Source organism: Aeromonas sp. 1HA1, from assembly GCF_029237385.1.
Taxonomy (GTDB): Bacteria; Pseudomonadota; Gammaproteobacteria; order Enterobacterales; family Aeromonadaceae; genus Aeromonas; species Aeromonas popoffii.
This window is the reverse complement of record NZ_JAACGC010000038.1, coordinates 1-41,053: the sequence shown is the minus strand read 5'-3', so window position 1 is coordinate 41,053 and position 41,053 is coordinate 1. Positions and strand designations below refer to the sequence as shown.

General features: G+C 55.6%; 34 protein-coding genes and 2 pseudogenes. 7 read left to right on the top strand and 29 right to left on the bottom strand.

Translation table 11 applies throughout. The annotated features are described in order from the left end of the window. Positions 1 to 113: 113 nt before the first annotated feature. The 11 genes and pseudogenes from GWQ22_RS12950 to GWQ22_RS12900 all read right to left on the bottom strand — a co-directional run bounded on the left by GWQ22_RS12950 (position 114) and on the right by GWQ22_RS12900 (position 11,976). Positions 114 to 1,100: an AMP-binding protein gene (locus GWQ22_RS12950; RefSeq protein ID WP_275930553.1), complete on the bottom strand. Its 987-nt coding sequence runs from the start codon at positions 1,098 to 1,100 to the stop codon at positions 114 to 116. A gap of 26 nt (positions 1,101 to 1,126) precedes the next feature. Further along, complete coding sequence (locus GWQ22_RS12945; RefSeq protein WP_275930552.1) at positions 1,127 to 2,254, bottom strand: DUF3419 family protein; 1,128 nt, start codon at positions 2,252 to 2,254, stop codon at positions 1,127 to 1,129. Next, a complete protein-coding gene (locus GWQ22_RS12940) occupies positions 2,251 to 3,615 on the bottom strand; it encodes an aromatic acid/H+ symport family MFS transporter (RefSeq protein WP_275930551.1) in 1,365 nt (454 codons plus the stop codon). The genes GWQ22_RS12945 and GWQ22_RS12940 overlap by 4 nt, the downstream gene beginning before the upstream one ends. A gap of 340 nt (positions 3,616 to 3,955) precedes the next feature. Next, the gene (locus GWQ22_RS12935; protein WP_275930550.1) at positions 3,956 to 4,906 is read right to left on the bottom strand and encodes a TauD/TfdA family dioxygenase; all 951 of its coding nucleotides are present in this window, start codon (positions 4,904 to 4,906) and stop codon (positions 3,956 to 3,958) included. 16 nt (positions 4,907 to 4,922) lie between these two features. Then, complete coding sequence (locus GWQ22_RS12930; RefSeq protein WP_275930549.1) at positions 4,923 to 6,146, bottom strand: MFS transporter; 1,224 nt, start codon at positions 6,144 to 6,146, stop codon at positions 4,923 to 4,925. After that, positions 6,127 to 7,344: a CoA transferase gene (locus tag GWQ22_RS12925; protein ID WP_275930548.1), complete on the bottom strand. Its 1,218-nt coding sequence runs from the start codon at positions 7,342 to 7,344 to the stop codon at positions 6,127 to 6,129. The genes GWQ22_RS12930 and GWQ22_RS12925 overlap by 20 nt, the downstream gene beginning before the upstream one ends. A 44-nt stretch (positions 7,345 to 7,388) precedes the next feature. Further along, entirely contained in the window at positions 7,389 to 7,886 is a 498-nt protein-coding gene (locus GWQ22_RS12920; protein ID WP_275930547.1) for an aromatic-ring-hydroxylating dioxygenase subunit beta, read from the bottom strand. After that, on the bottom strand, positions 7,879 to 9,075 hold the full coding sequence (locus tag GWQ22_RS12915; RefSeq protein WP_275930546.1) for a Rieske 2Fe-2S domain-containing protein: 1,197 nt from the start codon (positions 9,073 to 9,075) through the stop codon (positions 7,879 to 7,881). The genes GWQ22_RS12920 and GWQ22_RS12915 overlap by 8 nt, the downstream gene beginning before the upstream one ends. Continuing rightward, entirely contained in the window at positions 9,059 to 10,186 is a 1,128-nt protein-coding gene (locus tag GWQ22_RS12910; protein WP_275930545.1) for a cupin domain-containing protein, read from the bottom strand. The genes GWQ22_RS12915 and GWQ22_RS12910 overlap by 17 nt, the downstream gene beginning before the upstream one ends. 266 nt (positions 10,187 to 10,452) lie before the next feature. Continuing rightward, a pseudogene (locus GWQ22_RS12905) lies at positions 10,453 to 10,844 on the bottom strand (IS1595 family transposase); the annotation flags it as partial. A gap of 175 nt (positions 10,845 to 11,019) precedes the next feature. Then, a complete protein-coding gene (locus GWQ22_RS12900) occupies positions 11,020 to 11,976 on the bottom strand; it encodes a site-specific integrase (protein WP_275930544.1) in 957 nt (318 codons plus the stop codon). Positions 11,977 to 12,208: 232 nt separating this feature from the next. Here GWQ22_RS12900 and dusA point away from each other — a divergent pair, with 232 nt between their 5' ends. Next, positions 12,209 to 13,252, top strand: coding sequence for a tRNA dihydrouridine(20/20a) synthase DusA (gene dusA, locus GWQ22_RS12895; RefSeq protein WP_275930543.1), 1,044 nt, complete (start codon positions 12,209 to 12,211; stop codon positions 13,250 to 13,252). A gap of 147 nt (positions 13,253 to 13,399) precedes the next feature. Here dusA and GWQ22_RS12890 read toward each other — a convergent pair whose 3' ends face one another. Next, positions 13,400 to 13,825 carry a hypothetical protein gene (locus GWQ22_RS12890; RefSeq protein WP_108536199.1) on the bottom strand — a complete coding sequence of 142 codons (426 nt, stop codon included), beginning with the start codon at positions 13,823 to 13,825 and terminating at the stop codon, positions 13,400 to 13,402. A 101-nt stretch (positions 13,826 to 13,926) separates the two neighbouring features. Beyond that, positions 13,927 to 14,199 (bottom strand): nucleoid-associated protein HU-alpha, encoded by a 273-nt coding sequence (gene hupA / locus GWQ22_RS12885; RefSeq protein ID WP_005305063.1) that lies wholly within the window; start codon positions 14,197 to 14,199, stop codon positions 13,927 to 13,929. Between the two features lie 341 nt (positions 14,200 to 14,540). Here hupA and rsd point away from each other — a divergent pair, with 341 nt between their 5' ends. Both rsd and GWQ22_RS12875 read left to right on the top strand, forming a co-directional pair. Next, positions 14,541 to 15,023, top strand: coding sequence for a sigma D regulator (gene rsd, locus GWQ22_RS12880; protein ID WP_108536200.1), 483 nt, complete (start codon positions 14,541 to 14,543; stop codon positions 15,021 to 15,023). Between the two features lie 99 nt (positions 15,024 to 15,122). Beyond that, entirely contained in the window at positions 15,123 to 15,503 is a 381-nt protein-coding gene (locus GWQ22_RS12875; RefSeq protein WP_275930542.1) for a PilZ domain-containing protein, read from the top strand. 112 nt (positions 15,504 to 15,615) lie between these two features. Here GWQ22_RS12875 and radA read toward each other — a convergent pair whose 3' ends face one another. Then, positions 15,616 to 16,980, bottom strand: coding sequence for a DNA repair protein RadA (radA, locus tag GWQ22_RS12870; RefSeq protein WP_275930541.1), 1,365 nt, complete (start codon positions 16,978 to 16,980; stop codon positions 15,616 to 15,618). Between the two features lie 100 nt (positions 16,981 to 17,080). Here radA and GWQ22_RS12865 point away from each other — a divergent pair, with 100 nt between their 5' ends. Beyond that, positions 17,081 to 19,459, top strand: a complete 2,379-nt coding sequence (locus GWQ22_RS12865) for a PilZ domain-containing protein (protein ID WP_275930540.1) — start codon at positions 17,081 to 17,083, stop codon at positions 19,457 to 19,459. A gap of 69 nt (positions 19,460 to 19,528) precedes the next feature. Here GWQ22_RS12865 and GWQ22_RS12860 read toward each other — a convergent pair whose 3' ends face one another. Both GWQ22_RS12860 and serB read right to left on the bottom strand, forming a co-directional pair. Beyond that, positions 19,529 to 20,434, bottom strand: coding sequence for an alpha/beta fold hydrolase (locus GWQ22_RS12860; protein WP_212512809.1), 906 nt, complete (start codon positions 20,432 to 20,434; stop codon positions 19,529 to 19,531). 37 nt (positions 20,435 to 20,471) lie between these two features. Beyond that, positions 20,472 to 21,488: a phosphoserine phosphatase SerB gene (serB, locus tag GWQ22_RS12855; RefSeq protein WP_275930539.1), complete on the bottom strand. Its 1,017-nt coding sequence runs from the start codon at positions 21,486 to 21,488 to the stop codon at positions 20,472 to 20,474. A 120-nt stretch (positions 21,489 to 21,608) separates the two neighbouring features. Between serB and GWQ22_RS12850 the strand changes: the two genes are divergently transcribed. Further along, positions 21,609 to 22,223, top strand: a complete 615-nt coding sequence (locus tag GWQ22_RS12850) for an AhpA/YtjB family protein (protein WP_275930538.1) — start codon at positions 21,609 to 21,611, stop codon at positions 22,221 to 22,223. Positions 22,224 to 22,305: 82 nt separating this feature from the next. On the opposite strand, the gene deoD is transcribed toward GWQ22_RS12850, so the two are convergent. The 7 genes and pseudogenes from deoD to GWQ22_RS12815 form a co-directional block, all read right to left on the bottom strand. Then, positions 22,306 to 23,019: a purine-nucleoside phosphorylase gene (gene deoD, locus GWQ22_RS12845; protein ID WP_275930537.1), complete on the bottom strand. Its 714-nt coding sequence runs from the start codon at positions 23,017 to 23,019 to the stop codon at positions 22,306 to 22,308. A gap of 77 nt (positions 23,020 to 23,096) precedes the next feature. Further along, positions 23,097 to 24,305 carry a phosphopentomutase gene (locus GWQ22_RS12840; RefSeq protein ID WP_212512756.1) on the bottom strand — a complete coding sequence of 403 codons (1,209 nt, stop codon included), beginning with the start codon at positions 24,303 to 24,305 and terminating at the stop codon, positions 23,097 to 23,099. A 14-nt stretch (positions 24,306 to 24,319) separates the two neighbouring features. Next, positions 24,320 to 25,651, bottom strand: coding sequence for a thymidine phosphorylase (gene deoA, locus GWQ22_RS12835; RefSeq protein WP_275930536.1), 1,332 nt, complete (start codon positions 25,649 to 25,651; stop codon positions 24,320 to 24,322). A gap of 109 nt (positions 25,652 to 25,760) precedes the next feature. Continuing rightward, positions 25,761 to 26,534 carry a deoxyribose-phosphate aldolase gene (gene deoC / locus GWQ22_RS12830; protein WP_042036196.1) on the bottom strand — a complete coding sequence of 258 codons (774 nt, stop codon included), beginning with the start codon at positions 26,532 to 26,534 and terminating at the stop codon, positions 25,761 to 25,763. A gap of 391 nt (positions 26,535 to 26,925) precedes the next feature. Further along, positions 26,926 to 27,095 (bottom strand): annotated as a pseudogene (locus GWQ22_RS12825) (DUF1427 family protein). 125 nt (positions 27,096 to 27,220) lie between these two features. Beyond that, the gene (locus GWQ22_RS12820; RefSeq protein WP_275930535.1) at positions 27,221 to 28,495 is read right to left on the bottom strand and encodes a NupC/NupG family nucleoside CNT transporter; all 1,275 of its coding nucleotides are present in this window, start codon (positions 28,493 to 28,495) and stop codon (positions 27,221 to 27,223) included. 225 nt (positions 28,496 to 28,720) lie between these two features. Further along, a complete protein-coding gene (locus tag GWQ22_RS12815; protein WP_275930534.1) occupies positions 28,721 to 29,497 on the bottom strand; it encodes a TatD family hydrolase in 777 nt (258 codons plus the stop codon). A gap of 40 nt (positions 29,498 to 29,537) precedes the next feature. Here GWQ22_RS12815 and tppF point away from each other — a divergent pair, with 40 nt between their 5' ends. After that, positions 29,538 to 30,155, top strand: a complete 618-nt coding sequence (gene tppF, locus GWQ22_RS12810) for a type IVa pilus pseudopilin TppF (protein WP_275930554.1) — start codon at positions 29,538 to 29,540, stop codon at positions 30,153 to 30,155. A 227-nt stretch (positions 30,156 to 30,382) separates the two neighbouring features. Here the strand turns inward: tppF and GWQ22_RS12805 are convergent, their stop codons facing one another. The 5 genes from GWQ22_RS12805 to betB form a co-directional block, all read right to left on the bottom strand. Next, the gene (locus tag GWQ22_RS12805; protein ID WP_108536932.1) at positions 30,383 to 30,937 is read right to left on the bottom strand and encodes a GNAT family N-acetyltransferase; all 555 of its coding nucleotides are present in this window, start codon (positions 30,935 to 30,937) and stop codon (positions 30,383 to 30,385) included. Positions 30,938 to 31,076: 139 nt separating this feature from the next. Continuing rightward, positions 31,077 to 32,429, bottom strand: coding sequence for a 23S rRNA (uracil(1939)-C(5))-methyltransferase RlmD (rlmD, locus tag GWQ22_RS12800; RefSeq protein WP_275930533.1), 1,353 nt, complete (start codon positions 32,427 to 32,429; stop codon positions 31,077 to 31,079). A 189-nt stretch (positions 32,430 to 32,618) separates the two neighbouring features. Next, positions 32,619 to 34,061: an ammonium transporter gene (gene amt / locus GWQ22_RS12795; RefSeq protein ID WP_275930532.1), complete on the bottom strand. Its 1,443-nt coding sequence runs from the start codon at positions 34,059 to 34,061 to the stop codon at positions 32,619 to 32,621. Positions 34,062 to 34,974: 913 nt separating this feature from the next. Then, positions 34,975 to 36,663 carry a choline dehydrogenase gene (gene betA / locus GWQ22_RS12790; protein ID WP_275930531.1) on the bottom strand — a complete coding sequence of 563 codons (1,689 nt, stop codon included), beginning with the start codon at positions 36,661 to 36,663 and terminating at the stop codon, positions 34,975 to 34,977. A gap of 125 nt (positions 36,664 to 36,788) precedes the next feature. Further along, positions 36,789 to 38,261: a betaine-aldehyde dehydrogenase gene (gene betB / locus GWQ22_RS12785; RefSeq protein ID WP_275930530.1), complete on the bottom strand. Its 1,473-nt coding sequence runs from the start codon at positions 38,259 to 38,261 to the stop codon at positions 36,789 to 36,791. A gap of 218 nt (positions 38,262 to 38,479) precedes the next feature. Between betB and GWQ22_RS12780 the strand changes: the two genes are divergently transcribed. Then, positions 38,480 to 40,141 carry a BCCT family transporter gene (locus tag GWQ22_RS12780; protein ID WP_275930529.1) on the top strand — a complete coding sequence of 554 codons (1,662 nt, stop codon included), beginning with the start codon at positions 38,480 to 38,482 and terminating at the stop codon, positions 40,139 to 40,141. A gap of 44 nt (positions 40,142 to 40,185) precedes the next feature. Here the strand turns inward: GWQ22_RS12780 and betI are convergent, their stop codons facing one another. Continuing rightward, on the bottom strand, positions 40,186 to 40,776 hold the full coding sequence (gene betI, locus GWQ22_RS12775; RefSeq protein ID WP_042036215.1) for a transcriptional regulator BetI: 591 nt from the start codon (positions 40,774 to 40,776) through the stop codon (positions 40,186 to 40,188). Positions 40,777 to 41,053: the final 277 nt, after the last annotated feature.

Here is a 41,053-nt window from a genome sequence, read left to right as displayed (position 1 = left end):
GATCTGGCGCTGCCAAAAATCAACGCGTTCTTGAGTGGTCATAGCGGAAATCCCAACGTAGATACGATGGGTTTCAGTGTGCCGAGGTGATCTCAGTAAAAACAGGTGCTGATTCAGGGGCGCTTACGATACAGATTTTGACCTTTGACTTTCAGTTGATGATCGATACGTCCGATTATCGCCCCTAGTCTTGGACCATAGCGACCACAAGTGCAACGCTGCGTTGACAATTCACTGGCAATATCTCCTGTTGCATAACGCACCGCCGCAAATCCCCGCGGCTGGGTCAAAGTGGTGACGACTACTTCTCCCGGTTCGCCCTCTTTCACTGGTTTGCCCGTCTCTGGATCAAGAAGTTCCACATGCAAGTAGTCATCATTAATGTGAAAACCGTTGTGCTGGCCGCATTCGAATCCGATGGAGCCGATCTCGCTGCATCCATATTCGTTGAGCATTAACTCGAAGCCCCAAACCTCCTTCACTTTTTGCGCAGCTGCCGTTAAACGGTTATTGGCATCAAAAGAAGCACAAGCGGCCAAGTACGCCACCTTAGGTAATAAATCTTTGCTTGGAAAAGCATCCCCCAGTCGTTCAGCAATTTCCAGCAGGAATAGTGGATTTCCCACAATAAATTTAGGGCGATGGTATTTCATGATATCGACCAAGCGGTTCACTCGCTGGGGCGAACAGCGAAAAACGCCAACCCCTTGCTGTTTTGCTGCTTGGCACACCAGCATACCCAACGTATACATATCGTTATTGCTCAACATTTGGATCACAAAGTCGCCGGGTTGAACCCCCATTTCACTTAAGACCCGACCGACTGAACTCACCCAAATCTGCTCTTGCAAACGATGTACTGGTATATCAACAGGGCGGCCGGTCGTGCCCGATGAGCTCACAAAATCAGTCACATCACCGTATTCCATGACGTCCTCCCAGTGATCCCGAAGATGATGTTTTCGCACTACAGGAATCTGCTGAAACAGCGCTACGGTAAATTTTGGTGTTGCCAAATCCACGTAATCTTTCCAATGTTTCTGATAAAACTGACGATTAGCCGCATAGAAAATTGCAGTCCTCAACTTTGTTATATTCATATGGTCACTCTACTTTTAAATAAACGTTATCGTTTCTTGATTACCGACACGTTGGAGTACATGTACGTTTGTTCTTGATCCGTGAGTCGCTCACTCAGGTTATGATCAATTTCGAGCTCTGGAGGCAGGTTGTACTTCTGGTGGCCGATCATCGAACGCGTCACTACCACACCTCCACTGGGCAAAAATGCAGAAAGCTGTATAAAGAACTGCCGCAAAGCATCTTGAGGAATACATTCAATGACATTTGATAGTGCTAATTTGGAATAAGTTTGCTGCATGTCTGCCCGGCTGATGAAGTCTAAAATGTTAGCGCTGACAACATGCAATTTTTCAAGGTTTTGCTTTACCCGTTGATACAAGTTATCAGTAAGATAAGGCGTACAAGAGCCTCCAGCGGGAGGGCGGCCAAAGAGCAACTTGGTCATCAAACCATTCTTGTTGATCATGGTTGAGTAAAAGGCTTTTTCTATCTTACGTTCCAGATGTTGAGACAGCGTAGTATCGTCAGCAAAATATTTTGAAAATCCTTCACCATAAATTCGTCTTAATGTATAAGAATTAAGGCACAGGCGTAAAAATGCCCGCCAGCGCCGATTATTGAATCGCTCTCTGAAATAAGTTCGCTGCTCCTCGAGCGTTTGAAGAGCCATAATCTCGTCAAAGACTCTAGGGGAGTGGATAAGATACCGCAAGACCAGCCCTGTGATACGACTCAGTCGATCCGTCCGACCAGCATAATTAACTCCGCGGTTCACCTGCCTACGATGTGTTTTCCAGTAGGCTGCTGCGTCATCCGGCAAGTCATCCCAGAGCATATCCAACAAGCCTTGGCGCTCCAGCGGGGAAGCATCTTCTTCTCCGAAAAATTTGATGCAAGTGGGGCGTTCGAACACTCTGATTGCAGCTCGTTTGAGCTCAAGTAGATAGTTTTGTGAACGATTTAAGTCAATTGACGTCATCAATGCTGGTCCTTCAGCCAATAGCCGCAGTGCAGAACAACCGCCGGAACTAATGACTAGGACCTTATCAGAGGGCTGAATTGATAAAGCGTTGAGGTCAACCCTAATGTCTTCTCGTCCCTGACCGTACATGAGAGGCAGATCCACCCCATCGCAGGAAGACTGTGACTGATGAGAATACAGGCTGTTCATAAACAGGCTTCACTGCCTATCAATGCGCTCTCGGATAAACGGCGTTTTTTCCATTTCAGCGTTAACATCAACCCTAGCAATGCGAGGGCGGCAAACAGACTGGGAATAAGCAATATTTTAAATATCCCTTTATAATCCAGACCAAACTGGAAGAGCCACGCCCCCATCATGGCACCGACAATACCACCCGCGCGGCCCATTCCGAGCATCCATGAAACACCTGTCGCTCTTGAAGACGTCGGATAATGAAGCGTTGCGATGGATCCCATAGACGCCTGCGCCCCATTCATGACCGTTCCCGCTAACAAAATAAATAATCCCAACAGATAGATGTCTGATAAAAAACCAATTGAGAACAGAAGCAGTCCTGTCATTAAGTAGTTAAACGCCACAATTTTGTGTGGTGTTATTTTGTCCATTAACAGCCCAGAAACAATGGTGCCAACAGCGCCACCAAGCGGAAATAATGCAGTCAAAAATGCTGCATGCTGCAAATCATAACCGGCTTCCCCCATGAGAATCGGCATCCAGCTGGTAACCACATAAAAAATGAGCAGCCCCATAAAATAAGCAAGCCAAAGCAACACCGTCGCAGGTAACATTGACCGCGAGAGGATATCCCTGATTGGGGTTATCGTAGACTCTGACACTGGCGTTGGACTGACAGAAAGATTGACGCGTCTTTCTCCTAACAGTCGATGGACAGTCTTTCGAATTTTAGATTCTGCTCCAGGCTGGTTCAGTTGAAACATAATACTTTCTGGCAGCGTCAGGATGATCGGGATCAGCAGCAGCAACGGCAGTATTCCCCCAAAGATGAACACACTGTGCCAGCCCAAATTCGGGATAAGCCAGGATGCCAGCCCGCCGCTTAATGCAGCGCCAAAAGGAAAACCACAGAACACCGTATTCACCATCAGAGATTTGTATCGTTCTGGGGCAAACTCCGAAATAATGGTTAACGCATTCGACATTGCTGCCCCGATCCCGATCCCGGTGCACAACCTCCAGAATGCCAGTTGATTCACGTTGATAGCCTGTGTCGTGGCGATGCAGCACACACCAAATACGATCACAGAAAAAACAATAATTGGCTTTCTGCCCAGCCGATCTGAGACCGGTCCCGACACAATAGCCCCGAGCGCCAGGCCGATAAGGGCAGCACTCATTGCAAGTCCTAGGTCAGCTTTGGTAATTCCCCACTGCTCGATAATAGCGGGCGCAACATACCCCATCAACGCAGTATCAAAACCATCAAAAATAAGAATGCTCAAACACAGCAAAAGAATGTAAATATGAAAAGAGGATACCTTGGCAGTTTTAACCGCCTGGCGAACACTGATGGACTCTGTATCATTCATAACTCGCGCCCTTTACGAAAAGGTGAATTAAAGCCTGAGACTGCTTATCTCCCAGCTTATTTTTACAATCGTTAATTGTTCATTTCTGTCTGGCAGAACCTGTGCGTCGTCGTCATGCCGCATGAACAGCGACAATTCAGAAGAACGGACAATAGACCCTGTCAATCCTGCCCGGTTCAAAGCGTTTCTCAGTGTTGCAGGCTATTTTATATACTGACTGTTTTCGTCATGTATTCAATCGAATGTCCTGCAGTTTGGAAAAATGCTTTCCTCCCGGACAACAAAAAACCATGAGGAGTTAACAGCCTCTAAGAGAGGCTATCCCGAAGCAGGAAAGGTATTAATATGTTTCGATTTCAAACTGACGACGCGCCCGTCGCGAATCGTTGTGATCGTAGCGCGGAACCTTGAAAGTCTGTAGTTCCTCCATTCGAGTCGCAGGCACAGCACTGATTGGCTTGTCACCTGCAATAGTCACCCTCTCCATATGACGATGATTCGGGTAATAATCATGAACAGCTGCATGCTGCACCGAGCGATTATCCCACAGCACCAGCATATTAGGTTTCCAGTGATGGCGATATTGATACTCAAGCACCGATGTAGCGTTGAACAGCTGCGTCAGTAACGCTTCACTGTCACGCTGTGTCATTCCCTGAATTGCCCGGGTGTAACTCTGATTGACAAAGAGTGCTTTTTTCCCAGTGGTTGGGTGCACTCGAATAACTGGGTGAGCCATTGGCGGATATTCCAGCTCTTTCTGACGCAAGAGCGCCTGTCCCGCTTCAGTTTCAGGAAATAGAAACTTGTAAGGTGAGAAATCGTGAATGCCTTCTAGCCCTTGCAAGTATTCACGCATTTTTTTGGACAAAAATTCGTATGCAGTTGTCATACTGCTGAAGCAAGTATCACCACCGATTTCAGGCACAACGCGTGAATAAAGCATGGTCGCTTTGGGAGGACAACGCTTGTAGGACTCATCCGTGTGCCACCGGTCAGTCAATACTGGTGGGTTACCATCTTTGTAATCAAAGACAATGAGTTCAGGATGTTCTTCACTGTTCTCAGCAAAAGGATGTACAGTGAGCTCGCCAAAATATCGCCCTATCCTTAGGATGTCTTCCGACGACAAGAATTGATCGGGGAAAACCAGTACTTCATGCTCACACAATGCCTGCTCAAGCTGCGCAATTGTCGTATCGCTCAGGGGCTCCCGCATGTCCAGGGCGGAAATATCTGCGCCAAAAAAAGGACTCAGTTTTTTCAAGGTAAACTCAGGGCTACTGCTCATCTTAGTCTCCAGTCGTCTAATTCAACTTCACAGCCATGCTGTAGGTTGCCGGGCTATTAATAATAGGTTTCGTTGCACACAGAAAGAGCATCACTGAACACAACATCATGGGATAAAAAGCACTTTCAGGGTGGCCGGTCTGGTCCCATAAAAAGCCACTTACCACAGGGGTGATCACGGCGCAGGCGTAGCCAACGGTCAGCATCAGTGACGATACACGATGGACCTCATTGGCCTGACTCACAGCACTTGGAAGCCCAAGCATCAAAATCAGGACGATGGCAGAGAAGAAGCCCAAGATCGCTGCCGCGGGAACGATAACCTCCGCCTTGTAGAGTACGACCATCGTTAGGGCTCCCAACAATCCAGCAGAGGACAACAGATAAGGCATACGGGACTTCGCCAGGGAACCACTGGCCATCAACAAAAGTATGGAAGCGGGTATCTGGCCAAGATTCAATGCAATCAATGCTGACGACGTCTGAGATGCTGCACCTATTTCATCCAAGAACCGGGGAATAAAAAAGTTGGTCGCAAAATACGTGGCATTCACACATCCCATCATCAACCCCAGTTTCCAGACGTTTTTTTGTCGGAAATCAGGCCACCATTTGGTTCTGCTCCCCAATTGCTGAGCAACGGCATTCTTTTGGGACACGCCAAAATAAATCAGACCAGCGATCAACCACGAGACAACGGCCCAAAACTGATAAGCCTCCCGCCAAGTGCCCAGCCAAGGAACCAGCAAGGTATCGGTGATCGCCACGGGGATGACCTCACCTCCCAGCAACATACCATTCACATAAATGGCTGTTGCAAACACGATATGCTTGGGATACCAGTTGGCAACGATGGATGGCAACGCCGGCTGCATCAACGCCACCCCTAACCCTGTAACAGAAGTAGCCAGGTACATGGTCATAGCCGTATCCACGGATCCACGCAGCCCAGAACCGATACCTGTTATCAACAAACCCGCCACGAGGGTTTTGAGAGCCCCGGTTTTTGAGATCAGGAGTGCCCCCAGAATCGCGGCTACCGCAAACAAGATAGGCGGAATACTAGAAATCACCCCAACTTGAGTTTCCGTGAGAGCCATTTCAGCATGAATCTGTGAAATTACTGGTGGAGTGGCCAGAATCGTTAGCCGGGTCCCGGCTCCAGCCAGCCACAGTAATACCAACCCAAACCAAGGCATTCCTTCAATACTCGAAAAATACTTAGATAAGGGCTTCATCATGACTCCTTACCGACTGTTTTTCAGAGAGAGAAATACTCCTATTCTTTTCAAAGCTGTCGACCTGTTCAGGTGTAAATGCAAGGAAATCGGTCAACAACTGTCGTGTATGCTCACCATGCTCTGGTGCAGGCTGTCTGACAACGTCAAATGCAGGATAGGCTCCTAGCTGTATCGGCTGGCCCACCAACAACATCTCACCCAGACGTGAATGGGAAACAGAACACTTCATATTGAGGGCATCCAACTGAGGATTGGACATAGCCTGACCAACATCATAGACAGGGCCGCAGGGAATACCTTTATCGTTCAGCCGAAGAATGAGATCATCACTCTCATGGTTCTTCGTTACTGATTCAATCAAAGCCATCAATGCAATACGATTATTGGATCGTGCGTGAATGTCCTGATATTCAGGGCGTTCGTACAATGCACCCAGTTCTAACAGTTCGCACAGAATAGAGAATTTATCATCCTCTGCTGCAGCAATGTTTATTTCTCCGTCGAGCGTTTTCACAACACCTGTAGGCATTAATGTAGGATGATCATTCCCCATCTGTTGCGGCAGAGTCCCATCATGGAGCCATCGGGCAACCTGAAAGTCCATCATCGCTAATGTCGACTCCAGTAATGACGTTGTCACCCATTGCCCTTCGCCCGTCCGTTCACGCAGATAAAGAGCCATTAACACCGCAATAGCAAGATTCATCCCGGCGCTTACATCCGCGATAGCAACGCCCGTTCGCAATGGTCCCGTATTCGGAGTTCCGGTCAGAGACATGATGCCTGAGACACCTTGTATTATTTGATCCACTGCGGGCCGACTGACACATGGACCTTGCTGGCCAAAGCCGCTGATACTGCCGCAGATAATTCGAGGATTTATCGCCTTAAGAGACTCATAATCCACACCTAAGCGGAACTTCACTTCGGGCCTGAAGTTTTCAAGTACGATGTCCGCCTTTGCCACGAGACGCTTTAAGATCATCTGACCTTCGTCAGTCTTGAGATTCACTGATAAACTGCGCTTGTTACGGTGTAAGTTTTGATAATCAAATCCTTCTCGTGATCCACCCATACTGTCACCACGGTCGGTTGGTTCTTCGATTTTAATCACGGCCGCGCCCCAGTCAGCAAAAAGCCTAGACGTCACAGGGCCAGCTCTATGACGTGTTAAATCCACTACAGTCAACTCAGACATAGGTAAATGGCACATGTTATTTTTCCAGTCAGTATTTGGACAGATCAGAGGGGGTAGACAATTGAGTCAGATATAATGTCGGGGGCACAGATGCAGCTCCTTTGTTTAAAAGTAATCTGCGTGTCCCTCATTATCAGGATGTCCAATGTTTTACCCGTTACCAGCAGGGATGCCTCGTGGCCATTAATGCTCTCATATACCGTAAAGCTGCTCGTGGCAGATACCAGAATACATGATCCTTGCTGTTCCACTTCGATGATGCGCAGGTTTGATACCATGTGTTGCTGAACGCGCTGCCGGAAATAGATAGAATCCTGCAATGCTGCGGCCCGGTCGTACGCCATGTCTTGGTTTTCACACAATACAAAACATAAGGGCCAGCCGCGTTCAACGTTTTCACGAGACGTCACTTTATAGAGGCAATCAGGGGCGAGGAATGTGACCCATTTCATCAGGTCGTTTTGCTCAAGAGTATCGTGATAGGCAGCATAAAAATTTGCCACCGCTGCCTGAAGTGTGAGGTCTCTTTGTAAACTACTCAAAGTGCAATACCTCTTTATAATATCGGTAGAATCCACGGATCGCCGACTCAGTCATCATATGATCTTCACTCGATTCTCCCGTGCTGGCCTCCAGAACAATATTCGACTGAGGGCTGCCTTTGGCACCATCTTGCGTCACTGCTAAGATCTCATTGTCATCAATGGTTACCAGTCCGGACGGCCCCAATAAATTGGCCTGCAGCAGCCGGCGTTTCGTGAGCGCTTGAGATTCATTCGCATAGCCAAAAAACGTCCAGACCTTAATACAGGCATTCGGACCATCCGGAATAACGTGTCGCATTGCCAAGCAATTGAGCTGCTGTAGCATGATCAGATTTGGAAAAATCGTCATAATCGCCCCAGTTCCATGCTCAAATTCACGTTGATGGTCAATTAGCTGAGGCGCTTTGAGTCGAACCTTAGGTGCAGCCTCTTCGTTCTGGCGCAACTGAAAGGAAGCAGTACTCACAAGTACACTGTGTGCCCCGGTTCGACACACTTCGACACTTGTTTTCTGATCAGAACGCCAAATTCCGAAGTTTTTGAAAAACGAGTGTAGTAATGCTGCATGAAAGGGATCTTTGACGTTTTCAACCTGCAATTTCCAATTGCAGTTGATGCGATGGCGCATTTTTCCGATAACCTTAAGTGTCCTGCCATCACACACCCGATCAAAATAGGCAAGCATGGCCGGATCGAGGTATTCCTCAAATGGTGGCAAGTCAAATGAGTGACTGGCAAAAATTACACCATGACGCACCGTGACGTTCAGCCGCCGCATTCCGTGTTCATCCGGATTAAACGACGCCGACATCCCGCCCTTACCATCAATACCATTCTTAAACGGCATCCCTCTCAGTTCACCCTGAAGATTAAACGCCCACTCATGGTACGGGCAGACGAACAATTTCACGTTACCCTGTTGGTTATGACAAACTTTCGCTCCCCGATGAGGACAACGGTTTACCAAAACATTGATAGCCCCTTCGCGGTCACGAACCACAACCACGGGGGTCCCACCGAGGTATGTCTGGATATAATCGCCCGGGTTGGCGACTTCAGCCGCCAACCCTACATAGTTCCAAGTGTTACCCTGAAAAATGTATTCCATTTCCTGGGAATAAACCGAATCACTGGTGTAGACTTCCGAAGGGATCCGTCGTGTGCCTTCCTTAGGCCATGGCTTCATCCGAAAGCTCCTCATGAGCCTCAGTACTGACACTGAGGTTGCTGGCATAGACCGTCAGATCTGCGATTCTCGACATCACTGTCATCAGCATGGCCCAGCCTTTGTTCTGGATATCAAACAAGGCTTGGCTATCTCCAATCTCAGCCGAAGCGATAAAATCGTAGCCCATACGAACATGCTCATCATCAAGCACACTATGCAGCTCAAAATGCTCTTTTGTGGAGGAGTCAACTAAAGCAGGTTTAATGTGCTTGTAGAAATACACTGCTGACGCTTCCACAACCAAATGCACCAAGACGACCTTTTCGAGATCAGCCAAAGAGTACATTTGACTTACAAACCATGAACTTGCTGCCTCCAATGTCGGATCAAAAACCACTTCAAAATCCTGACGATTGTTTTTCAGTTGACGATTGTGTCCTAACTCTTCTTCAAGGTGCGACATTGTCATGTCTTCGTAGGCCTTGTCATTCAGAGTGGAGGCTCTAGATAGCACCATTCGCTGAAAATGATCCGACCATACCTGAAAACAATTGAGAAACTTGGATTTAGCAACCGGATTTTCCAGCAGCTTACGATTCACTAACGCAAAAAGCTTATGTTTATCAAAACGCTCCATGTAGATCTCATTGCGAGCAAACAGTTGTTCTGCCACAGAGCCGCCAAAATTCTTTTTAATATCGTCGGGAAGGAAAGTCGCCCAAGGGTCAGAATAATCCTCATACAAGCCGCGGCTATCAAACTGTATAGACAGCCCCCAGAATCCATTTGGCTCGGCACCTTTAAATCCATGCAGCTTACCAGGGGGAACCAAAAGCGCATCACCTGCTTGCATGTTTGCCTGCACATCCCCAGTGGTCCATGCACCACCTTCGCACATCAGAATCATCGACTCTACAGGGTGAATGTGCGGTTCCAGCTCTTCACCTGCCTCTAAACGTACCCATGCCATGGACACTCGGTTATCGTCAGGAAGGAAATCCAGCAGATGTGGTTGTTTCATAAAATCTTTCACGTGACCAAGCCAGTGCTCTACCCCATCAACTTCAATTGTTCGTATTGATGGAATGTCATCACGCTTTACCAGTGTCACATCAGTTAATTTTTTCATTTTGACTCTATTTATAATTCACGCAGAAAGATGCATTAGATGCATCTATATACCCAGTTGAAATGGAACTCGTTAACCGAAGGAAAATGGTACTCGAACGACTCGCAATAGCAATAAAAAACAAACAACCAATCCACACAATGTGACATTTATTACATTTTTTTAAATTCATTAGCTTGTTGCAACGATTTGTCCAGCACTTATTGTTGACATGCTATCTAAGCTTGTATAAGAGATGTTATTTTTGGCTCTGTCCCAATTACGTGTTACAGGTTCCCCAATGCCTCATGCAAACATGCCTTGATATTCAGGCCCCTCCCGTAAAGTTCCAGTATCCTGCGCCAGCCTTGGCAGTTATGGGCACGCACTCTGACTAACTGAAACTGGCATAAACACCCACCCCATCACACACCTCAACATCGCATCCGGTAAAGCTGCTGCGACCGTCTCAGCGTTCATTTTCTCCAGTTGGAAATCCGCATGGTGGCTCGCTCGGTCTTGCACCACCATCACCGGAATATAATCGGGCCCGGTTCCATGGGTTCGCCCTTTACCTCCACACAGCTAATTCTCGTTGCCTTTTGAAAGATTCGAGGAAGAAGGTTTAATCCACTGCAATAATCCCTTCTTCTCACGTTGCCTGATCGGTGGCTGAAGCAGTGGTGCCAAAAAAGGCAGAATTCTTGTAAAACAAGCAGCAGATGGACACCTGACTGGAAGTGAATCGCCCGCACTTTCCCTGGAATATCAGTAAATCGCGGACGCGAGTGTTCATCCTTAATTCATCTGAGGAGCAACACATTAGCAGCAATCTGCATCCCACTTTTCCCACTTTATCTGGCTTCTGCTGCCCCTTTGGCTTGTTGTAGCCGTTCAAACTTGGCGTGTACCCGGTTGGGGTAGAGGTCGGTGTAGATCTGCCAGAGAATGTTGATGTTTCTGTGGCCGGTGACTTGGGCGACCTCGTCGATGACAAAGCCAGCCTCAAACAGACGGCAGGCTCCTTCTCGGCGTAGGTCGTGCCAGCGTAAGTCTTCAATGCCAAGCTCTGTTCTGACCCGCTGGAAACCGGCTGTGACGCTCTTGCCATTGTAGGGGAAGATGCGATCATCGGTTCTGGGCTGACGCTGGAGGATCTCCCAGGCTTCACCCAGCAGGGGAACCAGCATATGGTTCCCTATCTTTTTTCTCGGGTCTTTGCGGTCTTCAACCAGCACGGCCCGGTTTTTCTCATCTACGCCAGACCACTTAATATTGCACACCTCGCTTATCCGCATGCAGCTCAGGATGGCGAAGTTGAGAAGAGCGGTGTAGGGGATCTTGGCCATGCCGCGGCTCTGTCGTTTTTCCAGTCCCAGAATGATCCGATCGAGTTCATCGCTCACCGGACGTCGGGTGCGCTTCTGGGCTTTCCCCACCAGTTTCAGGTTGTTAAGCGTCTTACGTGCTTCAAGGATGAGCTTGTTGTCGACCGGGATATTGAAGACGGGGTTGGCGGCAGCAAATACGGACCCAAGGTAGCTGATATCGTGGGCTATGGTGGCAGGCGAGGCTCCCGCATCCCTTCTGGCCTGACAGTGGTCGACCAGATCCTTGATGGTGAGCTGATCGGCATTGAGCTTAGCGATATCGCAATCGGCTACCAGATCGAGGCAGTAGGCTTTGGTTCTGCCTATGGTGGGGCTGATGGCTGAATGGGCACGGTAGAGCGAAATGAGTTCGCGGATGGTGGGGGCGGGTTGTACCTGTCCTGGCAAACCATCTCGCTCGATCATTGCAACCATCTGCATTCCCCAGCTCTTGGCGTCGGACTGCCTGCCAAAGGTTCGGGATTTTCGGTATACTACCTCTTCGCCTTTATGTTCCCTGACGGTACAGCGATAGCGTAACTCGCCTTTGCTGGTCTTACGTTTTTCTATTGTGTAGCCGGCCATAGATACCTCGTGGAGTACAGCTGCCCCATGAAATGGTGGGGCAGATATGGGGCAGGTTCAATCAACAAATGTCTGGAAACACCCGCAAATGACTCAGAAACAAATCAGTGAAACCCCCGTTAAATCAGGCTCTGAGGCCATATCTGGCAAGCCTGCCCACCGCCAGACATTCTCGATTGCCCCCATGCTGGACTGGACCGATCGGCATTGCCGTTATTTCCACCGTCTGATGACCCGCCAGACCTTGCTCTATACCGAGATGGTGACCACGGGCGCTATCATCCATGGCAAAGGGGATTATCTGGGCTATAGCGAGCAGGAGCATCCCATCTCACTGCAACTGGGTGGCAGCAACCCGGCGGATCTTGCCCACTGCGCCAGACTGGCACAGGAGCGCGGTTATGACGAGATCAACCTCAACGTGGGTTGCCCGTCGGATCGGGTCCAGAATGGCCGCTTCGGTGCCTGCCTGATGGGCGAACCCGCGCTGGTGGCCGACTGCGTCAAGGCGATGCGCGATGTGGTCGATATCCCGGTGACGGTCAAGACCCGCATCGGTATCGACGATCAGGACTCTTACGAATTTTTGCAGGCCTTTATCGAGCAAGTTCGCGACGCCGGTTGCGATACCTTTATCGTGCACGCCCGCAAGGCGTGGCTGAGCGGCCTGAGCCCGCGTGAGAACCGCGAGATCCCGCCGCTCGATTACCCGCGCGTCTACCGGGTCAAGCAGGATTACCCCGAGCTGACCATCGCCCTCAACGGTGGCGTCACCTCCATGGAGCAGACCCTCGAGCATCTGCAGCATGTCGATGGCGTGATGATGGGGCGCGAAGCCTATCAGAATCCCTATATCCTGGCGCAGGTGGACAGCCAGCTGTTCGGCCTGACGGGCGACGTTCCTAGCCGTCATGAGGTGGTACGGATGATGCTGCCCTACATGGAGCAGGAGCTGGCCAAGGGCAACTACCTCTCCCACATGACCCGCCACATGCTGGGGCTGTTCCAGAACATGCAGGGTGCCCGTGCCTGGCGTCGTCACCTGAGCGAAAACGCCTGCAAACCGGGTGCCGGCATCCAGGTCGTACTGGATGCCATGGCCAAGGTGCCGGAATTCGCCAGCGCCGACTAGGTGGAATAATCCTGTATCGCTTCACTGGTTTATGGCTGCACAGGGAGCCGCAGCTGGGCTGACCCTTAACCCGTTCCCGCCCACCAATGAAAAAGCCGGTAACACCTGGTGTTACCGGCTTTTCTATGCGTGGCCATCGCGCTGACGTTACGCCCCCTTGTCCACAAACTGCAGTTCGGGTGCAAATGACGTCAGCACATCGGCACAGTAGTCCCAAGTCGAGATGCGATAGTGCTGCAGATCCTCGTCCAGATGAAGCCCCTCCGATTCCTGATGGAACCAGCTGGCAAAACGGGACGGGGTGATGAGCTGGATCTGCTCCTCGATGGCATGACTCTCCTTGCCTTCCGACAGATCGCAATCCTCCATGACCCGCACCGCGAAGATATGGCGAAAGTAGACCCGGCACAGGATCTGGGGCGGCAGATCTATGCTTCGCGCCCGACCCAGCATGACGGTCAGAGAGTCACTCCAGATATCCTGATGCAGTTCGGCCACAACCAGGCCTGGGGGGAGTTGGCGGGACGGAGCCCAAGGTACGGCAACCTGCCGAATGGCATTTTTCTGTTCCATCATCCACCTCACTACGGCGCACGCCATATCTTGAGTGTATCTGAAACAAATTCCGCTGACGATGGCAATAAAAAACCCGGCTGGCGCCGGGTTTTACACGATTACTTGACGGCGTCTTTGAGCGCCTTGCCTGCCACAAAGGACGGCACATTCGCGGCTGCAATCTGGATTTCTTTACCAGTTTGCGGATTACGACCGGTACGGCCCGCGCGATGGTTCACCTTGAAGGTACCAAAACCCACCAACTGCACAGCATCGCCTTCTTTCAGGCTCTGGGTAATACCATTGATGATCTCTTCCAGAGCAACTTTGGCCTGAGCTTTGCTCAGATCGGCTTTGGCGGCAATTGCATCGACAAGTTGAGCTTTGTTCATAACATTTCCTTTATGATCGGGCATTTAGCACCGGGCCACTCTATTCAAAAAAAAACACTCAGGCAAAGGCTTTATCAGCCAGGTTGGCTTGAATGCTGGGGTTTTCATCAAGATCTGCGGAAATAGTCACAAATCTCACCCCTTCGTTATCGCGATGGATTGGAAGAGGAGAGCACGTGATGGCGTCTTGTAGCCAAAACACCATCAGATGTAACAATATCCCCATACACCTATTGACGGTCAACAGGATTTTCCCTAGTTATAGGGAGTGTCGTCAGTCAATAAGAAAGGCCGGAGGCCTGTAGCGATAGCACTCCATGCCTATGCCCCACGGAGGGATTATGTTAACTGAACTGGAACAAACCAAACGCGCATTGGCAGGAAAGCATCGGGCTATCGATGACTGGCTGGATGCCAGGCAGGCTCTGCTGGTTGAATACATGCGGCTCGCAGGGCTGACGCCCGCCCGCACCAAACAGCGCTCACTCCCCGGCCATGTCGAACTGCAGCGTTTCTGCGAGCAACTGGTCGATTACGTCAGCGCCGGCCACTTCGAGATCTACAACCATGTGGTCACCGCCTTCGAAAAAGCCAGCGGCGACAAACTGGAGCTGGCCAAGCGCATCTATCCCAATATTCGGGCATGCACCGAATTCGCACTGGAATTCAACGACAAGTACAGCAACGCAGATGAGGCTCAGTTGCTGCTGCTGGATGAAGATCTGAATCAACTCGGCCCGGTACTGGAGGATCGCTTCAAACAGGAGGATCGGCTGGTCAAGGCGTTACAAGTGGTGGAATCACTCAGCACCCGACAGGTTTGATATCCAATTTCGGAGCCAGTTCAAGATCCTGATGCGCAAGGTACATTACACTCTGTTATGACCTTTAGCACCAAACCCTATTGCTGACAGGAGATGAGAATGTCCGAGCGTCGCCGTTTTTCACGAATCCTCTACTTGACCATGGCCGACCTCGTCCAGGGCGATAAGATATGGCGTACCCAGCTGGTGGATATATCCCTCCAGGGGGCGCTCTTGATCCGGCCCGATGGCTGGGAGAGCAACGACAACAAAGAGTATGAACTGGGCTTCGTCCTGAGCGGCAGCGACATCGAGATCAAGATGCAGGTCGAACTGACCCATGAGGCCAGCAAGAAGCTGGGATTCTACTGCCACCATATCGACATCGACAGTGCGACCCACCTCAAGCGGATGGTAGAGCTCAACGTCGGAGATGAAGAGCTGCTCCATCGTGAACTGGAACAACTGCTAAACGAGCATCTGGAACACCCTCATCCCTGAGAAACCCTCCAGATGCAATAGAAAGGAGCGCCGATGGCGCTCTTTCTTTATTGCCTGGATTTATTGCCGAGATCTGTTACATCCACGTTTTAAAACGCGGCTGCATCCATGGTCACAAGGCTTCCAGCGCATCTGCCAGTTTTTTCACCGGCACCACTTCCATCCCCTCGATAGGGTGCTTGGGTGCATTGGCATAGGGCACTATGGCACGGCGGAAGCCGTGCTTGGCGGCCTCCTGCAGCCGTTCCTGACCGGACGGTACTGGCCGGATCTCGCCGGACAGGCCCACCTCACCAAACACCACCAGATCCTTGGGCAAGGCCTGATCTCTAAAGCTGGAAACCATGGCCAGCAACAGGGCCAGATCCGCACTGGTCTCTTCAACCTTGACGCCCCCCACCACGTTGATAAAGACATCCTGATCCGCCATCTGCAGCCCGCCATGACGATGCAGTACAGCCAGCAGCATGGCGAGACGGTTGTGATCCATCCCCACGGCCACCCGGCGCGGGTTGGATAGCTGGGAGTAGTCCACCAGTGCCTGCAGCTCCACCAGCAGCGGTCGGGTACCCTCCCAGATCACCATGACGATGGAGCCGGGGGCCTGCTCCTCACCCCGGCTGAGGAAGATAGCGGAAGGGTTGCTCACCTCGCGCATGCCCTGCCCCGTCATGGCAAACACACCGAGTTCGTTGACGGCACCGAAGCGGTTCTTGTGGGAACGCAGAGTGCGAAAGCGCGAATCGTTGGCGCCATCCAGCAATACAGAACAGTCGACACAGTGCTCCAGCACCTTGGGACCAGCCAGGGTGCCATCCTTGGTCACATGGCCCACCATGAAGATGGCGACGTGATTCTGCTTGGCGTAACGGGTCAACAGGGCCGCGGCCTCCCGCACCTGGGAAACGGAGCCGGGAGATGACTGAACATCGACCACATGCATCACCTGGATGGAGTCGATGACCATGATCTGCGGCTGCTCCTGCTGAGCTATGATGCAAATCTGCTCGACACTGGTCTCGGACAGCATGCGCAGCTTGTCGGTAGGCAGCCCCAGCCGGCTGGCACGCATCGCCACCTGCTGCAGCGACTCTTCCCCAGTCACATAGAGAGTCTTCATCCGCTCAGCCAGACCGCACATGGTCTGCAACAGCAGGGTAGACTTGCCCGCCCCCGGATTGCCGCCAATCAGAATGGCCGAACCTGGCACAACGCCGCCACCGAGCACCCGATCCAGCTCCTTGAAACCGGAGGAAAAACGGGGGATCTCTGTGGTGGCGATCTCCGCCAGCGTCTGAACCTGACTGCCGATGGCGCCGGCGTAGCCGGTGTAGCGGGCATGTTTGCCCGGCGTCACTGAGCCAAGACGCACCTCAGTGATGGTGTTCCACTCCTTGCATTCGCCGCACTGGCCTTGCCAGCGTGTGAAGTCGGCACCACATTCGGTACAAACATAGGCAGTTTTATTTTTGGCCATGGATAACTCGGGGACAGGATGAATTCCTGCTTGATATACTTGTTTGCGACCGACAGATCAAACCCAGAATCGGAAAAGTGACTTTCCTTGGCAGGAACACATGGATTCAGAACAACAACAGCACCTGATTGAACAGCTCATTCCTCTGCTCAGAGAAAAAGATTTCGATGACATCTTCAATCGCCTGACGCAGGACGAAAACAGCAACCGCCGTTTCCTGCTCAAGATGGAGATAAAGCGCAAATGCACCCCCTGCAGGCGTGTCATCGACATGCGCGACGAGCTGGGCGAAGAGTGCCTGGTTCATGAGTTTGAAGGGATCACCCACTTCATGCCGGCCGAGGCCATAGGCCTGTTTCAGTCCCAGTGCTATCTCTACCGGGATACCTACACCCTGGGTGTCAACGAGGCGCTGCAACATTGGCAGAAACACCCCCAAAGCAAGGGTGACGGTTCCTTGCCCCCCCCTGCCAGCCCGTTTCGCCAATACGATGTCAATCCCATCCCCTTCGCCAGCTACTACGGCCGACGTCAGGAGCGGATGCACTTCAGCTCGCCGGTGCTGATCAAGTTTCAGGATGGGGAGAAGCTGTTCGCCAAGAGCTCCGATCTCTCGCTGGGTGGGATGCGGGTATCGGTACCCTATCTGCCCAGCTATCACACCGGCGCGCAGGTCGAGGTCTTCTTCACCGGGCTGGAGCGGGATACCCCCAATCCGGTGCTGCACCAGCCGGTCGGCTACCAGATCCTCGGCGAAGAGAGCAAAGAGGGAAAATATTGGCTGCGGCTGGTGCGATCGGGTGAACAGCCAGCATTCGATGCCTTCCTCAGCGACTTTATCGACGCCAACAAGATCCGTTATCGAGTCAGCGTCGACTATCTGCTTTCCGCCGCCATCATCAAGGGATATGAGCAGTTTTACCTGCCACGGATGACTGGCATGCCGCTCTTCTTCGGCACTGGTGACAACCCCAACCTCGAGATTGCCCTGCGTACCGAGAACAACCAGCATCTACTAGAGTACTGGCGAGACGAGAAGAACCGTGACGCCCTGGCGGGGCTCTTCAGTGCCGAGCGAATGAAACAGCTCTGCCCGGCCCCCGGCACTACTGTAGAGACGCTCATCTACTGCTTTAGCCATACGGTGCGCAGCCATATCTACTTCTTCTCGGCCACCGCCGAGGAGCTGCGCCAGAGCGGCCTCACTGCGCTCTTTTTCCAGGTAGGCTCCCGCCGCCCCAGCTGGCGTGTCTACAAATTCTCGCTGGAGGCGTGCGAGTTACGGGAAGCTGACGTCGGCCAGTTGCAAGGGCTCGAGAATCCACAGCTGCAAGACATCCTGCTGCTCGAACGGCTCAAGCAGATTGGCTACTGCGGCCTGCTGCAAGACATCAGTCAGGAATCCCTGCGCGAGGAGTTCCGCCAGGAGGGGGAGTTCAGCAATAATGCCAACGAACTGCAGCGCTTCGGCCATGATCTTGGGGCCGCCCCCTACGAGATCGAGACGCTGCATTATGTGCAGTTGCGCAAAGAGGCACGCTACATCCACAAGACAGCCGTCGCCATCAAGCACAACGGGCGGGCCTGGCTTGGTTGGACCCGCGACATCTCGGCCCACGGCATGCAAATAGAGCTGGAAGAGGCGTTCGAGGGCGAAAAAGATGACATAGTCACCCTCGCCTTGCCCCGCCTGCAGGAGCTCTCCAAGAGCATGGATTTGCAACGTCTCCCCTACCGACTGGTCAGCATCAACCTGACCCGGACCATGCTGCATCTGTGTATCGAGGGGGACCCTGAGCGCCACATCGGTCGCCAATTCTTCAGCCTGTTGATCGAGAGCAACCAGAACAAACTCAAGGCAGCGCAGGAGCAGCGTCGTTACCGCGGCATGGCCAGGGCGCTGCGCAACATCTACACCCATCATATCTTCAGCACCCCCGTCTACATCAACAAACTGAAGGGCGCACCCAAGCCGGCCTCGGTAGGCCATGCCCCGCAGGATCGCAGCCTGTCACGTCTGTTGCGGGCCTGTGCCGAGAAGGGGGATCAGGACAACCTCTATCCCCTGTTCCACGGGGATCTGCTCAAGCAGCTGATCATGAACCCGCTACGCGCCATCGAACGGGAAGACAAGCCACAGGAGGAAGAGGTCTACATCGCCAGTCTGCGCACGCCGGCCGGCTTGCCCGTCTTCTCCAGCCGGCTGGCCAGCAGTTTTCAGGACATGGCGGAAAAACGCAGCTTCATCGAGCTGGCACTGCGTCAGGGGGAGTTTTATTCGGTGCTGGTTGGCATTTCTCGCACCGGCCGACCCGATACCAACTTCATCGCCAACGAGCTGGATTACATCGCCAAGTTCGCCATCCACAAGGCCAGGAAGCTGGAGGAGGAGCTGTGGAGCGTGGTGGGTGTGGGTGAACTAACCGATACCAGCCAGGCCACCCTGTTCCGGCTCGGCATCACCCCGCCCATCAATTGAGCGGCAACTCATGCCAATGAACCGGCCCAAGCGCGGATATCGACCAGGCAAACCAGCCTGGTCTAGCCATCACGCAGTCTGCGGGTTGAGCAGCCACGCGAGGATCTGCGGGAAGTGATCCTCTTGTGCCTGTGGCGCCGTCAGCATGTTGATGTGATCGTAATCGAGCCGGTTGCCGTTGTCCTTGCCAAGCCGGGTGTGGCGTGTGGCAGACCCCATCTCGGCACTGAAGCGACGCACGTCGGTCGGGTGCCCCAATACCTTGTCAGCCTTGGCTGAAATCATCCAGAGCGGCGGCCAGTTGACCCTGGCCGCCGCTTCGTCATAGGCAAAGCCGTCGTGCGGATCCTGCCAGGGGCCGCACTTGATCCAGGGGATAGTCTCCTGCAGGTAGCGCAGCGACTCGTCATCAGCCCCCATCTTCAGGCTGCGGGCAGCCAGAAAACCGCTGCGCCGCGCCAGCCAGGGCGCCAGCCGATTCCAGATGATATCCACCTTCAACCAGCGTTCCGGGTTCTGCACCGAGATGCCACGCTTGGTACCAAAGAACACCAGGCTGGCGATCTGCACGGCCAACTCAGGCAAACGCACCAGGGTCGAGGCCATGATGACGCCTCCCCAGGAGTGAGCCATCCAGTGCAGCCTGAAGCCGGCATGGCGCGCCGCAATCCAGCGGTGCAGGGCCGGCAGATCCTCGGTGATCAGCTCGTGCTGGCCATGCCCGGCTTGTACGGCAATAGCCGGGGTGCTAAGACCCCGGCCGCGCAGGTCGGCCACATAGACCTGATAACCGTGGCGCGCCAGGAAACAAGCAAGCCCCTTGCCCGATTCGGTATAGAAGATACGGCCATTCTCGATGGCACCATGCACCATCAGGATCGGCTCAGCATGCACGGCGACCCGTGGCTGAATGTGGCGCACGTGCAGCTGGTGCTCACCACAGGGAATAAACAGGGACTGCTGTAACAGTTCCATCACTATGCCAGGTCCTCCATGACATGGGGCAGGTAACTCAAGATCCGTGACGATCCCAACGGCGATCGCGACAGGCAAGGGCACCGAGCAAACAGATGACCCCTTCCAAATCATGATGGTTGAGGGTGGCGGCCGCCTGGGCCCGTACCAGCGGCTTGGCGTGGATGGCAATGCCAAGAGCGGCCACCGCCATCATCTTGAGATCGTTAGCACCATCGCCGATGGCCACAGTCTGGGCGGCAACAATGCCGTACTCCTGCGCCAGCTGCTGCAATACCTCGGCCTTGACGCTCGCATCGACTATGCGCCCACTCACCTTGCCGGTCAGTCGCCCCTCCTCAACCGCCAGCTCGTTGGCGAAGATGGCGTCCAGCCCCAACACCTGCTGCAGCTCGCCAGCGAAGCGGGTGAACCCCCCCGAGGCGATCGCCACCTTCCAGCCCGCCTGCTTGAGGGTATCGACCATCAGTTGCAGGCCCGGCATCCAGGGCATTTGGGCCGCCACCTCGTCGAGGATGGTGACCGGCGCCCCTGCCAGCAGGGCGACCCGATTGCGCAGGCTGTCGGAGAACTCCAGCTTGCCCTGCATGGCGGCGGCCGTCACGGCGGCCACCTGCTCGCCCACTCCCGCCAGCCGGGCGATCTCGTCGATGCACTCGATCTGGATGGCGGTGGAGTCCATGTCCATCACCAGCAAGCCGGGCTCACTCAGAGTCGGCAGCACCGGCAAATGGCAGATGTCGATGTCCCACTCCCCGGTCTTGAGCAACTGCACCAGCTCGGGGGAAAACCTGTCCGCCCCCAACAGCAGCAAGGGCACCCCGGCCGGAGTGCTCGGCGGATAGAGCTGAGCCTGCATATCCTGCGCGGCCAGCAACTCGGCCAGGCGTGCCAGATGGCGGGCGGCAAGGTGCTTGCCAAACAGCACAAGCCAGGCGCCATCCAGAGGTTTGGCGACGGGCAGCAGCGCCTGCGGCGTCAATTGCCACCAGGGGGCACTGGGCAGGCACTCTGGCCACTCGGACAAGGCAGCAGGTAATTGGGACAACAGCATAGAGATAGAGCCTTCCTTGATGATCATGAGGTTAACAACGCGGGCCCAGAGTAGCGTATTGCTTTTTATACAGGCAAGCGCCAAGATCCCGCCACCGCTCGTCGTCAGGAGGCTCAACGCTTGCGTCATCTTCCCATCAAACGTGTTCTCAGTCTGGGTGCCGGCATTTTGCTCGGCCTCTGGGTGCTCGGTGTGCTCATCCATATGCAGGGCGAGAGCCAGGCCTCGCTGCACAGCGAGGCGCGCAACCGTGCCCAGGCGCTGGTCGCCTATGCCGCCCGTGACATGAAGCGCTGGATCAAGGAAGACAAGAACAGCGAGCTGGAACGGCTGGCCCAGGATCTGGCCGCCGAGCCCGAGATCCTCGATGCCACCCTCTATGACGCCCGTGGCATCCCCCTCGCCCAATCGGACGCCGCCGTGCCACTGGACAGCCTGTTGCCCATCGGCGACAACAACAAATCGGTGCCGGAACAGGGCAAGGGCCGCATCCAGTTTGTGCAGGAGATCCTGGATGGGGAGCAGACCATAGGCTACCTGCGCATCACACTGGAAGAGCAGAAACTGCTGGCGGACAAGGACACCCGACTCAAGGTGGTGCAAGAAAAACAGCGGCTGATGCTGCTGGTAGCGCTGCTAGCCGGCCTGCTCATCTCCTACGGCGTGCGCCGCAACTACATGCGGGTACGCAAGCACAAGAAGAAGAAGAGCCCGCCCCAGACGCCCGGTCCCTGAAAAAACGGGCACACCCCAAACTGCACATATAAAAACGGCGACCCTGAGGTCGCCGTTTTGCGTGGAGCCAAAGGCTGCGGGATCAGTCACCCAGCAGCACGGAGTCCAGTGCAATTTCGATCATGTCGTTGAAGGTCAGCTGACGCTCTTCGGAGGTGGTCTGCTCACCGGTACGGATATGGTCGGAGACGGTGCAGATGGTCAGTGCCTTGGCGCCGTACTCTGCGGCCACGCCGTAGATACCGGCGGCTTCCATCTCGACACCCAGGATGCCGTACTTTTCCATGACATCGAACATAGAAGGGTCTGGGCTGTAGAACAGGTCGGCAGAGAAGATGTTACCAACGCGCACGACAACGCCCTTGTTTTTGGCGGCTTGCACAGCATTGGCAACCAGGCCAAAGTCGGCGATGGCGGCGAAGTCGTGATCCTTGAAGCGCAGACGGTTGACCTTGGAATCGGTACATGCACCCATGCCGATCACTACGTCACGCAGCTTCACGTCTTCACGCACAGCGCCACAGGAACCCACGCGGATCAGGGTCTTCACACCGTAGTCGGTGATCAGCTCTTTGGCGTAGATGGAGCAGGACGGAATGCCCATGCCGTGGCCCATGACGGAGATACGACGACCCTTGTAGGTGCCGGTGAAGCCGAGCATGCTGCGCACGTCGCACACCTGCTCGACGTTCTCCAGGAAGGCTTCGGCGATGTACTTGGCGCGCAGGGGGTCGCCCGGCATCAGTACGGTATCAGCAAAGGCGCCATCTTTCGCATTGATATGAGGAGTTGCCATTCTCTTGATTCCTTCACACTAGGTTGAGTTTTATTGTCTTTATTGGTTGCCCGCCACCGAGGTGACGGGCGGGTAAATTACAGGAAGCTGGTACCGTATTCCAATTTCGGCAAACCGTGGTAGGCCGCTATGCTCTGGCCGATATCGGCAAAGGTCTCACGACGACCGACTGAGCCCGCCTTGACCGGCTTGCCGAAGAAGAGCACGGGAATGTATTCACGGGTGTGATCCGTGCCGCCCCAGGTCGGATCACAGCCGTGATCAGCGGTCAGCACCACCACATCGCCATCTTGCAACATCGCGAACAGCTCCGGCAGACGGGAGTCGAAATACTCCAGTGCATCGGCGTAGCCTTTCACGTCACGACGGTGACCATAGGAGGAGTCGAAATCGACGAAGTTGGTGAAGACGATGGTATTGTCACCGGCCGCTTTCACCTCTTCCAGAGTGCGATCCCACAGCTCGGTCAGACCGGTACCCTTCACCTGCTTGGTGATACCCTGGTTGGCATAGATGTCGGCAATCTTGCCGATGGAGACCACCTGGCCACCCGCGTCTTTCATGTAATCCAGCACAGTGGGTGCCGGTGGCAGCACCGAGTAGTCGTGACGGTTGCCGGTGCGCTTGAAGTTGCCCTTGCCGCTGCCCACGAACGGACGCGCGATGACGCGACCTATGTTGTAGGGCTCCAGCAGCTCGCGCACTATGTGGCACAGCTCATAGAGCTTCTCAAGACCATAGGTCTCTTCGTGACAGGCGATCTGGAACACGGAGTCGGCAGAGGTGTAGAGGATCGGCTTGCCGGTACGCATGTGCTCTTCGCCGAGATCGTCCAGCACCTGGGTGCCAGAGGCATGGCAGTTGCCCAGATATCCAGGCAGACCCGCCTTCTCGACGATGGCGTCCAGCAGCGCCTGCGGGAAGCTGTTGTGGTGATCCTTGAAGTAACCCCACTCGAACAGCACGGGCACGCCAGCGATCTCCCAGTGGCCGGAGGGCGTGTCCTTGCCGGAGGAGAGCTCCTGGGCGAAACCGTAGGCACCGACCACCTCGATATCCTTCTTCAAGCCTGCCGGGAAGTAGCCGGAGGCCAGCTCCCCCGCATGGCCCAGACCCAGCTTGTTCAGGTTCGGCAGATTGAGGGCGCCACGGCCTTCAATCTCACCGGCTGCACAGGCCTTGGCAATGTGGCCAAGGGTGTTGGCGCCCACATCTCCGAACTTGTCTGCATCGGCAGCAGCGCCAATACCGAAAGAGTCCATCATCAGAATAAAGGTACGTTTCATGGGTTTTCCCCTTGTTACAAATCAGCCAGACCGATGCGACGGTAAACCTCAGGCAACGCCTGGGGCTGAGTGTCACCGATCTTGACAGCCGCCTGCACCATGCTGGCAGCCTGAGCAAATTGATCGTCAGTTTGAGCGTGGATCAGGGCAATCGGCTTGTCAGCATCGACGCTCTGGCCCAGGCGGATAACGTCGGTCAGACCGACGGCGTAATCGAGTTTGTCACCGGCAGCACGACGACCGCCGCCCATGGCGACCACGGCCAGACCCAGCTCCCGGGTATCCATGGCGGTCACGAAGCCGGCATTGGCGGCATACACAGGGCGCACAATGGCAGCCTTGGGCAGGTGACTGTCATAACGTTCCATGAAGTCGGACGGACCACCGAGCCCGGTCACCATGCGCCCGAAGATCTCGGCAGCCTTGCCGTTGTCGAGCACCGCCTGCAGCTTGCGACGGGCATCGCTGTCGTCGCTGGCCAGGCCGGCGGAGATCAGCATCTCGGCGCACAGGCTCATGGTGACTTCGTGAATGCGCGGGTTGCGGTATTCACCGGTCAGGTAACGCACCGCTTCGCGCACTTCAACCCCGTTACCGGCGCTGGAAGCCAGCACCTGGTTCATGTCGGTCAGCAGGGCCGAGGTGCGACAACCGGCACCGTTGGCCACCGCCACTATGCTCTTGGCCAGCTCTTCGGAGGCTTCGAAGGTCGGCATAAAGGCGCCGGAGCCCACTTTCACATCCATCACCAGCGCTTCCAGCCCGGAGGCGAGCTTCTTGGAGAGGATGGAGCCGGTGATCATGGCGATGGATTCGACGGTGGCGGTGATGTCACGTACTGCATAGATACGCTTGTCAGCGGGGGCGAGATCGCCGGTCTGGCCTATGATGGCGACACCGGCCTCTTTCACCACGTTCAGGAAACGATCGTTATCGACCGAGGTCTGGTAGCCGGGGATGGCATCCAGCTTGTCCAGAGTACCGCCGGTATGACCCAGACCACGACCGGAGATCATCGGCACGAAGCCACCGCAGGCGGCGACCATGGGGCCCAGCATCAGGGAAACCACATCCCCCACACCACCGGTGGAGTGCTTGTCGACAATCGGGCCGCCCAGGTTCAGGTGATCCCAGTTCAATACCATGCCGGAGTCGCGCATGGCGCAGGTCAGGGCAACCCGCTCATCCATGCTCATGTCTTTGAAGTAAACCGCCATGGCGAGCGCCGCAATCTGGCCCTCGCCGATGGTGTTGTTGGTAATGCCCTGCACGAAGAATTGAATCTCTTGGGTACTGAGCGCTTCACCGTTGCGCTTCTTTCGAATAATTTCTTGAGGCAAAAACATCCTTCATTCCCTCCGCCGTTGCTAGCGTCACATAAGCCGTTATCCCTGCCCGCGCACCATATGGCGTGGGCATAACAGGGCAAGCCACGCTCGCCCTCTCATCAACTTATTAGTAACCGCTGGTGTTGGCAGGCTTGTCGCCGTGCCCCAGCGTGGCCAGCAAGCTGGCGAGCAGGCTGGAGGCGCCGAAGCGGAAGGTACGGGCACAGACCCAATCTTTGCCGAGGATCTCTTCGGCCATGGCCAGGTACTGATCGGCAACGGCTGCATCCTTCACACCACCAGCCGGCTTAAAGCCGACTTTCGGGTTCTTGGCCTTGATCACTTCCATCATGATGCGGGCCGCTTCCGGGGTTGCGTTGACGGGCACTTTGCCGGTGGAGGTTTTGATGAAATCGGCACCGGCATCGATACAAATTTCGGAAGCGCGACGGATCAGTGCTGCTTCTTTCAGTTCACCGGTCTCGATGATCACTTTCAACAGCACCTTGGTGCCACAGGCTTCCTTACATGCTTTGACCAGATCAGAACCGATCTGTTCATTGCCCGCCATGAAGGCACGGTACGGGAACACCACGTCCACTTCATCGGCACCGTAAGCCACGGCGGCACGGGTCTCGGCCACGGCGATCTCGATGTCGTCGTTGCCATGGGGGAAGTTGGTCACGGTGGCGATGCGCACGTCGGCGGCACCGAGCTCACGCAAGGTCTTGCGAGCGATAGGAATAAAACGGGGGTAGATGCAGACGGCGGCAGTCAGGCCAGCCGGAGACTTGGCCTTGCGGCACAGGTCGATGACCTTCTGATCGGTGTCATCATCGTTCAGGGTGGTCAGGTCCATCAGGTTCAGGGCGCGTTGGGCGGCCAGTTTCAGATCAGTCATTCTGTTCTCCAAAGTCTCGATTTAATCCTGATTCCAGGGGCGAGCGCCTGCGTGTCGCAGCGCAACCAGCAAGACACGACTCCCAAGGATACGGGAATGGAATTACAGCGCGCCGCACAGGCAATGTGGCTGTAAATAAGGCAAGAGCCCTGTCACTTTCTTACAAAAGTGCGGACTTGGTTCCATGAAGACTTGAGAAGGGCCGACAACTGATGACCCGACTTCCCAATCAATTCCATTTGACCGCCAACACCCGATTTGATCGGATATTAGTCAATGCCAGCACCCTGCTGGCAATGCCTATTTCAGCCGAGATACCCCGTGTTTGCAAGCCGGATTTGCCAATTTCAGAGGTACCTCACATCTGGCAAATCCGTTACTGGAACGTGCGTTAAGAGAAGAAACGCGTGAGTATCCAGGAGTAAGCCATGCCCCCCAGATAGACTCCTACGATCCCCATCACCCCTGACAGGACGGGGGTGCCGGGATCGGCAATTTGAGGAAAGAAAACAACAAGCCAACGATAAAGCCGGCCGCTATCGCCAGTAGCACTTCATGCATATAACCTCCGATTTGACTCAATTTTTATTATTAGTTTAGGAAGGAAAACGGTTGTCACCGCCCCAAACGCGAACGCCACAGCATTTCGCTGTGGCGTTCGTCTTTACCTGAATATCAGGCAAACATTACATGGCTGTCAGTGCCAGGAAGAAGCCTGCGATAGTGGCAGACATCAGGTTGGACAGTGACCCCGCCAATACGGCTTTCAGACCAAAGCGAGCAATGGTACCGCGACGATTCGGTGCCATTGAGCCCAGACCACCCAGCAGGATGGCAACGGAGGAGAGGTTGGCAAAACCGCACAGGGCGAAGGAGATGATAGCCTTGGTGTGGTCAGACATGGGCACGCCATTGATCAGCAGCTCATCCTTCAGATAGGGGGCAAAGTTCAGGTAAGCCACGAATTCGTTCACCACCAGCTTCTGGCCGATGAAGGAACCGGCAACCACGGCTTCGCTCCAGGGCACCCCGATCAGGAAGGCCAGCGGGGAGAACAACCAGCCCAGCAGCAGTTCCAGAGAAAGCTCAGGCATGCCGAACCAACCACCCACACCGGAGAAAATACCGTTGATCATGGCGATGAGGCCGATGAACGCCAGCAGCATGGCACCCACGTTCAGGGCCAGTTGCAGGCCGGCGGAGGCACCGGCGGCGGCGGCATCGATCACGTTGGCAGGCTTGTCTTCCAGCTCGCCGTCGGCATTACTTTCGTCATAGTTGGGAGTCTCGGTTTCCGGTACCAGCAACTTGGCGAACAGCAGACCACCCGGGGCAGCCATGAAGGAGGCAGCGATCAGGTATTCCATCTTGACGCCCATGGAGGCGTAACCAGCCAGCACGGAACCGGCAACGGAGGCCAGACCACCACACATGACGGCGAACAGCTCGGAGTCTGTCATCTTGGAGATGTAGGGACGAACCACCAGCGGCGCTTCAGTCTGACCGACGAAGATGTTGGCAGTGGCAGACAGGGACTCGGTACGGGAAGTGCCCAGTACTTTTTGCAGGGCACCGCCCAGCAGCTTGATCACCCACTGCATGATGCCCAGATAATAGAGAACCGCGATCAGCGAGGAGAAGAAGATGATGACGGGCAGAACGCGGAAGGCAAAGATAAAACCGCCGCCACCGAACACTTCAAACATCTTGTTGCTGACCAGGCCACCGAACAGGAAGTCGATGCCATTCTGGCCATAACCGATGACGCTGGAAACGGCATTGGATACACCGACCAGAATATCTCGGCCAACCGGGACGTACAGCACGAATGCCCCCAGGCCAGCTTGAATTGCAAAGGCACCGCCTACGGTGCGAATTTTTATTGCTTTGCGATTACTGGAGAACAGCACCGCGATAAGGATGAGCGTTGCCATCCCCACCAGACCCATAATCAAATTCATTATTAACACTTCCTCTTTAGTAGCACCTTCCAGCTTGTTAACAGCTTGTATCTCAACGCCATCAATCAAGGGTGCGCATTATACTAATTACGGTGCGACAAAGTAGAATGCTGGTCACATTTTATGAGCATGAAATACGCTGGAGGTCGCCAAATTAGACCGCAAACGATTTTTAGTCGCCCCGTTTTTTATCATGATGCTATCAAGAGTTAATCAGGTGTTAATTTAAGAGAGCCTGAGCGGAAAAGTGTGCAAAGTGGATTCATGTAACACCGCGACAACATGACCCAAGGGCTGCTGCCGCAATTCGGCCAAGAGTTGTGCAATCTTAGGCAAGTTGGCGGGGGTATTAGGGAAACCCTGCTGACCCTGTAACGGCATATCGGGCGCATCCGTCTCCAGCAACAGGGCCTCCAGCGGCATGTCGCGGATCGCCTCCCGGGTCTTGTTGGCCCGCTCATAGCTGATGACGCCACCTATTCCAAGCCTGAACCCAAGCTGCCAGAACGCCTGTCCCTGTTGCAGTGAACCGCTGAAGGCGTGAATGACGCCACCCCGGGCCGGTTTGAAACGCCTGAGTATTTTTGCGACCGTATCGTTGGCCCGCACCGAGTGGACGATCAGCGGCAACTCATGATCCATGGCCAGCCTGATTTGTGCCTCAAACAACTCGACCTGCCCTTCCTGCGGCACATGGGATCGCAGATCCAGTCCACATTCGCCGACCGCCACCAATCCACGGGGTCTGGCAGCCAATAACGCTTGCAATCGCGTCAGTGCCCCCTGGGCCTGGGTGCCCACATACCAGGGGTGAATGCCCAGCCCGTAAGTGATCTCCGGGTACTGCTCCGCCAGCGCCATCACGCGAGTCCAGTTTTCCTCTCCCACTGCGGGGATGATATACTCGCCCACCCCCAACTGCCGACACTCTGCCAGCAACGCCGCCCTGTCTGGATCGAAGACGGGAAAATCGAGATGGCAATGGGTGTCGATCAGTTGCATGTCGTCCTCACCTGTTTGTCGTACTTGATGGCTCTACTCAATAATGAAACGCTCGAACCATGGCTTTACCCTGATAGAACTGGTGATGGTTATCATAGTGCTGGGGGTCCTGGCCGTAACGGCAATGCCCCGCTTTATCAATATCAAGGATGATGCCCTCAAGAGCACGGTTGCCGCCACTGCCAGCAGCGTCGCCAGCGCGGTGCAGCTGGCCCATGCTGGCTGGGCTGTCCAGACGCAGGATCAGGCACTCTACAATCTGGGCAGCATGGGTCAACGCAACCTCGACATCAACCGTTATGGCTGGCCCGCTGGCACGGATGAGGATCAGGGCCGCAAGGGGATCAATGAGCCTTACGTCCCAGGTCAGGAAGACTACATCTCGGTCAGCAACCAGGCAGACTGCCGCCTGCTGTTTCAGGGGCTGCTGGACAGCAGCTATACCGTCGCCTCGGTCGATCAGGATCCCGAGATCCAGCTCAGGGCCGACTACCTTTCCAGCGAGCAACCCGGCAACCATATAGATGAAGACGGCGAGCCTCACAGCAACTGCCGCTATACCCTGCGCGACTCCATCGCCCGCTTCCCGGCTTACCCGGATGGGTTGAGCTTCGACTACAACAGCATTAACGGGGCCGTGACACGCCATTTTGATTGAATGACGAGGCGTCGGGCTCAGGCTCTTGCTGGTCATCTTCGTCATAACGCACCGGCGTGCAGCAACGCCGGTTCTCTGGGGTGAGTCCCCACTCCTGACACCACGCATCGTAGCGAGCCAACCAGCGTAGCAAGATACCTTTCATGTTCCTTTTCCTCTTTCCATCACGCCATCCGATACTCTGCCCCATTCCCTCTCGCCAACCCAGCGAGATCGGGCCAACGGCATTATGGCGCTCCGGACGGCAACAGCAGCCCCATGCTGATCTCGTCGACATAGCCCTCGTCCAGCCGATACGCCTGCCGCCGTAACCCCTCATCCATGAAACCGCACTTGCGGTAGAGTGAATGGGCCACTTCGTTATGCGCCATCACGCCCAGCTCCAGCCGGCTGACACCCAGCTCGCTGGCAGCCGTGATGAGTGTGCGCAGTAACCGCTCACCCCAACCCAGACCGCGCGCACCAGGACGCAACCCCATCACCACCAGTGCACAGTGGCGATTGCGATGCATATTCCCTCCCAGCAGGAGTGCAAAGCCCTGGACCTCACCGGCCAGACTCAGCAGCCACATCCGCTGATTGCGGCTGGCCTGCATGGCAGCCAGACGCTGGCGCTGCCCCTCGATGTCGGATGGTCTCTCCCCCGCTTCATACAGCATGAAGCGGGTCTCCCGATCCAGTTGCTGAAAGAAGTGATCCAGCGCTGCTGCATCCTCCACGCTGGCCAGACGAATCGTCATGCTTACCCTCCCTGTTTGGCTGCCGCGCCGGATCACGGGCATAAAAAAAGACTCCATTTGGAGTCGTTTTTTTATCAGAGCCATCTGGCCAATGCAATGGATGGCTGCCTGCAACATCAGACCAGTGACTGCGTCCACGCAGCTAGATAGATCCACTGGCCGCGCCCAGTACAGCCTTCTGTCAGCCCTTGGCTGGCAGGCTCAGACGGGCAACCGCCTCCACATGCATGGAGTGCGGGAACATGTCCACCGGCTGCACTTCGTCCAGCACGAAGCCCTGCTTGACCAACCAGGCGAGATCGCGGGCCAGGGTCTGCGGGTTGCAGGAGACATAGACCAGCCGACGGGGCGCCATAGCCACTAGGGTCTGCAGCACCGCCTTGTCACAACCCTTGCGGGGCGGATCCAGCACCACCACATCAGCGGTCACGCCCTGAGCGTGCAGCTCGGGCATCAGCTGCTCGGCCTTGCCGACGTGGAATTCGGTGTGCTCGATGCCGTTGAGGGCGGCGTTGCGACGGGCATCGCTGATGGCGCTCTCCACCGACTCGATCCCCACCACCTTGGCGGCCTTGCCTGCCAGGAACAGGGAGATGGTGCCGATACCGCAATAGATGTCGAACACCGTCTCGTTGCCGGTCAGCTCGGCATACTCGAGAGCGCTGGAGTAGAGCACATCGGTCTGGGTCGGGTTGTTCTGGAAGAAGGAGAGCGGCGAGATCTCGAACTCGAGTTCGTGGATCTTGTCGCGGATCACCCCTTCGCCCAGCAGCACCCGGTTGGTGGCGCCCAGAATGCGGTTGGTGCGCTCATCGTTGATGTTCTGCACCAGAGTGGTGATCGGCAGATCGCTCAAGCTCGCCAGCAGCTCGGCTTCGAACGGCAGCGCGTCACCCAGGGTCACCAGCACTACCATCAGCTCGCCGCTCTTGAAGCCCTTACGGGTCATCAGGTTGCGCACGCAGCCAGTGTGGTTCACTTCGTCATAGGCGGCGATGTCATGCTCGCGCATCCAGTTGCGTACCCGGGCATTAAGCTCTACGTGCAGTGAATCCTGCACCGCGCAGTCATCGGCAGTGATCAGATCGTGGGAGTGCTTGCGATAAAAGCCGATCTCGGCACCGGCTTCGCAGCCACGCACCGCATATTGGGCCTTGTTGCGGTAGGCGAACGGGCTCTCCATACCTAGGATCGGGTTGACCTTGGTCTCCCCCAGCCCGACCTGTTCCAGTGCGCTCTGCACCAGCGCCTGCTTGAGCTTGAGCTGAGCCGGGTAGGCCAGCGGGCGCACCTGACAGCCGCCGCACTCGGTGTTGGGGCAAAAATCGGCGACCCGATCGGCGGACGGCTGGAGCAGCTCGGTCACCTTGCCATGCAGATAGTTTGGCTTGACCTCGGTCAGCTCCACCAACGCCTGCTCACCGGGCAGCAGACCTTCGACAAACAGGGGGCGATCGAACAGGCGTCCCTTGCCATCCCCTTTGTCGGTCAGTTCCTGGATCTCGATCTGGTGTTGATGTCCCACTAACAGCATGAGCGGCTCCAAAGGCGTAGAAATAATGATGGGGAAAATGGGGCAAGCCCATTAAGGGTGGCAGAGTTTAGCGGAGATCCTGTCAAATTGCAGGCATAAAAGGTGGATCAAGGCGCACTCCACTTTTGCAGACATAAAAAACCGCCGGCATAACCGGCGGCGATCCTGTCAGCAAGTAACCCGACGCTGTTACAGGCTATAGGCTTTTTCACCGTGGGTGGTGACATCCAGCCCTTCGCGCTCTGCATCTTCCTTCACTCGCAGGCCGATGAGCAGATCCACCAGCTTGTAGGCCACGACCGAGACGGCCCCGGACCAGAGGATAGTGACCCCGACCCCGATGGCCTGGATCTTGACCTGGGCCAGGATGGAGTAGCCTTCCGCGACCTGGTTGGTAACATAGTCCCACACTCCGGTGCCGCCCAGATCCGGACTGGCAAAGACGCCGGTCAGCAGGGCACCGAGAATGCCGCATACCCCATGCACGCCAAACACATCCAGGCTATCATCGGCTCCCAGCAGACGCTTGAGTCCATGAACCCCCCACAAACCAGCCACGCCGCTGATGAGGCCCATCATCAGGCCACCGCCAACCCCGACGAAACCGGCCGCCGGCGTGATCACCACCAGACCGGAGACGGCGCCGGAGGCTGCACCCAGCAGGGAGGGACGACCCTTCATCATCCACTCGGCCAAGGTCCAGGAGAGCGCAGCCGCCGCCGGTGCCACCCAGGTATTGATGAAAGCCAGTGCAGCTATGCCATTGGCTTCCAGCGCGGAACCGGCGTTGAAACCGAACCAACCGAACCAGAGCAGGGAGGCCCCTATCATGGTCATGGTGAGGCTGTGCGGTGTCATGGGATCACGTCCGTAACCCAGACGCTTGCCAACCAGATAAGCCCCCACCAGACCCGCCACGGCGGCGTTGATGTGCACCACAGTGCCGCCCGCAAAATCCAGTGCACCATGCTGGAACAGATACCCGGCCGTCGCTGTCGCGGTTGCCGCTGCCTCGGCCGTGGTATAGGCATCCGGACCCGCCCAATACCACACCATGTGGGCCAGCGGTATGTAGGCGAAGGTGAACCAGATCACCGAGAACAGCAGCACGGCGGCAAACTTGATACGTTCGGCGAAGGCGCCCACTATCAGACCGCAGGTGATGGCCGCAAAAGCCCCCTGGAACACCACGTAGATGAACTCGCTGATACCGACCCCCTTGCTGAAGGTCGCTGCAATGGAGTCTGGCGTAACCCCCTTGAGCAGCACCTTGCTAAAGGATCCGTAGACACTGTTGCCCTCGGTAAAAGCCAGCGAATAACCATAGAGGATCCACAGCACGCTGATGAGCGAGAACAAGGTGAACACCTGCATCAACACGCTCAGCATGTTCTTGCTGCGCACCAGGCCGCCATAGAACAGGGCCAGTCCCGGAATGGACATCAGGATCACCAGTGCCGCCGACAGCAGCATCCAGCTATTATCCCCCTTGTTGATGGTCACTCCGGCAGCAACTGGCACCGCAGCCAGCACGATGTCGGCCGACGCGGCCACCACCTCTTCAGCCCAACTGGGGGCGGCCAGCAAGGCGGCAAGCGCCAACAAACCTGTCATCACGAGTCTTTTGAGCATACAGCCATCTCCTTCCCTGTCGTCCCGGCACCTGTCCGGGCTCATTTCCTGATATGAACATCGAATCCGAGAATCCCCACAAACTCACACTCAACACACACACTTGCCACAGCCCTGGTCATGCTTCCTTCATCGGGCAGCGTCATGGCGACATGATTGCTTTAAAGCATAAAACAGGCCAACTCACTAAATTGATTTAAATCAACATCTTAATATCAAGGAGGCGGGCTGACGCACCAGATTGGAGCATAAGGCTCGCTAACCTGAGCAAGCGCGCACTTCTGCTGTGCAGCGCAACCAGCACGCACCGAAATAGAGCAGATCATAGGCCGGGATGACCGCTGATCGGCGACTGACACACAGCCAAATGCGGCCCATCAAGCCTACACGCGATGAGGATTACCCAAGCAAAAGGGATACAGAAAAACAAAAGGCCACCCGCAGGGCGGCCTTAAGCCATTGAAATATAAATAGTGCCAGGGTCTCTATCGAAACGAGAAATGACAAAACTGATTTCAAAGGGAAACGTGAGATGTGAATTTTACTTACTACCCGCACCAGTGACGCTGGCTTCCGTACCTTCGCATCAGAGTGGGTATCTCCAGCCCCAAGTGGCCGCTACTCCCGGGGCGTTCTTACAGAGGAACCGAAGGTATTGAGTTTGTTTATCGCGCCCACATACGCCATCACGGCTCCAATCTGACCATTATATTTTGCAGGCTGGTAAAGCAACTCATTAGCCCACAGCTGAGCATGAGACATTACAACGCGCATGTGGGGAGGTGCCCCATGAACAAGATGACATGGCTGGGTATGCTCGTTGGGTAACAGGTCGGTTCAGTGAGGAAAACGGCCTGTGTGCTGGCCGCTTTACCCTCGGAATTGTTCAGCAAGGCTTTGTGGCGGTTGTGTATCACATAGCCCTTTGTTTTGTGAGGCGTGGCATAGTGTCACCCGCCGTGAAGTATTTTGCTGTGCTGCGCGGCAGTGGGGCGCGGCCACGGATGTTGTCGGCAATCTTCTCGGCCATCATGATGGTCGGGGCATTGAGATTGCCGGTGACGATCAACGGCATGATCGAGGCATCGACCACACGCAGCCCTTCGATGCCATGCACCCGTCCCTGACCATCGACCACGGCCATGTCGTCTTCGCCCATTTTGCAGGAGCACGAGGGGTGGTAAGCCGTTTCCGCATGCTCACGGATAAAGGCATCCAGTTCGGCATCGCTCTGCACGTCCTTGCCGGGGCTGATTTCTCGCCCGCGATACGGGTCCAGCGCCGCTTGCGCCATGATTTCGCGGGTGATGCGGATGCCGTCGCGGAACTCACGCCAATCCTGCTCGGTGGCCATGTAATTGAACAGAATGCTCGGGTGCTGGCGCGGGTCTTTGGATTTGATCTGGATGCGCCCGCGACTGGGGGAACGCATGGAGCCCATGTGCGCCTGGAAGCCATGTTCTTTCACCCCATTACTGCCGTTGTAGTTAATCGCCACCGGCAGGAAGTGGTACTGAATGTTCGGCCATTCGAACTCGGCGCTGGAACGGATAAACCCGCCGGCCTCGAACTGGTTGCTGGCACCTATGCCCTTGCCCTGGAACAGCCACTGCGCGCCGATGGCGGGCTGGTTCCACCATTGCAGCGCCGGGAACAGCGACACAGGTTCTTTGCAGGCGTATTGCAGATACAACTCGAGGTGATCCTGTAGGTTCTGGCCAACGCCCGGCAGATCGTGGACCACGGGGATCTGCAGTTCATTCAGCAGAGCTGCCGGGCCGACGCCGGAACGTTGAAGGATTTGAGGGGAAGCAATTGCGCCGCTGCACAGCAACACTTCGCGACGGGCGTTAGCGATGTGCGGGGTGTTGCTGTCACCCACCAGGTAGGTCGCACCCATGGCACGCTTACCGCTAAATAGGATGCGATCGGTCAAGGCGTGGGTGACGATAGTCAGGTTGGGACGGGCACGGGCCTGGTCCAGATAGCCGCGTGCGGTGCTGGAGCGCCGGCCTTTGGACGTGACGGTACGATCCATCGGGCCAAAGCCTTCTTGCTGATAGCCGTTGAGGTCGTCGGTACGCGGATAACCGGCTTGCACGCCGGCTTCGACCATGGCGTGGAACAGCGGGTTGTTGCCATGCTTCGGCGTGGTCACGCTCACCGGGCCTTCGCCGCCGTGGTAATCATTTGCTCCGATGTCACGGGTTTCGGCTTTGCGAAAATACGGCAGGCAATCCAGGTAGCTCCACTCTTCCAGGCCTTTTTCCTTGGCCCAGCCGTCGTAGTCCATGGCGTTGCCACGGATGTAGCACATGCCGTTGATCAGCGATGAGCCGCCCAAACCTTTGCCACGCCCGCATTCCATGCGCCGGTTGTTCATGTGCGGTTCGGGGTCGGTCAGGTACGCCCAGTTATACCGCCGACCTTGCAGGGGGTAGGCCAGGGCGGCGGGCATTTGCGTGCGAAAGTCCAGGCGATGGTCTGGACCGCCCGCTTCGATCAGCAGCACGCTGACGTCCGCGTCTTCGGTCAGGCGGGTGGCCAATACGTTACCAGCTGAGCCGGCACCGATGATGATGTAATCGAATTCTTGGGGCATAGAAGCTCCTGTAGCCGGATGCACTCCGGGGAAAATGCGATGACGGTTCCCGGATGGCATCCGGGCTACGGGGCGGAGATCACTGTGTAGGGCGAATGACGCTGTTTCCCGCCTATGACTGGGCTTTAGAACACCGAGGTGTAGGCGCCCATTTCCAGCTGCACCGATTTGATCCGCGTGTAGTGCGCCAGCGTGGTCAAACCGTTTTCGCGACCAACGCCGGATTGCTTGTAACCGCCCACCGGCATTTCCGCTGGCGATTCTCCCCAGGTGTTGATCCAGCAAATACCGGCTTCCAACTTGTGGATTACCCGGTGCGCGCGGTTCAGGTCGCGGGTGACCACGCCAGCGGCCAGGCCGTATTCGGTGGCGTTGGCGCGGCGGATGACTTCTTCTTCTGTGTCGTAAACCAGAATGCTCATCACCGGGCCGAAGATCTCTTCACGCACTATGGTCATGTCGTCCTTGCAGTCGGTGAATACCGTGGGGGCCACGTAGGCACCGTTGGCATATTCGCCCTCGGTCACGCGCTGGCCACCGATCAGCAGGCGGGCACCTTCGCGGCGACCTTTTTCGATGTAGCCGAGCACGCTGTCCATGTGCGCGAAGCTGACCAGCGGGCCGAAGTTGGTGGCGTCATCTTGCGGGTTGCCCAGGCGAATGCGTTTGACCCGCTCCAACACCTTGGCTTCGAAGCTCGCCTGCAGCCTGCGCGGCACAAACACACGGGTACCGTTAGTACAGACCTGCCCGGAGCTATAGAAATTAGCCATCACTGCGATATCAGCGGCACGGTCGAGGTCGGCGTCTTCGAAGATGATCAGTGGCGATTTGCCTCCCAGCTCCATTGTCACATCCTTGAGTGATGAACTGGAGGCGCTTGCCATGACCTTTTTGCCGGTCACAGTGCCGCCGGTGAAGGATATCTTTGCGATGCCCGGATGCTCGGTCAGCCACTGACCGACTTCACGACCGCTGCCGGTGAGCACGTTAAATACACCATCCGGCAGGCCGGCGGCGGTGTATATTTCCGCCAGTTTGAGCGCGCTGAGCGAGGTCACTTCGCTGGGTTTGAAGATCATCGCATTGCCGGCGGCCAAGGCCGGAGCGGATTTCCACAGAGCAATCTGGATCGGGTAGTTCCACGCGCCTATACCTGCGACCACGCCCAGCGGCTCACGGCGGGTGTAGACGAAGCTGGTATCGCGCAACGGGATCTGTTCACCTTCGATGGCGGGGATCAAACCGGCGTAGTACTCCAATACGTCCGCACCGGTGACGATATCGACATAGCGCGTTTCCGAGAGCGGCTTGCCGGTGTCGAGGGTTTCCAGCTCGGCGAGTTCATCGTTGCGCTCGCGCAGAATGTCCACGGCCTTGCGCAGGATGCGTGAGCGTTGCATGGCCGTCATCGCCGCCCAAACCTTTTGCCCTTCGGTAGCGCTCGCTACGGCGCGCTCTACGTCCACCTGGTTGGCGCACTGCACTTTGGCCAGCACCTCCCCAGTGGCCGGATTGATGCTGTCAAAGGTCTCACCACTGCTGGCCGCCACATAACGACCTCCGATATAGAGTTGTTGTTCATTAAATCGGGGCATCTTCGAGTCCTTTTGTGTTGATTTATGTGGTATCCGGCTACTGAAAATTGTTCGCACTGGTAGTAGTCCGGTCAGAGACTAGCTTATTTTTATTGAACATCCAAGTAACAAAAAATTGACATTTAGGCATCAAGTAATAAGCTCAGCGCCGTGACTCTCACTGCCATACATCGCCGCAGCCGTTAAGCTGGCTGCAAGAACCTGCTCGCGAGTCTGCTGTGGTCTATGTCATTGATTCGCATCGTTTGAGACCCTTCGGTGCGTTCGTTTCCATTGCCTTGGAGCTCACCTCCACCATGACGACTGCCTCTCTCATCACAACAACACCTGAAAAAGTGCGCTTGAATCCCACCGTGTTTTACGGATCGACGGCGCTGATCCTGCTGTTGACCTTGGCGTTAATCGCCTTCCCCGATGCGGCCGGAGTTTGGCTGGGCAAAGCCCAAGTGTGGCTGTCACGCAGTTTTGGCTGGTATTACATGCTGGCGATTGGGGCTTATCTGTTATTTGTGCTGTACGTGGCCTGTTCGCGCTACGGCAACCTGCGCCTGGGGGCTGACCACGAGCGTCCAGAGTTCAGTTACGGGGCCTGGGCAGGAATGCTGTTCTCCTCGGGGATCGGTATTTCGTTGCTGTATTTCGCAGCATCAGAACCGATTGACCACCTCTACAACCCGCCCGAAGGCGAGCCAGGCACGACCTCTGCGGCGCGTCAGGCGCTGCAACTGACCTTTCTGCATTGGGGTTTACATGGCTGGGCGATCTACGCACTGGTCGGTCTTGCCGTGGGCTACTTTGCCTATCGCCACCAGCAACCGCTGGCCTTGCGCTCGGCGTTGTACCCGCTGTTCGGCGAGCGCCTGACCCGTGGCTGGGTCGGTAATGCCGTGGACTGCTTCGGCATTTTTGTCACCTTGCTGGGGCTGGTGACCAACCTTGGTATTGGCTCGCTGCAAGTGGCGTCTGGTTTTGAATACCTTTTTGGTATGTCCAACAGCCAGGGGGCGCTGCTTACGGTGATTCTGGTGATGAGTGCGGTAGCCACCCTGGCCGCCGTTTCCGGGGTGGAGAAGGGCATTCGCCGCTTGTCCAACCTCAACATCATTCTGTTTAGCAGTTTGCTGGTGTTCGTGTTGCTGGCCGGCGACACCTTGCATTTGCTCAACAGCCTGGTGCAAAACCTCGGTGACTACCTCAACGGTTTGGTACTGAAAACCTTTGACCTCTATGTGTACACCGGCCAGTCCGGCAAGAGTGAAGCGTGGATGGGCTTGTGGACCCTGTTCTACTGGGCGTGGTGGATTTCCTGGGCACCGTTTGTCGGCATGTTTATCGCGCGAATTTCCCGTGGTCGTACCGTGCGGGAATTGGTCTGCGGCGTATTACTGATCCCGCTGGGCTTCACCTTGGCCTGGCTGTCGATCTTCGGCAACAGCGCGCTGGAGCTGGTGATGAACCATAACGCCACCGATCTAGGCAAAGCTGCGCTGGAGCAGCCCGCCATGTCCATCTACCTGCTGCTGGAGCATTACCCCTGGTCCAAGGTGGTGATTGGCATGTCGATTTGCGTCGGCTTTGTGCTGTTCCTCACACCGGCGGACTCCGGCTCGGTGATGCTGGCCAACCTTTCACGCCAGGGGAGTGAACTGGACGAAGATGCCCCGTACTGGCTGCGGATCTTCTGGAGCATGGTCATCACTCTGGTGACCATTGGGTTGCTGTTCGCCGGTAATTTCACCGCCATGCAAACCGTGGTGGTGCTGGCGGGATTACCCTTCTCGGTGGTGCTGCTGCTGTACATGTTCGCCCTGCTCAAGGCGATGAAGTCGGATTTGGCCGCCAGTGAGCAGCCAACGGCGCTGCCAGCCCTGCCGACATAAGGCTGAACCTGTCTCGGGTGGCGCAGTGTGCGTCACCCTGACTCTTAGCCGGCTTTTTCCAGCTGCATGTCCAGGTAGTCATAGGCGATCTGCATCGCCTGGCGGGTGTCGAAGCTTTCACCAGACAAGGCCCCGCGCAGCCACAACCCGTCAATCAGTGCGGCAAGTCCACGTGCTGCGGCGCGTGCCTGTGCCTGCGGCAACACCCGGCTGAACTGCCCGCAGAGATTGGAATAGAGGCGGTGATCATTAACCCGTTGCAAGCGGCGCAGGGTGGGTTGATGCATGCTGGTGGCCCAGAACGCCAGCCAAGTCTTCATCGCCGGTCCGTTGACTTGGCTGTCATCGAAGTTGCCTTCAATCATGGCCCGCAAATGCGCGCGCGGTTGATCTGGCGGTAGGCCGGCGCGGCGTTCGCGCACGGCATTGCTTAGCGCCTGCATCAGGTGGCGCATGGTGGCGTCGAGTAACCCGTTCTTGTCGCGAAAGTAATGGCTGATGATGCCATTAGAGACTCCAGCAATCCGTGCGATGAAGGCAATGCTGGCATCGTTCATGCCGACTTGATCGACCGCTTCAAGGGTGGCAGCAATCAATTGTGATCGACGGATGGGTTGCATTCCGACCTTAGGCATCTGTTTCTCCGTCTATTGGGGGCCCAGTAATGCGCGCAGTCTAGGCCGGTTAAAATAATGTGGTCAATGTGCGCGTTAAAAACGCGCACCAAGGCAAGTAACCACCGAAAAGGTTGTGCTGGATGAGGTCACGCTTATCTGTGAGCTCGATGAGCTATTGTCAAATCTGGTGTATGGCGTCGGTCAGGCGGCACTCCTGTCTGACTCCTCCAGCACCTTTACTCCGTCCTTGAATTTCACGTTGTTCGCTACCAACGTCAGCAGCGCAAATCCCTTG

Bases quoted from the DNA above. Each gene is read 5' to 3' on its own strand.
- GWQ22_RS12820 (WP_275930535.1), bottom strand. From the start codon at position 28,495: ATGAATTTGATTATGGGTCTGGTGGGGATGGCAACGCTCATCCTTATC.
- GWQ22_RS12805 (WP_108536932.1), bottom strand. From the start codon at position 30,937: ATGCCCGTGATCCGGCGCGGCAGCCAAACAGGGAGGGTAAGCATGACG.
- betI (WP_042036215.1), bottom strand. From the start codon at position 40,776: ATGCCTAAGGTCGGAATGCAACCCATCCGTCGATCACAATTGATTGCT.
- rsd (WP_108536200.1), top strand. From the start codon at position 14,541: ATGTTAACTGAACTGGAACAAACCAAACGCGCATTGGCAGGAAAGCAT.
- GWQ22_RS12940 (WP_275930551.1), bottom strand. From the start codon at position 3,615: ATGAATGATACAGAGTCCATCAGTGTTCGCCAGGCGGTTAAAACTGCC.
- GWQ22_RS12930 (WP_275930549.1), bottom strand. From the start codon at position 6,146: ATGATGAAGCCCTTATCTAAGTATTTTTCGAGTATTGAAGGAATGCCT.
- deoD (WP_275930537.1), bottom strand. From the start codon at position 23,019: ATGGCAACTCCTCATATCAATGCGAAAGATGGCGCCTTTGCTGATACC.
- GWQ22_RS12840 (WP_212512756.1), bottom strand. From the start codon at position 24,305: ATGAAACGTACCTTTATTCTGATGATGGACTCTTTCGGTATTGGCGCT.
- GWQ22_RS12935 (WP_275930550.1), bottom strand. From the start codon at position 4,906: ATGAGCAGTAGCCCTGAGTTTACCTTGAAAAAACTGAGTCCTTTTTTT.
- amt (WP_275930532.1), bottom strand. From the start codon at position 34,061: ATGCTCAAAAGACTCGTGATGACAGGTTTGTTGGCGCTTGCCGCCTTG.
- GWQ22_RS12915 (WP_275930546.1), bottom strand. From the start codon at position 9,075: ATGAAGCCATGGCCTAAGGAAGGCACACGACGGATCCCTTCGGAAGTC.
- deoC (WP_042036196.1), bottom strand. From the start codon at position 26,534: ATGACTGATCTGAAACTGGCCGCCCAACGCGCCCTGAACCTGATGGAC.
- GWQ22_RS12815 (WP_275930534.1), bottom strand. From the start codon at position 29,497: ATGCAACTGATCGACACCCATTGCCATCTCGATTTTCCCGTCTTCGAT.
- GWQ22_RS12865 (WP_275930540.1), top strand. From the start codon at position 17,081: ATGGATTCAGAACAACAACAGCACCTGATTGAACAGCTCATTCCTCTG.
- GWQ22_RS12925 (WP_275930548.1), bottom strand. From the start codon at position 7,344: ATGTCTGAGTTGACTGTAGTGGATTTAACACGTCATAGAGCTGGCCCT.
- betA (WP_275930531.1), bottom strand. From the start codon at position 36,663: ATGCCCCAAGAATTCGATTACATCATCATCGGTGCCGGCTCAGCTGGT.
- GWQ22_RS12950 (WP_275930553.1), bottom strand. From the start codon at position 1,100: ATGAATATAACAAAGTTGAGGACTGCAATTTTCTATGCGGCTAATCGT.
- rlmD (WP_275930533.1), bottom strand. From the start codon at position 32,429: ATGCTGTTAGTGGGACATCAACACCAGATCGAGATCCAGGAACTGACC.
- radA (WP_275930541.1), bottom strand. From the start codon at position 16,980: ATGGCCAAAAATAAAACTGCCTATGTTTGTACCGAATGTGGTGCCGAC.
- GWQ22_RS12910 (WP_275930545.1), bottom strand. From the start codon at position 10,186: ATGAAAAAATTAACTGATGTGACACTGGTAAAGCGTGATGACATTCCA.
- GWQ22_RS12890 (WP_108536199.1), bottom strand. From the start codon at position 13,825: ATGGAACAGAAAAATGCCATTCGGCAGGTTGCCGTACCTTGGGCTCCG.
- deoA (WP_275930536.1), bottom strand. From the start codon at position 25,651: ATGTTTTTGCCTCAAGAAATTATTCGAAAGAAGCGCAACGGTGAAGCG.
- dusA (WP_275930543.1), top strand. From the start codon at position 12,209: ATGACTCAGAAACAAATCAGTGAAACCCCCGTTAAATCAGGCTCTGAG.
- GWQ22_RS12900 (WP_275930544.1), bottom strand. From the start codon at position 11,976: ATGCAGATGGTTGCAATGATCGAGCGAGATGGTTTGCCAGGACAGGTA.
- GWQ22_RS12860 (WP_212512809.1), bottom strand. From the start codon at position 20,434: ATGGAACTGTTACAGCAGTCCCTGTTTATTCCCTGTGGTGAGCACCAG.
- hupA (WP_005305063.1), bottom strand. From the start codon at position 14,199: ATGAACAAAGCTCAACTTGTCGATGCAATTGCCGCCAAAGCCGATCTG.
- GWQ22_RS12945 (WP_275930552.1), bottom strand. From the start codon at position 2,254: ATGAACAGCCTGTATTCTCATCAGTCACAGTCTTCCTGCGATGGGGTG.
- serB (WP_275930539.1), bottom strand. From the start codon at position 21,488: ATGCTGTTGTCCCAATTACCTGCTGCCTTGTCCGAGTGGCCAGAGTGC.
- GWQ22_RS12875 (WP_275930542.1), top strand. From the start codon at position 15,123: ATGTCCGAGCGTCGCCGTTTTTCACGAATCCTCTACTTGACCATGGCC.
- betB (WP_275930530.1), bottom strand. From the start codon at position 38,261: ATGCCCCGATTTAATGAACAACAACTCTATATCGGAGGTCGTTATGTG.